The organism is Fulvimarina uroteuthidis (assembly GCF_034321785.1).
GTDB classification, from domain to species: Bacteria; Pseudomonadota; Alphaproteobacteria; order Rhizobiales; family Rhizobiaceae; genus Fulvimarina; species Fulvimarina uroteuthidis.
Map to the genome: position 1 here is coordinate 458809 of NZ_JAXLPB010000002.1, position 57671 is coordinate 516479.

The window sequence follows — 57671 nt, forward strand, 5'->3', positions numbered from 1 at the left end:
CCCCTCCCGCACGCCGAAATTACGGGCATGACCCGCCGTCCGAGCTGCCGCGAAGACCAGAAGGATGACGCAGGCCACGCCGCCGTCCGCCGGCCCGATCGAAGGGCGGGTGCGCGAAACGGCATCGCTCGCCATGCCGGAAGCTTGAAGCCCGATCTCCGCCGGGACCCGGCCGGTGGCGGGTTCACAGCGTATGGCGCGGCGAGATGGCGGCTGCGTCGATGGCCGTCGGCCGTCGGCAAACCCTGTGTCCGGACGACAGGGGACGGGCGCGCGGGACGGGGCGGCTACGGCGTTTCGAGAAGCCGCTCCAGATAGCGGCGCTCCTGGTCGGGCGAGAGCTGATCGCCGAGGCGGTCGCGGATTTCCTCCAGGATCTCGCGGGCGCGTTGGGCGTCGATCTCGTCCGGCACGCCCACGTCCTGGCCGAACTGCGGGCCCTGCGTCTGGCGCTGGCGCCCGAGCGGGTCGCGTCCGGATTGCTGCTGCCGGCCGCCCATGCCCTGCCCGCTGGTGCCCTGACCGCTCTGCTCGCCCTGCGTTCCGCCCGGCTGGCCCTGCCCCTGGGCCTGCTGCATCTGATCCATCATGTCCTGGGCGCCGCGGCGCATGGCTTCCATCGCCCGGCCCTGCTCGCCGACCGCCCGTCCGTCATTGCCTTCGCCCAGCGCGCCCTCGGCCTGCCCCATGGCCTCGCCGGCCTCGCCGAGATCGTCGGACGGTTCGAGACCCTGTTCGCCGAGTTCGCCCTGCAGCTGTTCGAGTTGCTCCTGCAGCGCGCCCTGGCGCTTCTGCAGCTCCTCCATCATCTCGGCGAACTCTTCGGGCGACATCGGCTCCCCCTGTTGCGGCTCGCCGCCGGGCTGGGGCTGCCCGTTCTCGCGCGGCTCGCCTGGCAGGCGCTGCCGGTTCTGCTGCTGTTCCTGGCGATATTGCCGGCGGCCGAGATCGTAGGTCTGGTCCATCAGCCGCTGCTGCTCCTGCAACAGCTCGCCCATGCGGTCCATCTGCTCCTGCATCTGGCTCTGGCCCTGCTGCTGCTGCTGCTCGCCCGGCCGCATGGCCTGGAGCGAATCCATCATCTGCTGCAGTTCGGACAGGAGTTGCTGAGCGGCATCCTTCGAACCCGATTTCGCAAGATCCTCGATCCGGTCGAGCATGTCCTCGAGGTCCTGCTGGCGCAACTCCTGCATGTCGCCCATCTGCTGCTGGTTCTGGGGCGGCTGGTTCTGCATCGCGCGGGCGTATTCCTCCAGATATTCCTGCATCGCCTCGCGCAGTTCCTGCATCGCCTGATCGATCTCCTCGTCGGAGGCACCGTTCTCCAGCGCGTCGGCCAGCTCTTCGCGGGCATCGCGCAGGCGCTGCTCGGCGAGCGACAGGTTGCCGTCCTCGATGCCGAGCGCGATTTCCCACAGAAAATCGACGGCGCTGATCAGACCGTCATCGTCGTAGGCGGTCGCGATCCGGGCGCGCGCCGCCTTGATCGCCAGATAGTCGGCGCTGTCCTCGATGAACGTGTCGCCGTGCAGCGTCACCGCGTCCAGCATCTCGACGACGCGGGGCACCGCGTTCACATCGAGGGCGAGAAGCCGGCGCTGCTCGATGATCGCGCGTGCCAGCGGATTGGAGAAGGCGCGCTCGGGCAGCGTGAACTGTTTCGTCTCGGACCGGCCGGTCTGACCTGCGGCGTCCGTCGCGACCAGCGTCAGCGCAACGTCCGCGCCGGCATAGGGGCTCTCTTCCAGATTGGCGGCGGTGCGGGCCTGCGCCCCGTCCTGGCTGCGGCGCGGCAGGGAAAGCCGGATCTCGGGAGGCTCGATCAGTGGACGGGCATCCTGTGCAACCTGGTCGTCGGCGACGACGATCTCGGCGATGGCCGATTTCACGCCGTAATCGTCGACCACGCGGTAGGCGAGTTCCAGCCCGTCACCGCGCTCGGCACGGGACGGTTCTGCGGTGAACGAAATCTGAGGATCCGCGTCCGGCGTCACCTCGATCTGCCAGTTCCCGTAATTGAGCAGCGTGGAGGAGAGCGTGGCCGTGCCGCTTTCGGTCAGCGCGAGCTCGTAGGATGCAGGACCCGAAGGCTCGGTGTTGCTCGAAGCGTCGGCCTGGGGGTCCGGACTGCCCTGAACGGGACCCGTCTGCTGCGCCGGCCCCGTGCCGCTGGGCAAAACCCGCATGATCTCGGCCGCGTCCCGCTCGGGCGTATAGGAAAATTCGATTCCGCTCGCATCGGACACCCGCACCGAAAGCGCCGAACCCTCGGGGACCGTGATCGGCCCCTCGACCGGTTCGCCCTCGACGCTGGGTCCGGCCAGGAACATCGGCGCGCGGCCGGTATAGCCGGGCGGCGTCACCCAGGCATCGACCCGCCGCTCGGCGATCTGGATGCCGGATCGGGGAATGGCGAACGCGTCCGCGACGCGTCCGCCGCCGGGACCGAACGAGTAGGCGAAGCTCGTCACGAAGAGGAGCAGCACCAAAGCGCGCAGGCCGTAGGGATCGAGGCGCTCGGTCTGGGTGCGGACCGGCCCGCCCGAAAGGTGGCGGAGCGTTTCGGCCATCCGCTTCTTGTGCTCGCGCCAGAGGGCGGCGGCGAACGGATCGGATGTCCGGGAAATTGTATCGCCCTGCGTGCGCAGGGGCTGGTGCCTGAGCGCGCTCGAGGTCTCGATGCGGGCATCGGTCTCCGCGCCCGTCGGCCATCGGATGCGGCGATTGCGCACGATCGCAAAGCCCGCGACGCCGACGAAGGCTGCCAGCACGGCGATCCGAAGCCAGAACGCCATCGCGGCGAACACGCCGAACCAGGCGAGGATCAGAAAGCCAGCGACGATGCAGCCGAGGGAGAGAAGCAGGGGCCAGGAACGCTCGACGAGAAGCGCGGCCTTTGCCGAGCGCCGCGTCGCCGCGATGTTTCCTGCTCCCTCGCTGGGGCGCTCGCGCACACTATCCGTCATGAAGCCTCGAAGCTGGTCAAGATCTCATTTTATCAGGTTTCGGCGAAGATGCGAGGGACCTGACGGGAGTGTGAAGCTTCGCCGCAATCGGCTTGACCGCGCGGCGGCGACCGGCCGCCTGTCCGGGGCGCCGGACCGGGCGGCGTCCATCGCCTCTGGCCGTCGCGGTCAGGCGCGGGTTTCCGGCCGGTCCGCCGTTCGATCAGCCTTCCAGCCAGTCGGGCATGTGGTCGAGGCCGATCAGCTCGTCGAGCGTCTGCCGCTCGCGGATGACGGCGTATTCGCCGCCCTTGACGAGGGTTTCGGCGATCAGCGGCCGGGTGTTGTAGGTCGAGGACTGGACGGCGCCATAGGCCCCCGCCGACGACACGAAGACGAGATCGCCCTCGGCGACCCGCGCCATCGTGCGATCCTTGCCGAGATAGTCGCCGCTTTCGCAGATCGGCCCGACAATGTCGGCGACCATCGTCTCGCCGCCGGCCACCGGTTCCCTGACGGGCTGGATCTCGTGCCAGGCTTCGTAGAGCGTCGGCCGGATGAGATCGTTCATCGCCGCGTCGACGATGACGAAGGTCTTGCCTTCCGCCCGCTTCACGTAGAGCACGCGGGCGACCATGATACCGGCATTGGCGACCAGCATGCGGCCAGGCTCGAACACGATCTTGGCGCCGAGACCGCGCACGTGGCGCTTCACCACCTCAGCATAGGCATGGGGCTCGGGCGGCGTCGCGTCGCCGTTCTTGTAGGGCACGCCGAGGCCGCCGCCCAGATCCACATGGCTGATCTCGTGGCCGGCGTTGCGCAGGCGTCCGACGAGGCTCGCGAGCCGGTCGAAGGCCTGGTCGAACGGTTCAAGATCGATGATCTGCGAGCCGATGTGCATGTCGATGCCGGAGATCCGGATCCCCGGCAGGCCGGCGGCGTGCCGGTAGATGGCTTCGGCCCGGTCGTAGGCGATCCCGAACTTGTCGGACTTCTTGCCCGTCGAGATCTTGGCGTGGGTCCTTGCGTCCACGTCCGGATTGATGCGGAACGAGACATGGGCGTTCATGCCGGCATCGACGGCGCGCGCGGAAATCAGCGCCAGCTCGTTTTCGGATTCGATGTTGAAGCAGAAGATCTGCGAGGCGATCGCCATGTCGATCTCGGAGATGGTCTTGCCGACGCCGGAGAACATGATCTTCTTCGGATCGATCCCGACCCTCAGCGCCCTCAGGAGTTCGCCCCCCGAAACCACGTCGGCGCCCGCCCCCCGATCGGCGAGGGTCTTCAGGACAGCCTGGTTGGAGTTCGCCTTCATGGCGTAGCAGACCATGGCGTCGATATCCGAGAACGCCTCGCAGAACACGTCGTAGTGCCGGTTCAGGGTCGCCGTCGAATAGCAGTAGAACGGGGTGCCGATCTCGTCTGCGATCTGCGCGACGGCGATGTCCTCGGCATGCAGTTCGCCGTCTTTGAATTCGAAATGATTCATGGATCCAGGTGCCGGAAAGCCCCTGTCGAAGGGGTGAGGGGAAGGGCGAGGCCGAAGGTCGCGGGCCCCGGGCAGAAGCTCGGAACGCGCATTGCGCGTGCCGTCAGTTCAGCAGCGGGTCGAGGAAGAAGGTCTTGCGTCTGGCGCCGGGAATGCGGGTGACTTCGGCTGTCGTGATCCGGTCGTCGCCGTAATCGCTGCCGCCCACTGCAATTTGCGGGGCGCGCGTTGGGTCGGACGCATCGCCGCCTGCACCGAGGATCTGCAAGCCGCCACCACGCTGGGGCTCGACGGCGGCGCCCGGCACGCCCTCGCCGCCGGGCGCCTGCGGGAGGTTCTTCACGCCGCAGGCCGTCAGCGAAAGGGCGACGAGCGGTGCACACAGGATCGATGCCCGACGAAATCCGTTGCTCATGCCTGTCTCCCTGACATTGAAGGCGAACCGAAACATTATCGAAGCCGTCTTAACCGTTCGGCCCGTCAAAAGCACCGGATTTGCGGCAACACTCCAAGGCTGAATTTCGACCGCGTCGATCACGCCTTGCGTTCGATCCTCTCGCGCCAGAGCGCGATCGCGCTGCGGACATTGTCCGGCGCGGTGCCGCCATAGCTGCGCCGGCTGGCGACCGAAGCCTCGACCGTGAGCACCGAATAGACGCCCTCGGTGATGGAGGCGTCGAGCGCCTTCAGATCGTCGAGCGGCAGGTCGGCAAGGCCGATGCCGCGCGCCTCGGCGATCGCCACCGCCCGGCCCGTCACGTGATGGGCATCCCGGAACGGCAGGCCCGCCTCGCGCACCAGCCAGTCGGCGAGATCGGTGGCCGTCGAGTATCCGTGGCCCGCCGCGCGGCGCATCGCCTCGCAGTCGATGTGCATGTCGCGGATCATGCCGGTCGAGGCGGCAAGGGCGAGGTGCAGCGAATCGATCGCATCGAAGACCTGCTCCTTGTCTTCCTGCATGTCCTTGGAATAGCTAAGTGGCAGTCCCTTCATCACCGTGAGGAGCGAGATCAGCGCGCCGTTGATGCGCCCGGGCTTGGCGCGAACGAGTTCGGCCGCGTCGGGGTTCTTCTTCTGGGGCATGATGGACGAGCCGGTCGAAAACGCGTCCGACAGCTTCACGAAGCCGAACTGCGGCGTCGACCAGATCACGATCTCTTCGGCAAGCCGCGACAGATGGGTCGCGCAGATCGCCGCGAACGCCAGGAACTCCAGGGCGAAGTCCCGGTCGGACACCGTGTCGAGCGAGTTGCGGGTCGGCTCGCGGAAGCCGAGCGCCGCCGCGGTCTGGTGCCGGTCGATGGGAAAGCCGGTGCCGGCGAGCGCTGCCGCGCCCAGCGGACATTCGTCCATCCGCTCGATGGCATCGCGGCAGCGCGACAGGTCGCGGGCGGCCATCTCCACATAGGCGAGGCAATGGTGGCCATAGGTCACGGGCTGGGCGACCTGGAGGTGGGTGAAGCCCGGCATCACCGTATCGGCATGCGCCTCGGCCTTGGTCAGGAGCGCGTCGATGAAGGCTTCGAGGCCGGCCTCGAAGCGCTCAAGCGCGGATTTGACGTGGAGCCGGAAGTCGAGCGCCACCTGGTCGTTGCGCGAGCGGGCCGTGTGCAGCCGTCCGGCCGCCGGGCCGATCAGCTCGGCCAGCCGCGCCTCGATGTTCATGTGAATGTCCTCGCGCTCGCGCGAGAACGCGAACCCGCCCGAAGCGATCTCGCCGCGAATGGTCTCGAGCCCTTGCGTGATCGCGTCCCGGTCGTCGGCGGACAGGACGCCGGTATCGGCCAGCATCGCCGCATGGGCTTTCGATCCGGCGATATCTTCCTCATATAGACGCTTGTCGTAATCGATGGAGGCGTTGATCTCCTCCATGATCGCGTCGGGACCGGAGGCGAAGCGTCCGCCCCACATTTCGTTGCTGCTGCTCTGGCTCATGACATACGCTGCAAAAGGTTCGAGGGATCGATATGGCTGACGACACACCGGCAAGTTCAAAGCGGATCGGCCTCGCGGTCGCCGGCGCCTTAAGTCTCGGCCTCGTCGCAGGTGTTGGGGTTCTATACGCGACGGGTGGCTTCGAAGGCAACGCGGCGGTCGCATCGGCCTGCCCGGCCGACGAAAATCTTGCCGGGGCGATCGATCGGGCGGCCCGCGGAGAGGTCGCCGCCGTGCAGCCGGTCGCCGAGCCCTTCGACGTCTCCGCCGTCGCGTTCAAGGACGAGAACGGGGCGGCACGGACCCTTGCCGATTTTTCTGGGCAGACGCTGCTCGTCAATCTCTGGGCGACATGGTGTGCGCCGTGCCGGGCCGAGATGCCTGCGCTCGACCAGCTCGAGCGCGAGGAAGGCGGGGCGGACTTTGCCGTCATCCCGATCAATGTCGATACCGGCGACGTCGCAAAGCCCCTCGGCTTCTACGAAGAGACGGGCCTTCGGGACCTGCCGTTCTTCCGCGACGAGACGATGGGCGTCTTCCAGAACCTCAAATCCCAGGGCACGGCCTTCGGCCTGCCGGTGACGCTGATCGTCGACGCGGCGGGATGCGCCCGGGCGGCGGTCAACGGGCCGGCGGAATGGGCAAGCCCCGATGCGATCGGCCTCATCGACGCCGTGCGGAGCGCGGCGCCCCGAGCCGGCGACGCCTGATCCCGCGCTTCGGGTCCGACCGTGCCAAACGGCAAGGCGCGGCCGGCTCGTCGCCGACCACGCCTTGCGTGATGTCCCTTACGTCCTGTCGCCGGGGCGCGGCGCGAAAGGCGCCCCGCCGCCCTCAATAGGGCGCGACGGTGTCGTAGACCTGCTGGCCCCAGCCGGGCTGCTGGACCTCGGTGATCCGTCCGCGCCCGCCATAGGAGATGCGGGCCTCGGCGATCTTGTCGTACGCGATCGTGTTGTTCGGCAGGATGTCGCGCGGACGGATGATGCCGGCGATGGTCAGGACGCGGACCTCGAAATTGACGCGCACTTCCTGCTGGCCCGAGATGAAGAGATTGCCGTTCGGCAATTCCTGGGTGACGACGGCGGCGACCGACAGCGCGATGTTCTCGGAACGCTTCACGCGCCCGCTGCCCTTGGCGTTGGATCCGCCGTCGAGACCGAGCGTCGCGCCGACCGTCGGCAACAGGAAGCTGCCGAAGCTGCCCGACACGTCGGCGCCGCCGGTGACGCCGGATTCGCGGTCGCGCTCGGACAGGTTGGCGAGCGAGGCATTGTCGGAAATGTCGATCTTCACGGTCACGATGTCGCCCATCGAGAGCGCGCGCGGGTCCTGGTAGAAGTCGGCCCGGGAATCGGTCCAGAGCGAGTTCTTCGCCTGGACCTCGCCCTTGGGAAAGGCGGCCGGCGTCACGAGATCGGGATATTGGTAGATCCCGGCCCCGACCGGCGACAGGCCCGGCTCGCGCAGGGCATCGTCCTTGTTGGTCGAGCAGCCCGCCAGAAGCGCGAGCGCGACGGGTGCGGCATAGCGAAAGCTCACGATGCGTTCCCCGCGACAGTCTGGGCTTCGCCCTCTTCGACCCGGTCCTTCGACGTCTTCTCGACGATCAGCTTGGCGATCTCGGCGGCGACGGCGGGCTCCATCTCGGACAGGACATCGCTCGCCTGGCGCGGCTTGAGGCGCACGAGGATGCGCGCGGCATCTTCCCGCTCGAGATTTGCCAGCTGCGGGCCGGCCGCGTCGGACGCCATCTGGGCGTAGATGTCGACGACGATGGTGGAGGCCTCCTCGAGGAAGGCTTTGCGCTCCTTGATCCAGTCCTGATATTCGGCGCGGCGCGCCTCGAGCTCGCCGATCTTGGCGGTGATCTGCGCCTCGACGGCCTTCAGCTGCTGCGACTGCATCGCGTGTCGGGCGTCCTGCGCCTTGTCGGCGATGTTGAGGCAGTAGCTGTCGACCTCCGACATGGGCGGGATGACCTCGACCTTCGGCGCGCCGGTGGCCTCGTCGATGATGCGAACCTCCTGCGGCTGCAGCGGCGGCGGACCGGTCGGCTCCTCGGCGCCGGCGGCGAGCGCCGCGCCGGACGCGATCAGGCCCGCCGTCATGGCGGCCGCGAAATGCGGAAGGAAGCGGAGAGAAGGACGGGCTGTCATTGCACCACCAGTTCGGCTTGAAGGGCACCGGCTGTCTTGATCCCCTGCAGGATCGAGATGATCCCGGAAGGTTTCAGGCCGATGCGATTGAGGCCGCGAACGACCGTTTCGAGATCGGTTCCGCCGACGAAGGCGAAGTTTCCGCCCGTCTCCTCGGCGGCGACGATCGTTTCCGACGTCACGACCGTCGCGCCGTCGGAGAAGGGCGCGGGCTGGGAGACGGCGGGAAGCTCGGAGACGCGTACGGTGAGGTTTCCGTGGGTGAGCGCCACCGTCGAGATCTGGACGTTCTGGCCGATCACGATCGTGCCGGTGCGCTCGTCGATGACGACCCTGGCCACCTGGTCCGGATCGATCCGCAGATCGCCGATCTCGGCGAGGAAACGCACGGGCGAGACCTCGGCGGGACGCTCCAGATGGAGCGTGCGGAAATCTTCCTCGCGCGCGACCGGCTTGCCCCAGCGCTCGCGCGCATAGGCGTTGATGAGATCGACCGCGCGGATCATCGTTTTGTAGTCGGGATTGGCGAGTTCCATGGCGAGTTGGCCGTCATCGTAGAACTGGCCCTTCACCTCGCGTTCGACGAACGCGCCGTTGGGAATGCGGCCGGCCGTGGGAACGCCCTGGGTCAGGCTTTCGCTGGCGCCATCGGCGGTAAAGCCGGTCACCGCGATCGGCCCCTGTCCGACCGCGTAGATCTCGCCGTCGGCGCCGTAGAGCGGGGTCATGACGAGCGTGCCGCCCATCAGCGAGGTCGCGTCGCCGAGCGAGGCGACGTTGACGTCGATGCGCGAGCCGGTGCCGATGAAGGCGGGCAGCTCGGCGGTGACGGTGACCGCGGCGACGTTCTTTCCGCCGGCGCTGTCGGAGCGGATGTTGACGCCCATGCGGTCGAGCATGGATTGCAGGGACTGCTCGGTATAGGGCGAGTTGCGCATGGAATCGCCCGTGCCCTGGAGGCCGATGACGAGACCATAGCCGACGAGCTGGTTGCCGCGCACGCCGCGCACATTGGTGATGTCCTTGATGCGCACCGTGCCGGCGGCATCGGCGGCATTGCCCATGACGTAGCCCGGAGAGGCCGGCACGTAGCCGGCATAGTCGGCGGCCTGCGCGACGGACGCGGCGAGCGCCATCGAAAGGCTCAGGAGAAACTTGGGAAACGGGCGCAGCACGGGCGGTTATCCTTCGATCGAGATCGTACCGTCGGGCGCGATGCGCCCCGAAACCGTGATGCCGCTGTCGGTGTTGCGCACGCGGATCGTCTCGCCTTCCTGGCCCGATTGCAGCGCGGTGCCGAGACCGGTGATGACGAGGCCGTCGTCGCGGTAGATCAGCGTGACGTTCGTTCCCGCCTTGACGGCGTCGGGCAGGGTGAGGTCGGAGTGACGGATCGCCTTGCCGGGCAGGAGCGTGCGCCGCGCGACATAGCCGTGCAGGTCGCCCTGGTCGGCGACGAACAGCCCGACCTTCTCGTCGCGCACGACGAAGGTGCGGGTCGACAGGCCCGCCGAGACGACGTCCTGTCCGGGATAGACGACCGTGCCGGGAACCGGGAGGTCGAGTTCGGCGGCATGCGCGCCGGCCGCGACCATGGCTGCGAGCACGAACGCTCCGGCGCGTTTGACGATGCCCGTACGCATTTACCGGATGCCCTTGGAGACGACGCTCGCCATTTCGTCGGCGGCGGAAATGATCTTGGAATTCATCTCGTAGGCGCGTTGGGCCGAGATCAGTTCGGAGATCTCCTTGACCGGGTCGACGTTGGAATCCTCCAGATAGCCCTGGTGGATCACGCCGTAGCCCGGATCGCCGGGAACGCCGACGACCGGGGCGCCGGACGCGATGGTCTCGGAGAACAGGTTTCCGCCCTGGGCGAAGAGACCGGCATCGTTGGCGAACGTCGCCAGCGTCAACTGACCGACTTCCTCGAGAACGCCGTTGACGCGGGCATAGACCTGGCCGGCCTGATTGACGGAGATTTCGGTGGTGTTGTCGGGGACGGTTAGTTCCGGCTCGACGAGATAGCCGTCGAGGGTGACGATCTGGCCCTCGGCATTGGTGTTGAACGCGCCGTCCCGGGTGTAGCGCGTTTCGCCGCCGGGCCCCTGCACCTGAAGCCAGCCCTGTCCGTTGATCGCCAGATCGAGCTTGTTGCCGGTCTCGTTCAGCGATCCCTGGAGATGGACGTTGCGGATGGCCGAGAGCCGGACGCCGAGACCGAGCTGTGCGCCTTCCGGCACCACGCCTTCCGCACCGGTGGCGGCGACGCCCTTGGCGCGCTCCACCTGGTAGAGCAGGTCGGTGAACTCGGCGCGGGCCCGCTTGAAGCCCGTCGTGTTCACGTTGGCGATGTTGTTGGCGATGACCTCGACATTGGTTTCCTGGGCATTCATGCCGGTGGCCGCGATCGCGAGTGCGCGCATGGCGTTCTCTTCCCTGTTTGAGAGCCTGTTTGAAACCGGAGGCGTTCGGCCGTCCGCTGTCGTGGTGTTGAGGCTCGGCCGATCATGTCAGACCAGCCGAACGCGAGGCTTGCTTTTCGCGGCGAGCTGTTCAGATCGCCATCCGCGAGAGTTCCATGTAGGCGGCGACCGCCTTGTCGCGGACGGCGACGGCCGTTTGCAGAGTGCGCTCGGCGCTCATTACCGCGTCGACGACGGCCTGGGTGGACGCCTTGCCGTTGAGGCCCTGGATCGAGGTCGCCTCGCCAGCCTTCACCGTGTTGGCGGCGTCGACCATCACGCGCGACAGGATGTTGGAGAACTCGTTGAAGTCCGCCCCCCGCGCCCGATCGACCGAGGCCATGCCGTCGGTGACCGACGGCGCTCTTGTCTGGGAGACTGTAGTATCGAAAACGGAGGATCCGATGGCTGGGATCATGATGGTCAGCTCCTCAGGAGGTCTATCGTCATGTTGATGATTTCGCGCGCCTGCTTCACCACCTGGATGTTGGCTTCGTAGGACCGGTTGGCCTCGCGCATGTCCATCATCTCAGTGAGCATGTTCACGTTCGGGCGCTTCACGTAGCCGTTCGCGTCGGCGGCCGGATTGCCGGGATCGTAGGCGCTCTCAAATGCGGACTTGTCGGTGCCGATATCGCCGACCCGCACCAGGTTCGCGCCGGTCACCTCGTCGAGGGTCGCGGCGAAGGTCACCGTCTTGCGCACATAGGGGTCGGCGCCGGGCGTCTTGCCGGTGGTTTCGGCGTTGGCGACGTTCTCGGAGACGATGCGCAGGCGCGTCGACTGCGCCTCCATGCCGGAGGATGCGATCTTGAGGGCGGAAACGAGGGGATCTGCCATGTCGTCAGCCTCTCAACGTCATCATGACCATGCGATGGAAGCTCTTGACGACCGAGGTGTTCAGCGAATAGTCGCGTGCCACCTCGCCGGCCTTCATCATTTCCTGCTCGACGACCACCGTGTTGCCCGAATGCTTGACGTCCCAGGTGGCGGCCTGGGTCGCCTCGGTTTCGGCGGTCGCGCCGCCATAGCCGACCATGTGCATCGGGTTGGAGCTGCGCTGGGCGAGCGCGGTGTTGTTCAGAACCTCCGCGAAGGGCGTGAGCTCTTTCGCCGAATAGCCCGGCGAGTTCACGTTCGCGACGTTCTCGGCGATCAGCGCCTGGCGATGGGCGAGCCAGTCGGCCTGTTTCGATGTCAGCGAAAAAAGATAGACCTGATCCATGTCGGTCTCCCTCGAGCGGTTTGGTATGGTGCAACTCCTAGTGCAGCGCACTTGTCCGAAGCTGAAGGTGTTGATGAAGCGTTAAGACCAATCCGGACTGCGCGCTCGACGGAAAACGCGGGGCCGGAGCGCCGTTGCCGGGCCGCAAGGCGAGCCCAGGGGGAAAACGGCCGTTCGGGCTCCGGCCCGAAGTGAGACGGCCCCTGCGGGTCTGGCGGGTAGAATTACGGGGAGACGGGTGGGGCGGGCAATGCGAAACGGATCGTTCGCGCCGCGCTCTTCAGGATCGGCCTCGACGTTTGCGCACGGCGCCGGCATCCGGGTGCCCTTCGCCCGAAGACGGCGGCACCGGTCACGGCACGAGGACGGTTGCGGAACGCTACGAAAGTTCGGGTTCGGGCGTTGCAGCCCGCAACGGGCTCGTGTCGCGCGGCCCGAAGCATCGACCCTGAAATCGGAATCGATGTTCGGAAAGCCTGATGGACGGAACCGGAGAGGTGTCCGATTGTGGCATCGCGCATTGGCAGAGTGGCGCGATGCTCAGCGCGAACGGTCGTCGCCCGGCCCGACAAGCCGGGCATCTGCGAGCGCGCGACCGAACCGCTCGGTATCGGACTCCTCGCCCCCCGAGGGCCCGGTGAAGTCGACATAGGTGATGTCGATGGCGGCGGTCGCGGCGGACAGCTCGAGCCGGAAATGCGCGGTCACGCCGTCGTGCTGGAACTCGAGCGCAAGGGCGACGATCGGCTTGGTGCCCCAGGACAGGTCGACGTCGCCGGAATTGGCGAAGCGCAGGACGCCCGGTTTCAGGCTGAGTTCGCTGCTCGATGCGACGATGTCGGCGATGTTGGCGAACGTCTCGAAGCGCAGATAGGCGACATAGTCGGCGACGTCGACGAGGCGCAGCTCAGCCACGAACTCGCGGATCGCATCGGCCAGCATCTTCTCGCGGGTCAGCGAGGTCCGTTTCTTCACATCGAGCATGTTAGCGGGCAACTCCCGAACGGAGAGGTTCGCTGACCCGTCTGTTCCGGCCTTGCGTCACGAAATCGGAGTAGAATGCCGGCATCCGCGAAACCCTCTCAGGGAAACCCTTCAAGCGCGGCAAAAGAAAGTGCGCGGGCTTCTTCAAGCCGTGGCGACGCTGACCTTCGAGCCCTCGCGGGTATGGAGATAGTAGATGATTTCCGCAACAGCCTTGAAAAATTCCGGCGGAATCATCTGATCGATCTGGACATGATCGTACATCGATCTTGCGAGGAGCTTGTCCTCTATCACCGGTATCTCTTTTTCTTCAGCGATTTCACGGATCTTCAGCGCGACGAGATCGGTTCCCTTGGCCACGACCATGGGCGCGCCACCCTCCTCGCGGGAATAGCGCAGGGCGATGGCGTAGTGCGTCGGGTTGGCGATGACCAGCGTGGCGCCCGGAACGGCCGCCATCATGCGGGTTCGCGAGCGCTCGCGCGCGATCTGCCGTTGCCGCTGCTTGACCATCGGGTCACCTTCGGACTGCTTGTTCTCGTCCTTGATGTCCTGCTTCGACATCATGAGATCGCGTCTCCAGTGGATGCGGCTCATCGCGATATCGGCGGCGACGAGCACGATCGTCGCGATGGAGACACCCGACAGGAGCTTCATGGCAAGGTCGAGAACGAGCTCGGGCACCTGGACCGGGTCGGCGAGCATGGTCTTGATCATCGTCCCGGCATTGGAGACGAGGAGCGTGCCGACCACGGCGCCTATCATGATGAACTTGAACACGGACTTCGCGAACTCCGTCAGACCGCGCGGGCCGAAGATCCGCGTGAATCCAGCCCCGAGCGATATGTTGGAAGCCTTCGGGCGGATCCGCTCGATATTGATCTGGGGCGGGTTCTGCAGAACGCTGGCGAGAACTCCGCCAAGGCACAGGAACGCCGCTGCCGGAAGCAGAAACAAGGCCGATTCGGTCGAGAGCATTCTGAGAACATGCAAGGCGTCCCGGCTGGTTTCCAACTCCCACTGGAGCGGATTGTCGAACGTTGTCTGCAAGGTCGCGAGAAGCCGTTGACCGGATTCACGGGCCTGCAGGGCAAGGAACGCCGAAATTGCCAGAAAAGACGCTAGAACCGGGGCTTCGCGAGAGGTCGGAAGGTTGCCCTTCTCCACCGTATCGCGAATTTTCTTCTCCGTCGGCTGTTCCGTCTTCTGGGAACGATCTTCGCTCTCCGCCACAGCCGATTAGCCCGTAATTAGGTTTCGTTTCGGTGAAACGGGATGGTTAACGGGGCAATTCCTCAAAGCCCCTCGCCATCGCCGTCGTCGCACTCCGGCATCGGACGAGACGCTCCGCATCCCCCGCTGCCGGCCCTTGTCCGATCGCCGCGCCGGGATCGAAGGCTCCATGCCCCCGTCGCGCCCGGCCTGTCAGGCCTCTTCGTCGCCCTCGCCCTCGCGCAGCATGATCGTTCCCGCGCCAGCAAGTTCGAGCGCGCGGGTCGCGATCGAGCGGCGAGCGCCATCGATCTCGTCCTTGGTCGCGTTGGATTCCTGCAGCAGCTCGGCTTCGATCATGCGGCGAGCCCGAGCACCCTGCGCCGAAAGGATGGTTTCCCTGATCTCGTCGCTCGCCCCACGCAGCGCGAGAATGACAGTCTCGACCTGGACCCCGTCGAACAGGGTAAGCCGTGCCTTCTGGGGCATCGTCGGAATATCTTCGAAGGCGAATAGCAGCCTGCGAAGCTCCTGCGCATCGTCGGGCCGGTCGGCTTCGATGTAGGTGATCAACTCGTCGCTCGCTTCCTTGGCGAGACGGTTGACGACATTGGCGAGAATCGTGTGACGGCTCTCGCCCTTCTGGTCGTCGGCCGTGACGAGATAGGTTTTGCGAACATGGGCCTCGAACAGGGTCTGGATCGGCCGGGCCAGCGGCTTGACCTGCAGCATGCGTTTCAGGACGTCATTGCGCACGTTAGTCTCGAAGGCGCGCACGACGAGCGATGCCGTATCGCTCGGAAGCTTGGCAATGATAATGGCGACGATGTGCGGATGTTCGCTGGACAGTTTCCTGGCAAGGACCTCGGCCTCCATCCCCGCGACCGCTTCCCAGACATTGCGACGGTCGCCGTCGATCAGATCCTGGATCGCGAGCTGCCTTTCGTCGGGGAATAAATCTTCGTATTCGCTGTTGGTCAGCGCGCTCTTCAAGAGTTCAGCCATCTGCTGGCCGGGCCCGGGGAAGATTGGCCCGCGCTTGAACGTGGCGGCAAAATCCTCGACGACTTCGTCGATCTGCTCCGGCGAGACGTTCTCGAGCTTGGCTGCGGCCTCCCTCAGGGAAATGATCTCGGACGGGGCCATGTGTTTCAGAAGCCGGGCAGCGCCTTCCGCGCCAAGCGCCAGGAGAAGGACGGCTGCCCGTGCCCCCCCACGCAAGGGAGCCATTTCGAGCTCTTCGGAGTAACTTGCCAGACTGTTCATGATGCGATCAGGCCGCCTTTGCCTTTTTCGCGTTCAGCTTCGAGTTCGGCGTCGCGATCTCGGTCAAGGTCACGCCGAAGCGCTGATCGTCCTGATCGAGAACGACGATCTCGCCGCGGGCGATGACGCGGCCGTTGACCACGACGTCGATCGGATCGCCGACCTTCGTGTCGAGCTTCACGATCGAGCCGCGATTGAGCTTGAGAAGTTCCGCCACGCTCATCCTGGCGGCGCCCAACACCACCTGCATGGTGACCGAGACGTCGAGGACGAGATCGAGGTCCATCTTGTCAGCGCCACGGAAGTCGGTCTCGTTCGCACCGTCGTCCACGCCGTCGCCATCGTAGGCCGCGTAGGTTTCGGTCTGTTCGAGGTCTCCGCCGAGCGGGTCGTTCGGATCAATCATGGAGCGTCATTCTCCGTTTCGCATTTCAGGCAGGGAAACCGGTTTTCATTCCGTCCCATTTCACGATCTTTAGTCAGGCGAACTTATCCGAAACTGCCGATCGTAACAAAAATGATCGAGATGTCCCTCAGGAGGACACCCGCACGGTTCGTAGCGTCAGATCGGCCACGCCGCCGGCATGGAAATCGGCCCGCTTGACGAGATCCGACAGCAGGGCCGCGGCAAGTGTCGCATTCGCCCGCTCCGCTTCGAGTGCCTTTAGCGTGGAGAGACCGTCATATTTCAGAGCGATCACCGCTTCGGCCGCCTTGTTCAGCGAAGCCTCCGACAGGGCGAGGGCCGTGAGCAGTCCGCTTTCGGCGTCGCGCAGCGCTCTTAGTTCCTTGTACATCCGGCCGCTTCTCAGCGCTGTGACGACGAGGGCGGCCAGGAGGAGAAGGTCAATCAGATAGGATGTCATCGATGAATTCCTGCGTCGGATCGATCGCGCTGTCGAAACGGGTCACGTAGGATCCGCGCGCGAAACCGACCTGGGCCTTGAAGATGGGTTTGCCTTCGCATTCGAGCGTGAGCGGGTCGTTCACGCCGACATCGAGCGACAGGGTCTGCCCGACGCGCAGATGGGCGACGAGGCTCAGCGGCACCTGCTTGCGGGCGAGAACGGCCTCCAGATGAAGGCCAGATTTCTCGAAGTTGCGAACCATGGCTTCCGACCAGCTCTCGTCCGGCGAGGGTTCGGGCATGGGCACCGGCTCGGAAAGCTTGCGGCGGTGGGGCGTCACATAGGACATCGGGAGCGCGAAGGTCACCGATGACAGGGGCTCGCCTTCGCTCTCGGCGCCGGGACGCAAGGACGCCCGCGCACTGGCGGGCCACAGGTCGAAGGTCAGCGCCAGATATTGCGGCGCCTTCGGACCGCCGAAGCGTTCCTCGAACGCCTCGGGCAAGACGAACGGGCCGAGCTGGATTTCGGGATCGTCGATCGCCTGGAACGCCGTGCCGAAGGAGGTGACGACCGCCTCGAACGTCTCGCGGACGAGCGCCCGGTCGAGCTCGGTCAGCTCGCGGCTGTCCTGTGCCTCGAGGGGGGCGGCGCCGAAGAAGGCCAGGATGCAGGTATCGGCCAGGCTCTTGGGAGCCGACACGTAGGACGAGCGCGCAAAGCGCCGCGATTCGATCGCGAGGACGATACGATCGGCCTGGGCCTCGTCGTCGGCGTCGGGTCCGAGGCCGACCTCGAACTCCCTGAAGGCGACGATCATCTTCTCGACGGACAGCCGGCCGAGGGCGAGCGTCAGTTCCTCGGCCATGTCGTCGACGATGGAGCGCAGGCGGAGAAGCTTGCCCGGGTCGATTTCGGCGGCCGTCTTCAGCCGCGCGCTGATCGTGCTCGGATCGTTGCTCTGAATGGTGTCGGACATCGTTCACTTCCTTCGGGCGGCAGGCAATGCCACGCCTCGTTCGGGGTCTGCCGGTCAGCCGGCGCCGCCGCCGATGGTTGCAGCTTCCACCTGGTCGATCGTCGGACGATCGTAGGCCGAGATGGTCTTGCGACCGTATTCGATGGCGACCTGGGGCATGGCGCCGTTCATGTAGGCGATGAGCGTCGACTTGATCGCGACATAGGTCCGGCACTGTTTTTCGCGCACGCCTTTCACCTTGGTGGCGAGCGGGCCGACGACGCCGTAGGAGAAGAACACGCCCGCGAAGGTGCCCACCAGCGCCGCGGCGATCAGCCCACCCAGAATTTCCGGCGACTGGTCGAGCGCGCCCATGGCCTTGATGACGCCGAGCACGGCGGCGACGATGCCGAGGGCCGGCAAACCGTCGGACATGTCCTGCAGCGCGGCCTTCGCCTTCATCGCATCGTGGGTGATCGTTTCGATCTCTTCTTCCATCAGCGCCTCGATTTCATGACTGCGCGCCGAACCGATGATGATCAGGCGGACATAATCGCAGATGAAGCCGAGCTTCTGCTTGTCCTTCAGCACCGTCGGATAAGCCTGGAAGATCGCCGACTCTTCGGGCGCATCCACATGCGCCTCAACTTCGGACCGCGACTTGGAGCGCATCTCGCGCATCAGCTGATGCAGGAGACCGAGGATCTCGAGATAATCGTTCTGGGTGGGAACGGCGTTCTTGAACGCCTCGCCGATCGCCTTGCCGACGTCCTTGATGACTTTCTGGGAGTTGCCAACGATGAAGGTGCCGATGGAGGACCCGCAGATGATGACGTACTCGAAGGGTTGGACGAGCACGCCGAGATGCCCGCCCATGGCGACGAAGCCGCCGAGAAGGCAGCCCAGCACCACGACCATACCAATCAGAATACCCATTTGATGCAACGTCCCCATCGTCTCGTTGAAAGCAGCGGTAGGGACACCCGCTTGCGCGGACCTTGAAACCGGCGCGATCGCCGACCCTTTTCGCGATTCGGACGATCGCGGCCCGTCCTGAAAGGCTGACGCAAGGGTTCGCGGGGCATTGTCGCGGCGATGGCGGGCCATGTCGGCGCGTTTGGCCGGAAGACAACGACCATGCAGGACGCACGCCCCGGCGAACCGCCGCATCGCCCCACGACACGCCGCGATGTCGGCACCACCATGCCGGCGACGTGCCCTTTCGCGCGTCCAGGCATCGGTGCCGGCGCCGAACCGTTCGCCCCTCTGCAAACCTACCGACCCTTGGGAAACTAGGCATTCATGGAAACCTCTCTCCCGGTCGCCCTGTCCGGCCAGATCGCCATGGAAAAGCGTCTCGAGACGCTGGCCCACAACATCGCAAACGCGCGAACCGTGGGATTTCGCGCCGAAGAGGTGCGCTTCGAGGAGCTGTTGTCGCGCACCGGGCCCGACCCGGTCTCCTTCGTCTCGAGCGGCGCGACCTACCTGTCGAACAGGACCGGCGCCCTCACCCAGACCGGCAATCCGCTCGATCTGGCCGTTCGGGGCGAGGCGTTCTTCGCGTTCCAGGGCGACAATGGCCCGGTCTATACCCGCGACGGGCGCATGCAAGTCTCGCCCGAGGGCACGGTCCAGACGCTGACGGGAAAGCCGCTCCTCGACGCCGGCGGCGCCACCGTGCAGATCGATCCGGCCGGCGGCCCCCTGACGATCGGCGGGGACGGACGCATTCACCAGGCCGGCCAGCAGATCGGCGCGATCGGCCTCTTCCGGATCCCGGCCGGCGCCAACGTCACCCGTCACGACACGTCCGGCGTCGTCTCCGACGTGCCGGCGGTGCCGGTGATCGAGTTCCTGTCCGACAACATCCTCCAGGGCTATGTCGAGGAGGCGAACGTGAACCCGATCCACGAGATCACCCGGCTGATCACGCTGCAGCGCGCGTTCGAAAGCGCGGCCAACGTCGTCCAGACCAATGATCGCTCGCTCGGCGACGCCATCAAGTCCCTCGGATCGAACCGATGAGCGACGTCCTCTCCACGGCCGCGATCCTGTCGGCACCGCGCATCGACATTTCCGGCCGCGTCGTCGATGTGGGGCCGCAGTCCTTCCGCGTCTCCGGCCTTTCGCCCTTCGTGCGGCTCGGCGACTGCATCTCCTGCACCGGCGAGCACCGTCACGAACTCGGCGAAGTCGTCCGCATCGATACCGACAGCCTGACCGTGAAACCGTATGGCACGCGCTCGACCCAGGGCGTCGGCTCGAGGGCGATCAAGGTCGGTCCCTTCGCGATCGCGCCGCATACCAGCTGGCGCGGCCGTGTGCTCGACGCCTTCGGGCAGCCGCAGGACGACAAGGGCCCCGTCGAACAGGGTCTGGCCAGGCGTCCCGTCGATTCGCCGCCGCTTCCGGCGCTGCAGCGCGCCCGCGCGCTCGAGCCGGTTCCGACAGGCGTGTCGGTCGTCGATATCTTCACCCCCCTCGTCAAGGGTCAGCGCATCGGCATCTTCGCAGGCTCCGGCGTCGGCAAGTCGACGCTCATGGGCATGCTGTCGCAATCCAAGGGCTTCGACACGGTCGTCGTCGCCCTCGTCGGCGAGCGTGGCCGCGAGGTCCGCGAATTCCTCGAAGAGGTGATGGCGGGCGAGCTGACGAAAGTCGTGACGATCGTCGCCACCGGCGACGAGAGCCCGATGATGCGAAGGCTCGCGCCGCGCACCGCGACCGCGGTCGCCGAACATTTCCGCGACGAGGGTGACGACGTCCTCCTCATCGTCGATTCCGTGACGCGCTATGCCCATGCCGCCCGCGACGTGGCGTTGTCGGCCGGCGAGCCACCGGTTTCACGAGGCTATCCGCCGAGCGTCTTCTCCGAATTGCCGCAGCTTCTCGAACGCGCGGGAACCGGGCGGGACGGATCGGGCACCATCACCGGCATCTACGCGGTTCTCGTCGACGGCGACGACCACAACGATCCGATCGCCGACGCCATTCGCGGAACGCTCGACGGGCATATCGTGCTCGATCGCGCGATCGCCGAACAGGGGCGGTTTCCGGCCGTCGACTATCTGAAATCGATCTCGCGTCTTGCCGACAAGGCCTATCAGGGCAGCGAGCGCGAACTCGTCACGCGGCTGCGCGCCATGACCTCGCGCTTCGAGGACACGCGCGATCTCCGGCTTCTGGGCGGCTATCAGCGCGGCTCGGACCAGACCCTCGACCAGGCCGTCGATCTGGTGCCGCACATCTACGAGTTCCTGGCCCAGCGGCCGGGCGAGGCGGCGCCGGCCAAGCCGTTCGATGCCCTGAGCGCCGCCCTGAAGCGGGCGCTCGCGCCGCAGCCGGCGAAATGATCCGGACCGCACCCGTCAAGGGACGGTGCGGGATCGGGGCGCGGCGATCCTGCCCCTGCCGCGTCGCGGCGCGTCGATTGGCGCGGCCTAATCGTTCAGCCGCGACTGAATAATTCCGCGTTCAGTCTTGATTGAACGCTCCACCATGCGTAGCTGTCGGGCCATGAACCAGGCACCCGCTCCGACATCGTTTCCATCCCGCCCCCTTCCCGAGGCTCACGCGATCTTCATCGAGCGCATGGGCGATCACATGGAGATGGAGGGCATGCCGCGCATTGCCGGCCGGCTGTTCGGCCTGATGCTGGTGGATCAGGGACCCATCAGCTTCTCGGAGCTTGCCGAGCGGCTGAATGTCAGCCGCGGATCGATCTCGACCAATGCCAGGCTGCTGGAATCGCAGGGCCTCATTCTGCGCGTCGACGTGGCGGGCGAGCGCCAGGATTTCTTTCGCCTCGCCGACAGGCCCTTCGTTAACATGCTCCACGGGATCACCGGCCACATGCGCGAGACGATGGTGACGCTCGAGGAATGCTGCTTCGACGGGACCCAGTCGCAGGGCATGACGGGCATTCGCGCCACCTACGACTTCTTTGCCGAAGCCGTCGACAATCTCGAAGCGCTCGCCAAGCGGCTTGCCGAACGCAACGGCGGGGAGATCGGACGATGATGGAACCTGACGCGCATACGCTCCTTGCAAGACATCGTGCCTCTTCGAGCCGGAACGGCGACACGTCCGCGATGCCGGGTCCCGGGCCGGAAAGATCGACGCGGGAGCCACGCTCCAAGGCCGGTCTCCTCGCCTTCCTGTTCGTTCTCGCCCTCGTCGGCTGGATGGGATCGGGCTATCTCGGCGGGAGCGACCCGCAGCCGATCGCCGAAACGCCGCGCGAAAAGGCCGTCGAGCCCTTCACGGTCGAAGCCTTTCGATCGACCGCGCGGGCGATCACCCAGTTCGTGTCGTCGGAAGGCCAGGCCATGCCCGACCGGCAGACGCCGGTGCGGGCCAAGACCGGCGGCACGATCGAGGAGATCGTGGCCCGCAAGGGGCAGTTCCTCGACGAGGGCGACGTCATCGCCCGCATCGCGCTGGCCGATCGCACGGCGCAGGTCGCCCAGGCCGAGGCCGAACTCAGCCGGCGCCAGGGCGAATTCGACCGGATCCAGGGACTTGCCGAACGCGGCTATTCGACGAGGGCGGAGCTGGAATCGGCCGAAGCGGAACTTGCCGTCGCACGGGCGGGCCTTGCTTCCATCCGGCAGACGCAAGGCGATGTGGAGATCCGCGCGCCGATCTCGGGCGTGCTTGAGAATTTCGACCTCGATCTCGGCGAGTTCATCGAGGCGTCCGCCGAAGTCGGCACCCAGATCGACAACGATCCGCTCACCGTCGAGGTGCAGGTCGCCCAGCAGAACATCGGCCGGGTCAAGCTCGGCCAGAGCGCCGAGGTCAATTTCATCACCGGCGCGAGCCGCGAGGGCGAAGTGACCTATGTCGCGACCAATGCCAACACCGCGACCCGCACCTTCCCGGTCGAGATCACCATTCCCAACCCGGAGCGGGACATTCCGGCCGGCATCTCGGCCGAGGTGCGGATTCCCGTCGGCGAGACGCCGGCGCATTTCCTCTCGGCCGCCATTCTGGCGCTGGGACCGAACGGCGAACTCGGCGTCAAGGCCGTCGACGAGACCTCGCACGTCAAGTTCTATCCGGCGCAGCTCGTGCGCGCGGAGACGGACGGAATCTGGGTGAACGGCCTGCCGGACGAGATCCGGATCATTTCCGTCGGCCAGGGCTTCGTGTCGGACGGCGAAGCGGTCAGGGCCGTCGCGCCGAAGGCGGGGCCTGCGGGCGACGCGCGTCCAGGCGATGCCCCCGAACCGGCCGAGGTTCCCGGTCTGGCCGGCGATCCGGCGGACGGAGCGGAGGCGACGGAGGGCGCAGGCCGGATGATCGCGTCCAGCACGCCGGAGGCCGGCGCCATGGACCTCGACGCGATCACGGGTCTTGATCCCGGCGACCTTGCCGCGGAACTGTCGACCGGCGGCGTGCCGAACCGCGACGCGGTCCGCATGGCCCAGCAGGCCCTCAACGCGCTCGGCTACGAGGCCGGCACGCCCGACGGTCTCGTCGGCCAGTCGACCCGCGATGCGATCCGCGCGTTCCAAGCCGACAAGGGGCTGGAGGCCACCGGGGACCTCAGCGCCGCCTTTGCCGGCGCGCTCATCCAGGCCATCGGCGCGGGAGGTCTTCGCCCGTGAACGCCCTCATCGACGCGGCCTTCGACCGCTCCCGCACCGTCCTTCTCCTTCTCGTCCTCATCATCATCGCCGGCATCGTCGGCTATTCGTCGATCCCGAAGGAGTCCCAGCCGGACATCCCGATCCCGGTCATGTTCGTCTCGACGGTGCTCGAAGGCATTTCGCCGGAGGACGCCGAACGCCTGATCGTGCGTCCGCTGGAGACCGAACTCTCCTCCCTGTCCGGCCTCGACGAGATGCAGGGCACGGCCTATGAGGGCTTCGCCTCGGTCCAGCTCACCTTCGAAGCCGGCTTCGACGCGGAGGAAGCCCTGACGGACGTGAAGGACGCGGTCGACCGGGCCAAGCCGAACCTGCCGCAGGAAGCAGAGGAGTCGACCGTCAACGAGGTCAACACCTCGCTCTTCCCGATCGTCACCATCGTCCTGTCGGGACCGGTGCCCGAACGCACCCTCGTCAATCTGGCCGCCGAACTCCAGGACGATCTGGAAGCGGCGCCCGGCGTCCTCGAGGTCGATATCGGCGGCGACCGCGACGAGCTGATGGAAGTTCTCATCGATCCGACGGTGTTCGAGACCTACGACATCTCGTTCGACGCCCTTCTTTCGCAGTTGAGCCGCAACAACCGGCTGATCGCCGCCGGCGCCATCGACACCGGCGCGGGCCGCATCGTCCTCAAGGTCCCCGGCCTCGTCGAGGACGTGCGGGACGTTCTCGACATGCCGATCAAGGTGGACGGCACCACCGTCCTCACCTTCAAGGATGTCGCGATCGCACGGCGCACCTTCCAGGATCCGGACGGGTTCGCCCGCATCGACGGCCAGCCCTCGCTGGCGCTGGAAGTCAAGAAGCGCTCGGGCGCGAACATCATCGAGACCGTGGAAGCGGCGAGAGCGGTCGTCGCGCGCCATCAGGAGACTTGGCCGGACACGCTGAGCGTCCAGTTCCTGCAGGACGAATCCGAACAGGTCGTCTCGATGCTGACGGACCTGGAAAACAACGTGATCTCCGCGATCGTCCTCGTCATGATCGTGATCGTCGCGGCGCTCGGCCTGCGCACCTCGATCCTGGTCGGCCTGTCGATCCCGGGCTCGTTCCTCGCCGGCATCGCCATCCTGTGGCTGGCCGGCTTCACGATGAACATCATCGTCCTGTTCTCCCTGATCCTCGTCGTCGGCATGCTCGTCGACGGGGCGATCGTGACGACGGAACTCGCCGACCGAAGACTTCTCGACGGCGCAAGCCCGCGCGAGGCCTATCGTCATGCCGCAAAGCGCATGGCCTGGCCGATCATCGCCTCGACCATCACGACGCTCGCCGTGTTCCTGCCGCTGCTCTTCTGGCCGGGCATCGTCGGGGAATTCATGAAATTCCTGCCGATGACCGTCATCATCACGCTGACGGCCTCGCTCTTCATGGCGCTGATCTTCATTCCCGTCCTCGGCGGCGTCATCGGCAAGGCGCAGCCTCTGCCGAGAAAGCAGCGCGAGGCGCTGGAGGCCGCGGAGAACGGCGCGTTGGGCTCGATCGGCGGCGCGACGGGCCTTTACCTGCGCGTGCTCAACGCGGCCCTCAAGGGCCCGCTCGCCACGCTCGTCATCGCGCTCACCATCCTCATCGGCGGCTTCTACGGCTATGCCCAGTACGGGCGCGGCGTCGAGTTCTTCCCGGCGATCGAGCCGGAATTCGCCCAGGTGCAGGTGCGCGCGCGCGACAATTTCTCGATCTTCGAGAAGGATGCCCTCGTACGCCAGGTGGAGGAGCGCCTTCTCGACCTCGACGATGTGGAAAGCGTCTACGCCCGGACCGTTTCCGAAAGTTCGCGCAACCAGCTCGGCGCCGACGTGATCGGCACCGTGCAGCTCGAACTCGAGGAATGGAACATGCGGCGCAAGGCGACGGAGATCTTCGAGGACGTGCGCGCCCTGACCGCCGATATTCCAGGCATCACGATCCAGGTGCAGCAGGAGCAGAACGGGCCGTCGTCGGGCAAGCCGATCAATGTGCGGCTGAACGGCACCGACCTGCAGTCCCTCACGAGCGCCATCGCGACGGTCCGCGACCTGATGGACGAGATCGGCGGCTACACCAATGTCAGCGATTCGCGTCCGCTTCCCGGCGTCGAGTGGCAATTGTCGGTCGATCGCGAGGAGGCCGCCCGCTACGGCGCGGACGTCTCACTTCTCGGCCAGGCGGTACAGCTGCTGACGCGCGGCATCGAGGTTTCCAACTACCGGCCGGAAGATGCCAGCGGCGACGGCGAGGTGCCGATCCGCGTCCGCTTCCCGGCCAGCGACCGCACGCTCGAAAAGCTCGAGGATCTCAGAATTCCCACGAGCCAGGGTCTGGTGCCGATCCGCAACTTCGTCTCGTTCCAGCCCTCGCCGAAAGTCGGCACCATCACCCGGCTCGACCAGCAGCGGGTGATGTCGATCGAGGCGGATGCCGCCGAGGGCCTGCTCGTCGACGATCAGGTGCGCAAGCTGACAGAGGCGCTCCAGTCGGCGGACCTGCCGCCGGGGGTCGAATTCACGTTCGGCGGCGAAGCGGAGGACCAGGCGGAAGCGGCAAGCTTCCTCGCCGGCGCGTTCGCGGTCGCCCTGTCGCTGATGTTCATCGTGCTCGTCACCCAGTTCAACTCGCTCTACCAGGCCTTCCTGGTGATGAGCGCCATCGTCTTCTCGACAGCCGGCGTCTTCTACGGGCTGCTGATCACGGGCCGCCCCTTCGGCGTCGTCATGGGCGGCATCGGCGTGATCGCCCTCGCCGGCATCGTGGTGAACAACAATATTGTGCTCATCGACACCTACAACGATTTGCGCAAGCAGGGCCAGCCGCCGCTCGAAGCCCTGTTGCGCACCGGCGCCCAGCGCCTGCGGCCGGTGTTCCTCACCTCGGTCACCACCGTCCTCGGCCTCGTGCCGATGGTGGTCGGCGCCAATGTCGATTTTCTCAACCGGACGATCGAGTTCGGCGCTCCCTCGACCCAGTGGTGGACGGAGCTTTCCGCCTCGATCGCCGGCGGCCTGACCTTCGCGACGATCCTGACGCTCGTCCTGACGCCGGCCTTGCTGATGCTCGGCGAAAGCGTCGTCGCATGGCGCAAGCGCCGCAAGGGCCAGCATGCCCCGAGCCCGCGTCTCGGCGATCCGCTGGGACGGTACAGGCCGAAGGACGCGGCGGGCGTTCCGGCCGAATGAGGACGGTCGGCGGGCGCCGGCCTCAGGCGGGCGCGCAGTCGCCCTTCAGCGCCTCCAGCGCCTCGCGGTAGGTTGGATAACGGAACGTGTAGCCCGCGTGCTTGATCCTGGCGTTCGAGACCCGCTTGTTCTCGCCGTAGAAGCTTCGCGCCATGGGCGAGAGGTCGGCCTCCTCGAAACGGGTCTCGGGGGGCGGCTCGACGCCGGCAAGGTCGGCCGCATGGGCGACGACGTCCTGCGGCGGGGCCGGCTCGTCGTCGGTCACGTTGAAGATGCCGCCGATCCTGCCATCCGCCAGCAGGGAGAGGCTTCCGGCGATATCCTCCACATGGATGCGGTTGAACACCTGGCCGGGCTTGATGAGGCGCTTCGCCGTGCCCTTGCGAAGGCTCACGAACGCGTTCTGGCCGGGACCGTAGATGCCCGACAGGCGAAGGATCGCGAGCGGCACGCCGCGCCGTTCGGCCACGGCCTTCCAGCCGTCTTCCGCGGCGACCCGCGCCTTGGACCGCTCCGACGATGGCTTGACCGGCGTGTCCTCGTCCACCCAGAGACCGTCATGGTCGCCATAGACGCCGACCGTGGAGAGATAGCCGATCCATTGCAGGTCGCGGCATCGGGTCAGGATCGTCTCGGCAAACAGTTTCAGGACCGGGTCGCCTTCGGGCGCGTTCGCCCCGCCGACGCGCGCTTGCGGCGGCGCGCGATGGCCCGGCGGCACGGAGACGAGAATGTGCGTCGCCTCGCCAAGCGTCTCGGCGACGTCCGGCGCGTAATTCTCGCCGTCGAAGACGAGAGCCTTGACGCCGCTTTCGGCGAGCCGCTCGGCCTTCTCGATGCTGCGCACGGTCACCGCGAGCACGCTCGCCGACGCGACGCTGCCGACATAATGCGAGGCGGAATAGCCGTGGCCGAAGACGAAGAGCTTCATGAATTCCTGTCCTTGTTGTCCTGTGCCGGTTCGATCCGGTCCGCCGCGCCCGCCTGACCCATGGCCGCCCGCCACTCGCCGAGCACGGTCCCGTCGGTCTCCCTATCTCGCGCGCGGCTCCATGCGCTCAAGGCCTCGCCTGCGCCCAACAGTTGCGAGAGCGCCCAGACCGCCATCGCCCGCACGATCGCGGCCTCGTCTTCGAGCCGCGCCGCAATGGCGGCGATAAAGGCGCGATCACCGGAATTGCCGGCGGCGATCAGGCAGTTGGAGACGAACTTGTCGCGGCCGATCCGCTTGATCGGCGAGCCGGAGAAGAGCGTGCGGAAGGCCGCCTCGTCGAGCGCGAGCAAATCTTCAAGGCGCGGTGCCTTGAGGTCCTCGCGCGCGATCAGTTTCGTCTCGCGCGCGCTCTTGGCGAACTTGTTCCACGGGCAGACGGCGAGGCAGTCGTCGCAGCCATAGATGCGATTGCCCATCTTCGGGCGCAGCGCGCGCGGTATCGGCGCCTTCGTTTCGATGGTGAGATAGGAGATGCAGCGCCGCGCATCGAGCTGGTAGGGCGCGGGAAAGGCGTCGGTCGGGCAGATGTCGAGGCAGGCGGTGCAGGAGCCGCAGCGGTCGCGCCCGGGCTCGTCCTCGGGCAGGGCGAGCGTGGTGAAGATCGAACCCAGGAACAGCCAGGAGCCGAAGTCGCGGGACAGGAGATTGGTGTGCTTGCCCTGCCAGCCGAGCCCCGCCATGACCCCGAGCGGCTTTTCCATGACCGGCGCGGTGTCGACGAAGACCTTGGCGTCGTGCTCGCCCGCCCCCGATCTTCGGGCCTGCGCGATCAGGCGGCTCGCCAATTCCTTCAGCCTGCCCTTGATCACCTCGTGATAGTCGCGGTGGCGGGCATAGACCGAGATCGCGCCGCGATCAGGACGATCGAGAATGGACAGCGGATTCTCGTCCGGGCCGTAATTTATGCCGAGAACGACGATGGAGACGACATCCGGCCACAGCGCCCTGGCCGAGCGTCGCCGCCCGACGGTCTCGGGGATCCAGTCCATGGTGCCGTGGCGGCCCGCCTCGACGAACGCGCCGAGGCGGCTGCCGGCCACGCCGTCGCTCTCTGCAGGCGCGATGCCGACAGTCGAAAAGCCGAGCCGCGTTGCGTCGGACAGAAGAAAACTGCGCAAACGCTTGGCGTCTTGGCCGTATTTCAAAGAAGGATCGTTCATCGTATTGTCATGAACCGTTCGATTTCTGTCTCTTTCATGGTTGATCGTCACGCTTTATGATCACCGATCGATCACGATGTGGTCAAACCCCGGCCCGATCGGGCAATTGAACGATCCGTTTCGTCGGCGCACCTTGAGTGAACGGGCGAAACAGGAAACAAACGCCGGCAACAGACATCGCAGGTTTCAATCAACACGGAGTTCCCTTCATGCGCCATCTCCTTCTTTCCGCCACCACGGCCGTCCTCATCGCCACGGGCGCCGCAAGCGCCCAGTCGATCGACGTTCCGGCCGGAACCTACGTCACGGATCCGAACCACACCAATGTCCTTTGGAAAGTCGATCATTTCGGCCTCTCCACCTATATCGGCCGCTTCGACACGATGAGCGCCACCCTCGAACTCGATCCCGAGAACGTCGCCGAGTCCACCCTGACGGCGACCGTCGATCCGACCTCGGTCTCGACGAACTTCGAGGGCGACAAGAGTTTCGACGAGGAGATCTCCGGCGAGCAGTTCCTCAACGCGCCGGAATTTCCGGAAGCCAAGTTCGTCTCCAAGTCGATCGAGATCACCGGCGACAACACCGGCAAGGTGACCGGCGACCTGACGCTGCACGGCCAGACCCATGAAGAGGTGATGGACGTGACCTTCAACACCGCGCTCAACCCGCATCCGATGACGCAGAACCCGGCCGTCGGCTTCGGCGGCATGATGACCATCGACCGCACGAAATACGGCATCGACTATCTTGCCGGCCCGGTCTCGAAAGACGTCACCCTCGAGATCCAGGCCGAGTTCGTTCCCCAGTCCTGAGACGCCAGCGCCTGACGGCCCCGCCGTCCCCGCGACGGGATCCGGGGATCGGCCGGAACGCGGCCGCACTTGATGGAAAGCGGCGGGTCGACCTTCGGGTCGGGCCGCCGCTCACGGGTTTCGAGGCGTCCGGCGATCCGTCGGCCCTGCCGGGCGCTTCTCTTCGTCGTTGGAACGCGCCAAAACCGCCAAGACAGGGCTTTGTCCGTCTTCGCGGCTCCGGCGTCGCGGGGGCCGGCAGGAGACGCACAGTCGATGGGTGTGACAAGCGAGCGGCACGCATGGCGCAGCGCCTATACCCGCTACACGAACGGGGCGATCCTCCTCCACTGGACGATCGCGTTCCTGATCCTTCTCAACATCGCCGGCGGTCTTCTCATGACCTCGGACCTCCTGCCCAAATCCGTCCAGTTCCCGACCTATCAGTGGCACAAGACGATCGGGCTGCTCGTCCTTGCCCTCACGGTGGCCCGCATCCTGTGGCGCGTCATGAACCCGCCGCCCGCCCATGCCCCGACCATGCCGCGTGCCGAACGGCTCGCCTCGCATGCCGTCCATCTCCTGTTCTACGGGCTGATGCTCGCCGTGCCGCTGATCGGCTGGCTCGTCGTGTCGGCCTCGTCGGCGGTGGTGCCGACCCATCTCTTCATGCTCGACGCCCTGCCCTGGCCCAACCTGCCGATCCGCGGTGTGGTCGCGGAAGCAACGCGCGAGACGCTCGAAGGGATCTTCGAATTCAGTCATAAATGGCTGGCGCTGTCCTTCCTCGCCCTTCTGGCCCTGCATGTCGCAGGCGCGCTGAAGCACCGGATCGTCGATCAGTTGCCATCCTTCTCGCGGATGGGTCTCGGCGACGATCTCGTGCCGCAGCAAAGCCGGGCCGGTGCGAGGCTGACGGCCTTTGTCGGCCTTGCGGCGGTGCTCGGCCTCGGCCTCCTGATTGGTCGCGCCGAAACCGTGCGGAGCGGCCCGGCGTCCGGCGTCGAAGGTTCGAGCCTGCAGGACGGCGCGATAAGCCCGGCTGCCCAGCCGTCGGCAGACCAATCCGCGGCAGTCACCACGCAAGCGGAAGCGATCGACGCGGCGGACGGCGGCTGGCTCGTCGACAGGGCGCAAAGCAGCCTCGGTTTCGAAGCCGGCTTCTCGGGAACGCCGGTCAAGGGCGACATCGGCGACTACACCGCCGACATCACCTTTTCGCCAGACGCGCTGGAGACGGCGAACGCCGAGATCGTCATGCGAACCGCCTCGATCACGGTGGACAACAGTTTCGTCTCGCCGCAACTCCAGGGCACCGACGGGTTCGCCTCGGACACCCATCCCGAAGCCCGGCTCGTCCTTTCGGAATTCCGGAAGGACGCCTCCGGTGACGACGCCTACACGGCGAGCGGCACGCTGACGCTCAAGGGCGAAACCCGTCCGATCGTGGTTCCCTTCACCTTCGAACCGCTCGACGCGGAACGCGCCAGCGTGACGGGCTCGGCGGTGATCGACCGCACGGCTTTCGGCATCGGCGTCAGCAACGATCCGACGGGAAGCGAGCTTTCGAAGGAAGTGACGGTGAACTTTACGCTCGCGGCGAGCCGGGCGAAGCCTTAAGCTTGCGATCCGTGGACCCTTCCAAAGCCCGAAAGACAAAAGATGGACGAGACACCCCGCCTCGAAGACTTCACCCATGTCACCGAGGACAAGTTGCGCTTTGCCGACATGGACCGGCAGGGCCACATCAACAATGTCGCCTTCATGGTGTTTCTCGAGCAGGCGCGCTGCGAGGTGATCTACGATCCGTCCGACCCGATCGCACCAGAAGGCTGCGCCTTCGTGGTCGCGCACATCAGGATCGACTTCATCGACGAGATGCTCTGGCCTGGCACCGTGCACACCGCGACCCGCATCCAGTCCATCGGCCGATCCTCGATCAAGATCGAGCAGGCGCTCTTCCAGAACGGGAAGCCATGCGCCAGGGCCTTTTCGGTCGTCGTTCTCGTCGATGACGCGACGCGGCGCTCGACGCCGCTCCCGCAACAGGCGCTGGACCGTCTGAAAGCCCTCTGAAACGGGTCCGCAAGGGTTCCGGGCCGGGCCTCGAGCCGCTATGCTCGGGCGAGAATCAGAGCAATCGGATATCATGGCCAAGCCCACACAGCCTTCCTCGCGCCCGCGCATGCCGGAACCGGCACAACCTCGCCGCAAGCTGGCTCCCGGCAACGAACCCGCCCAACCCGCCAAGGCCGCGCAGAAGCCGGCCGAAGCGCGCAAGAGCCACGGCCTGCCCGTCATGCCGGCGGCGCTCGACCTGACGCTGGCCGCCTCCAATCGCGGCGTCGCCAGCATGGACGAGGCGCGCGCCTGGCTCCTGGCCCGGGGCATCGACGATGTGGAATGCATCACGCCGGATCTGGCCGGCGTTGCCCGCGGCAAGATGATGCCGGCCAAGAAGTTCGTCGGCAACACGTCGCTGGCGCTTCCGTCCGCCCTGTTCATGCACACGATTTCTGGGGAATATCCCGAAGAGAGCGGCGATTTCCGCTATTCGCCGAACGATGGCGACCTGAAGCTCGTGCCCGATCTCTCGACGCTCTGCGCCGTCCCGTGGGAAAGCGATCCGACGGCCCAGGTGATCTGCGATCTCGTCGACCAGTCGGGCAACGCCGTCGGCTATACGCCGCGCAACGTCCTGAAGCATGTCATGGCGCTCTACGAAGCGCGCGGCTGGAAACCGGTGATCGCGCCGGAAATCGAATTCTACCTCGTCTCGAAGAATGCCGATCCGGACTATCCGCTGACCCCCCCGATCGGGCGTTCGGGACGCCAGATCCAGTCCGGCCAGTCCTATTCGATCGGCGGGGTCAACGAGTTCGACGAGCTGATCGACGACATCTACGACTATTCGGACGCGCAGGGCCTTGAGATCGATACGCTGATCCACGAGGAAGGCGCGGCCCAGCTCGAGATCAATCTTCGCCACGGCGATCCGGTGGAACTGGCCGATCAGGTGTTCCTGTTCAAGCGCACCATCCGCGAAGCTGCGATGGGTCACGACATCTATGCGACCTTCATGGCCAAGCCCATCCAGGGCCAGCCGGGCTCGGCCATGCACATCCACCAGTCGATCGTCGACAAGCACACCGGCAAGAACATCTTCTCGAACGCCGATGGCGGACCGTCCGATCTCTTCCATCATTTCATCGGCGGCATGCAGAAATACGTCCCGGCCGCCCTCATCATGATGGCGCCCTACGTCAATTCCTATCGCCGCCTCACCTACGGCATGGCCGCGCCCACCAATTGCGAATGGGGTTTCGACAATCGCACGACGGCGTTCCGCGTGCCGACGTCCGATCCGGAAGGGCGCCGCGTCGAGAACCGCCTGCCCTCCTCGGACACCAACCCCTACCTGTCGATCGCGGCCTCCCTCGCCTGCGGCTATCTGGGCATGGTCGAGGCGCTTCAGCCGACCGAGCCCACCGAGCGCACGGCCAACGAGGACGGCGAGATCGCCCTGCCGCGCGGCCTTCTGGAGGCCGTGGCCGTGTTCGAGGCCGAAAAGGCCTTCCACGAGGTGCTCGGCCGGGATTTCGTCGTCACCTATGCCGGCATCAAGCGCGGCGAACACGAGACGTTCATGCAGGTGATCAGCCCGTGGGAGCGCGAGTTCCTGCTGCTTCAGGTCTGACACCGTGGACGCAACACCCCTGACCGCCACCTCGACCTCCCCCATCGCGCCGGGCCGGTCCTATTACGAGGACACGGTGGAACGCCCTGCCTATCCGGCGCTCGGGGAAAGCTTGGATGTCGACGTCCTGATCGTCGGCGGCGGGTTCACCGGACTTTCGGCCGCGCTCCATCTCGCAAGGACCGGCGCGTCGGTCGCGGTGCTCGAGGCCTACCGCTTCGGGGACGGCGCGTCGGGCCGCAATGGCGGCCAGATCGGCACCGGCCAGCGCCTGTGGCCGGACGAACTGGAGCCCGAGATCGGCTTCGACAATTCGCTTGCTCTGTTCAAGCTGGCCGAGGAGGCCAAGGCGAGCCTGTTCGAATTCATCGAAACCAACCGCCTCGACGTCGATCTTCGGCGCGGGCAGCTCGCGGTGGCCCACAAGACCCGCTATCTGAAGGATTTCGAGGCGCAGGTCGAGGCGCTCACGACCCGCTACGCCTATCCGCATGCAAGCTTCATGGACCGCGCCGAGACCGAGCGAAGCCTCGGCACGTCGCGCTTCTTCGGCGGCATGCGCGACACCGGCACGGGTCATCTCAACCCCCTGAAGCTCGTCCTGGGCACCGCGTCCGTCGCCGCCGCGTCCGGGGCGCGGCTGTTCGAGATGAGCCCGGTGACGACGCTTCACCATCGGGGCGACGGGCGTCACGTCGCCAGAACCGAACGGGGCGAGATCCGCGCCGCCAACGTGCTTCTGGCCACCAATGCCTATGGTCATGACCTGTCGCCGGCGCTCGACGCCCATGTCATGCCGGTCGGCTCCTTCATCGGCGCGACGGAGCCGCTCGACGACGACACGATCCTGCCCGGCGGCGAAGCCTGCCACGATTCCCGCTTCGTCGTGCGCTATTTCCGCAAGAGCCGGGACGGCAGGCTGCTGTTCGGCGGACGCGAGGCCTATACGTCGGCGACCGGCGATATCGGCAAGCACATCGTCAAGCAGATCGTCGAGGTCTATCCGCAGTTGAAGGGCGTCGCCCTCACCCATGCCTGGGGCGGCCATGTCGCCATCACCATGAAGCGAATGCCGTTCGTCACGAGCAGCGAAGACGGCGTGACGGCGATCGGCGGGTTTTCGGGCCATGGCGTGATGCTGGCGAATTTCGCCGGCCGGCTCTACGCCGAGCGCCTTTGCGGCAACCGCGACCGGCTGAAGCTCTTCGAGGATCTCGACATCCCGCCCTTTCCCGGCGGCACGCGCCTGCGCGGACCGCTCACCATGCTCGCCATGACCTGGTTCGCCTTCCGCGATCGGTTCTGATCCCGGTGCCCGGCCGGCTCACGGTTGCAGAGCGCGCGCCGGGGCCATGGCGCAACCCATGCGCCCCATTCGCCGAACGTCGTCCCGGGCGGTCAACACCCATGGCCGGATTTCGAGCCGGCGAACGGCCGTGCCTGCCTTTTTGCTCTCCCCGCCGGGGACGATGCCCGATAGTGCTTGCAGACCCAGCCTTTATCCGGTTGATAGCTCACCCTATTTACAAGGCTCGACGGCATCGCGGGATCATTCGCATTTTGGCATTCGATGAAGCAGGCATGGAGAACGCGGGACGGGAGCGAGCCGGCCTGAAGCGGGCGAACGGGCGGCTCGAGGCGCTCGCGGGCCGGTCTCCCGAACCGGATGCCGACGGCGACGCCGTTCCCTTCGCGCTCCCCGTGCGGATGCGCGACGTGCTGCGCGCGGCGACGGACCGCGATCACCGCGAGCTCGATGCCCTCGTCGGCGAGGTCTGGGAGAGCCGCGCCGCCTACGTCGCCTATCTCGCCATGAACCATCTCGCCCACCGGGTCCTCGAGCCCGTCCTCGAGACCGCGCTCGACCGGTTCGAAGCGCTGAGGCCGTACCATTGCGTGCGCGGCGCTCTCCTTGCAGATCTCGAAGCGCTGGGAGAAAGGTCCGGACGGGGCGACGGCCCGGCCGCGCCCGTGGCCTGCGACCTGCCGGCCGCGATCGGCCTCATCTACGTTCTCGAGGGCTCGCGTCTGGGGGCTCGGATGCTGCACGGGCGCGTGGCTTCCGCACCCTGGCGCAGCGTAAGCTCCGATTTGCCCATGACTTTTTTCGAAGCGTCGAGATCGACAGAAAACTTCAATGGGCGTATGGCCCATCTCGAACAACTGATTTCCGGACGGACCGCGCTCGACGCATCGGTTGCGAGTGCCCGGGCTGCATTCGCTCTTTTTCGCGATGCCGCCGAGCGAGCCAGACAGTTTCAGCCGGCTCGTGTCGACAGGAAAGATGCCCGATGACATCATCTGAAGATCCGAAGACCTTCTCGGTCGATCTCACCAATTGCGACCGCGAGCCGATCCATCTCCTCGGCACGATCCAGGATTTCGGATTCATCGTCGCGATCTCGTTCGACTGGTTGATCCAGCGCGTCTCGAGCAATGTGGAACGGTTCACCGGCAAGAGCCCCGACGATCTTCTCGGCAATCCCCTCGGCGTGCTGCTTAACGACGCGATCATCCGCATGCTGCGCTCGCGCCTGCATATGCTCTCGTCGGCCGACGCCTCCGAGCGCATCTTCGGCGTCCATCTCCTGTCCGCCGACAAGACGTTCGACGTGTCGCTGCACGTGTCGGGCCAGTCGATCATCTTGGAGGCCGAGCCTTCCGGCGAAAGCCAGTCCGTCAGTCCCGGCGCTCTCGTTCGCTCGATGTCCGGACGCCTGCAGCGCACGCAGTCCGCGCAGGAACTCTTCGACGAGAGCGTGCGCCAGCTGCGCGGCGTCACCGGTTTCGACCGGGTGATGCTCTATCGCTTCAATGAGGACGGCGCCGGCACGGTCGTGTCGGAGGCTTTGCGCAATGGGCTCGAAGCGTTCAAGGGGCTGAACTATCCGGCGACCGATATTCCGGTTCAGGCGCGCGCGCTCTACATCCGCAACCGGGTCCGCACGATCGCCGATGTCGATGCGACGCCGGTCTCGATCGACCCCTTGCACGATCCGAACAGCATGCCGCTCGATCTGTCCATGTCGGTCCTGCGCTCGGTGTCCCCGATCCATATCGAATATCTGAAGAACATGGGCGTTTCCGCCTCCTACTCGATCTCCGTCGTCATCGACGGACGTCTGTGGGGCCTGTTCGCGCTGCACCACTATGCCCCGCGCCGGCTGTCGATGGAGATGCGGGACGCGACCGAACTCTTCGGGCTGATGATCTCGCTGATGATCGAGGGCCGGCTTGCCAGCGAACAGCGCAAGGCGGAGGAGAACGCGCGCGAACTGCACGACCGGTTCGTCGGGAAGATCATGAGCCTGACGCCGTCGGTGGCCGATCTGTCGGATTTCGCGAACGATCTTCGCGACATCATTCCAGCCGACGGTTTCGCCGTCTGGGCCAACGGCTCGGTGAAGGGCTATGGCAAGACGCCACCGGTCGAGGACATGCCGGCGCTCGCCCGCTTTCTCAATCGCGCGGCCGCCAACCGCGTCTATTCCAGCGACGAACTGGGCGCGGTCTACCCGCCCGCACGCGCCTATGAGGGCCATGTGGCGGGCATTCTCTCGATCCCGATCTCCCGCTCGCCCCGCGACTATCTGATGTTCTTCCGCGAGGAGATCGTCCACACGGTGACCTGGGCAGGCAATCCGCAGGACAAGCAGGCCGGCAACGGAGCGGACGGCCTGAGGCTGAGCCCGCGCAAGAGCTTCGAGGCCTGGAAGGAGACCGTGCGCGGACGCTCGCGCTCCTGGACGGCCGCCGAGAAGAAGGCGTCGGAAGCGCTTCGCGTTTCCATCCTGGAAGTGCTCGTCCGCTTCACCGAAGAAACCTCCCGCCAGCAGGTGATCGCCCAGCAGCAGCAGGAGCTCCTGATCGCCGAGCTCAATCACCGCGTCCGCAACATCCTGGCGCTGATCCGCGCCCTCGTCACCCAGAGCAAGGCGACGGCGACCTCCGTCGACGATTTCTCGCGCATCGTCTCGGGCCGCATCCAGGCGCTCGCCCGGGCGCACAACCAGATCACCGACGAGAAATACGCGCCGCAGAGCCTTTCGGAGATCATCCAGACCGAGGTCGAGGCCTATATCGGCGGCAAGGTCGAACGCGTGGAACTGACCGGTGTCAACGTGCTGGTGTCGCCGCAGGCATTCTCGATCCTCGCGCTGGTCTTCCACGAAATGGTGACCAACTCCGCCAAATATGGCAGCCTTTCGGATTCGACGGGACGTGTTCTCGTGGGCTGGACGATCGACAATCAAGGCTTCTGCGTCATCCGGTGGCGCGAAGAGGGCGGGCCCGCCGTCCAGCGTCCGAGCCGCCGCGGCTTCGGCTCGACGATCATCGAGCGATCGATCCCGCATGATCTTGGCGGCGAAGCGGAGGTCAACTACAAGCTTGCCGGTCTGGAAGCCCGGTTCGCGATTCCGCCCCGCGCCTTCGAGATCGGGCCGGAGCACAGAAACGGCATAGGCACGCAGGGTGACCAGACCCAAGCCGCCGCAAGAACCGGGGGACAGATGCCCGGCACAAGAGAATGGACCCTCATGACCTCCGACAACGGCCTTCTTCTGGACGGAATGAACGTGCTTCTCGTCGAAGACAACATCATCATCTCCATGGATGCCGAACAGCTTCTCGAAAGCCACGGGGCCAAGACGGTGGCGATCGCGGCGAGCGTCTCGGAAGCAAGGCGCATCCTCAACGACGATGCGATCCATGTCGCCATGCTCGACGTCAATCTGGGCGCCGAGACGAGCTTCCCGCTCGTCCAGATCCTCGTTGACAGGGGCATCCCCTTCGTCTTCGTGACGGGCTATGGCGAGAAGATCGAATTTCCCGAGGCGGCCGGCCCGAATGTCGAGGCCGTGAAGAAGCCCTTCTCCGAAGAAGAGCTCATCAAGGCCCTGACGCGCGCGATCGAGCGGAAGCGGAACGCCTGACACGGCGACGACTGGACGCCGCCGGCCGGCAAGACCGTCAGGCGGCGGACGGGCGGCGGGAAAATCCGAACAGGGCTTCGGGATTGTCGACGAGGATCGTCCTCCGGTCGGCTTCGCTCTCGATCCAGCCAAGTACGGTGTCGAGCAGCGCCGCATCGTCGGGATAGTCTTGCGTGGCCTTGGCCAGATTGTGCGGCCAGTTGGTGCCCCACACGATGCGCTCCGGCGCGAAAGCGACGAGATCGCGCGAGACCGCCGCGATGTCGGTATAGTCCGGCCCGCCGGTGCGCGAACTCTCGTAGCAGCCGGCGAACTTGAACCAGCAGTTGCCCCGGTCGATCAGGCTCTTGACGGCCGCGATCTCCAGGCTGTCCGGCGCGATGCCGGCGAAGAACTTGCCGTGATGATCGATGATGAACGGGCTCTTGAGCTGCGAGAGCGCCGTCATGTGATCGAGTATATGGTTTCCGTTCAATTGCACCGCGACGACCCAGCCCATCGCGTGGGCTCGCGCGTCGACCGCTTCGAGCCCGTCCATCCCCACCGCACCGCCGGGCAGGTCCATGATCCGCACGCCGGTGATCCCGCCGTCGTCGAGGCGCTGCAGCGCGGCGTTCGAGGTCGCGCCGTCGATCACCGCGACGCCGCGCGCGCAATCGCCCATCGCGGCGAGGCAGGCGAGAAGGTTCTCATTGTCCCGCTGGTGCGCATTGCCCTGCGTGATCACCACGCGCTCGATGCCGAGCCAGTCCATGACCTTGCGGTAATCGTCCGGGCCCGGCAGGCCCTCGGGCAAAGGGGGCCCGGGCTCGATCGCGGGATAGCCGGGCAGGAACATGTGCGTCTGCGTATCGATCGCGCCTTTCGGCAGCACGATCGAGGGCTTGGGGCCGGTATAGGGTCTGTCGATCGTCATGGCATGTCCTTCAGACGGAATTCATCGAGTGCGTCCCGGTCGATCTCGATGCCGAGACCAGGCCGGTCCGGAATGTCGAGAACGCCGTTCCGGTGTTCGAACGGGGTCTTCGAGATCGCCTGCCGGAAAGGATTGTGCGTCCGGTCGAATTCCAGAATGGGAGCGATCGCGTCCCGGCGCGGCGGATCGGGCAGAAGACTGGCGCACAGTTGCAGCGAGGCGGCGATCTGCACAGCCGTTCCCCAGACATGGGGCACGAGCCTGACCCCGTTCAGCGCCGCCATGTCGGCGATCCGGCGCATCTCGGTAAAGCCGCCGACGCCGCACAGATCGGGCTGGACGATGTCGATGCAGCGGCTTTCCAGCGGCTCCTTGAAGCCGAAGCGGCCATGCCAGGTCTCGCCGCCGGCCACCGGGATCGGCTGGCCGGCCCTCACCGCCCGGTAGGCGCCGAGCTGTTCGGGGATGACGGGCTCCTCGAACCAGTCGATGTCGTAGTCGGCGGCAAGCCGGCCGAGCGTCACGGCCTCCAGAACGTCGTAGCCGTGATTGGCGTCGATCATCAGCCGCGCCTCGGGTCCGATCGCCTCGCGCACGGCCCGCACGACCTCGAGATCGCCAGCCACGCCGAAGCCGATCTTGATCTTGACGGCATGGAAGCCGGCGGCGACGTGGCGCGCGCATTCCTCCGCATTGTCGCGGACCCGGTCGACGCCGTCGCGGCGAAACGAACCCGTCGCATAGGCCTTGACGCTCTCGCGCATCCGCCCGCCGAGGAGCGTTGCGACCGAAACCCCGAAGCGCTTGCCCTTGATGTCCCACAAGGCGACGTCGATGCCGGAGAGCGCGGTGACGGCCAGCCCGCGCTGGCCCTGATCTCGGAAGAGATTGTAGAGCTCCTGCCACAGCTTCTCGGTTTCCAGCGGGTCGCGGCCGACGAGGCGTGCGCCGTAGGCCTTCACCACCGCCGCATTGGGCAGGGCCGGGCCGAGACATTCGCCCCAGCCAACCGTGCCGTCGTCGCAGACGATCTCGACGAGGCAATGCTGGCGGCGATCGAAGCGCATGGACGCGCTTTCGAAGGGGGTTTCGAGCCGGTGGTCGAGAACATGGGTGGCGACGGACGTGATCTTCATCGGTGGTCTGCACCTTTCATCGGGTGGAAGCGGATCATAGAAGTCACGACCCACATGTCAATAACTTGTATGATGACTTACGGCGAGGACAGCGCTCAGGACCGGCGCTGGAAGCGCCGATAGCGCTCCTGGCTGCCTTGCAGGTGCTGGCGCATCGCCGCGCGCGCCGCCGCCTCGTCACGCTCCGAGATCGCATCGGCGATCAGGCGATGCTCGGTCTGGATCTGGCGGAGATAGTCGGCCGGTGTGCGCTCGCTCGCATCGTCTTGAAGCGCGCCGCGCGGGATCACCTTGCGCCCGAGCATTTCGAGAAACTGCCGGAAGCGTGCATTGTTGGTGCCGTCCGTGATGGCGAGATGGAAGGCGAAATCGGCCTCGACAGTTGCCTCGCCGCGCTCGATCAGCACTTCGATCGCCTCGCAGGCTTCGTGAATGGCCTCATTCTGGGCCGGCGAGCGGCGCTGGCTGGCAAGCCCCGCCGCCTCGATCTCGATCGCGGCGCGAAGCTCCAGAACCTCTATGATCGAGCTGATACGAGAGGGATCGACCCCGTTGAGCGTCGGGTGGCCGGCGGCCTGCGTCGCGATGACGAAGACGCCCGCGCCCTGCCGGGATTCGACAAGCCCCTCGGAGCGCAGCTGCGCGATCGCCTCGCGCACGACCGTGCGGCTGACCGCGTATTCGCCGGTCAGCGCCGCTTCGCTCGGAAGCTTGCGACCGAGCGGAACCCGACCCGAAAGAATGGTGTGCCGCAGGTCGTCGCTGACCTTGGCCACCAGATTGCCGCGCCGCTGGACCGGCCGGGGCTGGCGGACCGAACGCGCCTTCGGGGGCAATGCCTCGCTCACAATATGTCTCCTCCTCGCCCCCTTAATCGGGACGCGCCCGGGGCGCCGACCATGGCCTTCGACACCCAGCTTACGGCTTGACAACTTGTATGACAAGAGTATCCTGCGAGCTCGATACAGGTCTGACGACCGATCTTTCTGGGAGGAAATTCACCATGGCGTTCAAGCTTCTCTTGCGCACGACCCTTCTGGCGGGCGCCGCCGCCATCACGCTCGGCACGGCGGCGAACGCCGCGGACTGGCGCGGCTGGAACATCCATCCCGAGGGCTATCCGAACACGGTGGCGCTCGAGAAGTTCGCCAAGGACGTGACCGACAGGACCGAGGGCCGGGTGACCGCGCAGGTCTACAACAATGCGGTTCTCGGCGATCAGCCCGACGCCATCGATCAGGTCCGCAACGGCGCGCTCGATTTCGCGAACTTCAATCTCGGCCCGATGGGCGAGTTCGTCCCCTCGATCAACGTCCTTTCGCTGCCCTTCCTCTTCACCGGCGTCGACCAGATGCATGCGGTGATGGATGGCGAGATCGGCCAGCGCTTCTCGGACGACATGTCGAACGAGGGCATCATCTCTCTCGCCTGGTTCGATTCGGGCGCCCGCTCCTTCTACGACACCAAGAAGCCGATCGAGACGCCCGCCGATCTCGACGGCCTGAAGATCCGCGTCATGAACAACCAGCTCTATGTCGACATGGTCGACGACATGGGCGGCAACGCCACGCCGATGGCGTACGGCGAGGTCTATCAGTCGCTGAAGACCGGCGTCCTCGACGGGGCGGAGAACAATTTCCCGTCCTTCGAAAGCTCCAACCATTACGAAGTGGCGAAGTTCTATTCCCTCTCCGAGCATCTGATCCTGCCCGAATGCGTCTGCATCTCGAAGACGAGCTGGGACAGCCTCACCCCGCAAGACCAAGAGATCGTTCGCCAGGCCGCCGTCGAAGCGGCGCTCGAGCAGCGCAAGCTCTGGGCCGAACAGGAAAAGGCGAGCCGCCGGAAGGTCGAGGAGGCCGGGGTGACGATCAACGAGATCGCCGACAAGACCCCGTTCCAGGAGAAGATGAAGCCGGTCTATGACGGCTTCCTCGAAGCCAATCCGGACCTCAAGCCGCTGGTCGAGGAAATCCAGGCCACCGAAGTCGCCGGCTAAGAGCCGGGCTTACCGCTCTTGAATCCGTCGTCCCCGGGCAACCGGCCCGAGGATCCGGGGCGGCGGGGTATCAAGCATGCGATTCGCGCGCGCAAGGGCTCCGATCTCGTCTCTCCGACGGACACGACATAGCGGCGTCACCGGCTCCTCGGGCGGAGGCCGGGGAGCCGGTGACGCCGCAAGCCGGGTTCCAATTTGGCGGCGCGTACCCGCGTGGGGGCGAGACAAGCCACCCCGGACGGACGCCGATCCAGACCGCCCGCAATCAGAAGACGCCCCAGATCACCCCTCCGGCACCCGGATCGACCGCCGATGTCCAATCTCGTCACCATGCCCGATGAACCGCCGGCCGATCCCCTGCCGCGCGGGCTCGCCCGCATCGTTGCCGCGCTCGACGCGCTCGCCTCGCTGCTGATGGCGATCTCGGGCGTGATGATGGTCACGCTGATCGCGATCTTCGGCTGGCTGGTCTTCGGGCGCTACGTCCTCAACAACACGCCGACCTGGGTCGAGCAGGCCGCGATCCTCCTGATCGTCTGGATCACCTTTCTCGGCTCGTCCGTCGGCGTCTGGCGATCGACCCATCTGTCGATCGACTTCGTGCGCGAGGCGCTGCCGGAAGGGCCGCGCGAGATCCTGCGGGTCGCCACCGACGTCGGTCTCGTCGTCTTCGGCGGCTACATGTGCTGGTACGGGGCAGTGCTGGCCCTGAACAATGCCCGGCGCGTCATGCCGATGCTCGGCATTTCGGAAGGCTGGCGCGGGGCGCCCCTCAGCCTTTGCGGTGCGCTCGTCGTCCTCTTCGCGCTGGCACGGCTCGCCATCCACGTCGTAACCCTCGCCCGCTCCCGAACCCGCACCCGAAAGTCCGCCTGATGGGCCTGATCCTTCTTTTCGGCACGTTCTTCGGCGCCATGGTGGTCGGCATTCCCGTCGCCTTCGCGCTCGGGCTCGCCACCGTGGTGGGCTTTCTCTACGAGGGAATCCCGCTCTTCGTCGCCTTCCAGCGCATCATGTCCGGCATCTCGGTCTTCTCGCTGCTGGCGATCCCCTTCTTCATCTTCGCCGGCGACCTGATGATGCAGGGCGGCATCGCCGCCCGGCTCGTGCGCCTTGCGGCCGCCGCCGTCGGCTCGGTGCGCGGCGGGCTCGGCCTCGTCAACGTGTCGGCCTCGATGCTGTTCGGCGGGATTTCCGGCTCGGCCGTCGCCGACACCTCGGCGCTCGGCTCGATCCTGATGCCCGTCATGAAGGAGAAGGGCTACGATGCGGACTATGCCGTCAACGTCACGGTCACATCCTCCATCGCCGGCGTCGTCATCCCGCCCTCGCACAACATGATCCTGTTTTCCGTCGCCGCAGGCGGCGTCTCGGTCAGCCAGCTCTTCATCGCAGGCGTCGTGCCGGGTGTCCTCATGTGCATCTGCCTCGGGATCGCGGCCTATGTCGTGGCGGTCAAGCGCGGCTATGGCGGCGAGCCGTTCCTCGGCTTCCGCACCCTCGCCCGAAGCTTCGTCGTCGCCATTCCCGGCCTCTTCACCGCGGTCATCATCGTCGGCGGCGTCCTGTCCGGCGTCATGACGGTGACGGAATCGGGGGCCTTCGGCGCGATCTACGCGATCATCGTCACGACTCTGGTGTACCGCGAACTGACATGGGAAGGCTTCAAGGCGGCGGTGCTCGGATCGGTCAAGACGACGAGCCTCGTGATGATTCTCGTCGCGACCGCGTCCGCCTTCGCCTATCTCCTCGCGCTCTACCGGGTGCCCGAGAGCCTCGCCGGATCGCTCACCGCCATCTCCGACAATCCCATCATCATTCTCCTGATGCTCAACCTGATCCTGCTCGCCCTCGGCATGATCATGGACATGGCCGCGCTGATCCTGATCTGCACGCCGATCTTCCTGCCGGTGGTGCGCGATCTCGGCATGGATCCGGTCCAGTTCGGCATCATCATGATGATGAATCTGGGGCTCGGGCTCTGCACGCCGCCGGTCGGCTCCTGCCTGTTCGTCGGCTGCGTCATCGGCGGGGTCAAGCTGGAGGATGCGGTGAAGACGATCTGGCCGTTCTACCTGGCGATTCTCGTCGCCTTGATGCTGACGACCTACATTCCGGCGATCTCGCTGACTCTTCCCGCTTACTTCGAATAGGTTCCCCCTCATGCTCGACAAGCTCCTCATCACCGGCGCGGCCGGAGGCCTCGGCACGCTCCTGCGCGGCCGGCTGTTCCACGTGGCGACATCGGTCCGGCTGTCGGACATGGTCGATATCGGCGCGGCGGGCGAGAACGAGGAGATCTTGCGATGCGATCTGTCGGACCGCGCGGCGGTGGCCGCCCTCGTCGAAGGCTGCGACGGCATCCTGCATCTGGGCGGCGTCTCGGTGGAGAAGAGCTTCGACGAGATCCTGCCGGCCAATCTCGTCGGCGTCTACAATCTCTACGAGGCCGCTCGCGCCAGCGGCCTGCCGCGCATTCTGTTCGCAAGCTCCAACCATACGATCGGCTATTATACGCAGGACACGCATCTCGACGCCGACGTGCCGCTGCGTCCCGATGGGCTCTACGGGGTCTCGAAATGCTTCGGCGAAGCCGTCGCCAGCCTCTATCACGACAAGTTCGGCCAGGAGACCGCGATCGTCCGGATCGGCTCGTGCTTTCCCGAACCGCGCGACCATCGCATGCTCTCCACATGGATGAGCCCGGACGATTTCGTCTCGCTGATCGATTGCGTGTTCCGGGCGCCGCGCCTCGGCTGCCCGGTCATCTGGGGCGTCTCCGACAATGACAGCCGCTGGTGGGACAATTCCGCCGCCGCCTTCATCGGCTGGCGGCCGAAGGACAATTCGGACGTCTTCCGGCAGAAGATCGACGCCGCCATGGCGCGCCCTGCAGCGGACGCGCCCGATGCCGTCTACCAGGGCGGCAAGTTCACCGCCGAGCCGATCCATCGCTCATGACCCGTCACGCCTCACCGGAGCCCGACGCGGGCTTCGTTCTGGAGCGCGATGCTGGCGGGGATCACGGCAGGGCTCTCCAGTCGGGCGAAATGGATCGGTCGAGGCGCGGCGACCTACGCGATGGGGGAACTGGAAGCTTCCGCCCGCTTGCGATCCCTGCCCGCGTCGCAAATTCGCGGCCGCTGCCGGACGAACAGGTCCCGCACCTCTTAAGGCGCTTCGATGGGGAACCGGGCCAATGACGCCGCTTTCGGCCAATCTCGGCTTTCTCTTTGCCGATCTCACGCTTCCGGAGGCGATCCGTGCGGCAAAAGCCTGCGGCTTCGATGCGGTGGAATGCCACTGGCCCTATCGGACGGATGCGAACGCGGTCAGCGACGCACTCGATGACACCGGCCTGACCATGCTCGGTCTCAACACCGTGAAAGGTCCGCGAAACGGCGACATGGGACTTGCGGCGCAGCCCGGGCGCGAGGCCGAAGCGCGCGCTGCGATCGACCAGGCGTTCGACTATGGCAGCGCCATCGGCGCGAAGGCGGTTCACGTGATGGCGGGCAAGCTCGGCGACCACGACACAGCCGCCGCCATGGCAAGCTTCACGGACAATCTCAGTCACGCCTGCGACCGGGCACGCGAAGCGCGGATGACCGTCCTGATCGAGCCGCTCAACCCCTACGACAACCCGGACTATTTCCTGATGGACCTCGACAGCGCCCGCGCCATCGTCGACCGTGTTGCACGGCCCGAACTGAAAATCATGTTCGACTGCTACCACCTGCAGATCACAGGCGGTGATCTGATCCGCCGCTTCCGCGGCGTCAAGGACCTTGTCGGGCATGTGCAGTTCGCCGGCGTTCCTGACCGCGGCGAACCTGACAGGGGCGAGATCGCCTATGACCGACTGCTCCCGGCGCTCGCCGATGCCGGCTGGGAGGGGCCTTTCGGCGCCGAATACAAGCCTTCGGGCGCGACCGTCGACACGCTTGGATGGATGAGCGCCTTCCGCTGAACGGCATCGGCCCGAAAACCGCAATCGATGTTCGAACAGCCTGACGCGTCATATCAGAAAGACAGGGAAAGCATCGTGCGGCCGGATCGGCGCACGATGCTTCAGGTACTTGGTCTCGACCTGATTGCGCCGCCGGCGCCATGCTTTTCCTCGCCAGATCTTACGGGCTCGGTCACGATGACGGCCCTTGACGTGCGCTCGGCCGGAAGCTCGCCGCTTCGGGCGCAGCGCCGACACGGCGAGGCCGGAAGTGGCGAACGCCGTCGATCCTGGCGGTGAAGGGTTTCGCGGCGATGCCGCTTCCTTTCCGAACGGCCGGCGCGCGGGGCGAACGGTTGAATCCGGTTTGTCGATCGACTCGGCGCGCCAAGCAATAAACCTACGGTCTCGGGCGATGCTGATGTGTCCCGGGAGGCTGTAGGGGCCGGCAGGAGACCTGCGGTTTGCGAGCAGAACGACGCGAACGCCGCCATTCCCCCACCCGCATGTCGAAGGCGTTGCACTCCCTTGCCGCGAACGGCCTTATTGGGCCCATTGCCGACGTTACAGAGCAGTGTCCACGAACAGGGAGGCCGCAAAACGCAACGCGAAACAGATCGCGGCAACCGCGGACGCAAGCGCTGCCTGCCGATTGAGCAGCGCGCTGCGGTTCATTGCGACGATCATTCTGTTGAGATCGGCCTGATCCAGCGTCTCGAAGCGCGACACGCGACGCGTCGTCCGGGCGCCGGCCCGATACCAGAGGCCCGCCGCCAGCAGCGAGCTCATGATCGCGGCGATATCGAGAACAATAAACAGCGGCTGCATTCTAGCCTGCCCCGGTGGTGGAGGGTTCGGTGATCATGGTGTCTTTCCGTTCGGTCGGTTGGAACTCGGTCATAAGCGCGAGCGTGATCTCGCCTTCGAGCCGTTCGGCTTCCTGCGAAGGGCAGAAGAGGGTGACCTCGATGCGGAGTTTACCCAGATCGGAGGTCCGAAACCGGATGATGGGGGCCGGATCGGGAAGATCGCTATGGGTTCGCCGTTCGATTGCGGCGTTGGCCCGCGCGGCGGGTTCTCGAAAGGGCTCGTAGTGCCGAGATACGGTTTCCGAGACCCGACCATGCGCATTCTCCAGGCGCGGCGGGGGATCGAGCGTCACCGCGAAACGGTGATAGGTGTAGTCGCGCAAGGCGGTCTGATTGTAGACGGAGGCGGTCAACAACAGGCTGTTCGGCACGATGATCGTACGGCCGGTGGGCATGTAGGCATGGGGTCCTGTTCCAAATTCCTGCAACGTCGTTGCCAAGAGGGTATGATCCGTAACCTCGCCCCGGGTCTGACCGATTTCGATCCAGTCGCCCACGGTGAAGGCGCGTGTCGTCACGCGAAGAACGGCTCCCGACAGACAAAGGATCAGCTCTTTGGTTGCCACCACGATGGCGACGGCCACCGCGGTCAGGGAGAGTGCGAACGTGCGAAGCTGCGGCGCCCATATGAAGATCAGGCCGACGAGAAGCAGAAGGAGAAAGACGTTGCGGGTGGTGGCCATCAGGCGTCGCTGATTGTGGGGCGCCACCTCCTGGCGCGCCCGTATCGACCGAATGGCGATCGTCCGCCCGATCCACAGCAGCAGCAGCAGAAGGAACGAAGCGACAAGGTCGAACTGCAGCAGGAGGGACGGATCGAAGGGCAATTGGGGCAGGCTTATCTCGTTGCGCATGGCCTGAAACTGTGTCGCTTCGCGTGCCCCGGCAAGCCGTCTCCCGCTTCCGGCCTTCGTCGGGACACGGGGGGTCATGCCCGGCGTCTCGGTGATCTTTGCAGCCTTGGCCGTCCCACGGGCCGTCAGGGCGCTTCGCCAGCTTCGGGCGGGGTCGACACGGTCATTCGCCTCCCGTTCCGACGATCCCGCCGCTCGCGCGACAGCCTTGGAATCTCTTTCGGATCCGCCGGGTAGAGCCATCTCCCGACGGGCTCGTCATGTGCGCCCGTCCGTCAAAACAATGCAATCGCGGCGGCAACGTCCGTTCGGCTGACATCCCCGGTTGAACGCGTCCAGACAGTCGCGCGAGACATCATTTCGAACGCATGGCTGGGTTCCACCGTCATCTCGCTCTTTCCACCCTCCGGTTCGCGGTCCGGCCGAACCGGCCGGGGTCGAGGGTTCCAGACGGTGAAGGGAGGCCGGATCGGCCTGCCGGCGGGCTGATCGGAGCCCGCGATACCGAACGCTGCATCCCCCATCACCGGTCCCGGCCGGGATCGATGATGGGGGCAGTTCCGGGATGAGCGCGGTGTTCAGTCGACCGGGAGCGCGTAGACCGCGACCTGGTCGCCCACCTGATCCTTGAGGATCGAGTTTCCGCCCGCGACGAAGGCGACATATTCGCGGCCCTCATGTTCGTAGACCGCCGGGTTGGAGACCGAGGGTGCCTCGACGATATCCGACCACAACTCCTCGCCCGACTGCAGCGAGAATGCCCGCACCTTGGCGTCCATGGTCGCACCGATGAAGACGAGGCCGCCCGCCGTCACCGCCGGGCCGCCAATGGTGGGCGAGCCGAGGGATTCGGGCATGTAGAAGCCGTATTTCTGCGAGGAACCGAGCGGCTTGCGCCAGGTGATGTCGCCGCTCGTCATATCGATGGCCACGAGCTCGCCGAACGGCGGTTTCCAGCACGGCATGCCGAGCCAGTTCATCGCCACCTTAAGGCTCATGCCGTACGGCGCGCCCTCCTGCGGAAAAAAACCGCTCTCATTGCCGGAGCCGCCGGCGATCCGGTCATAGGTCTGGCGATCGAAGAGCTGGATGTATTGCAGGATGTGCGAGGTGTTGACGATCGCCGTCTGGCTCTCGGGATCGAACGCGACGCCGCCCCACTGAACGCCGCCGGCGGAGTCGGGAAAGGCCGCGACGCCGTTGCCCTTCGTCGTCGGCGGCGAATACATCCCGTCATAGGCGAGGGAATCGATCAGCCGCGAACAGGCGCCGAGGCTCGCCATGTCCGCGAGCCACCAGGCCTCGGGCTTCTTCGCCTGGTCGAGCAGCGGCTCGGGCTTCGTCGGGAAGGGCTGGGTCGGGGCATAGACCTCGCCGGGCACGTTGCCGGCCGGCACCGGGCGCTCCTCGATCGGCCAGACGTCCCCCCCGGTCTCACGGTCGACCACGAACAGAAAGCCCATCTTCGTCGCCTGCACCAGTGCGGGAATGCTCTGCCCATCCACGGTGATGTCCATGAGGGTCGGCGCGGAATTGATGTCGTAATCCCAGATGTCGTGATGGACCCACTGCCGCGACCAGACGACCTTTCCGGTCTCGATATCGACGGCCGTCGTCGAGGTGGCGAGTGGAATCTCCTCGGTGCGGTTGCCGCCCCAATAGTTCGGCGAGGGAGAGGAGATCGGCAGGTAGACGAGACCGCGTTCCTCGTCGACGCTCATCGCGGTCCAGACATTCGCCGTGCCCGATCGCTTGCGGACGTCTTCCGGCAGGATATCGAGCGTCCATTCGAGTTCGCCCGTCCGGGCGTTCAGCGAGAACACCGTACCGGGAGGGGCCTCCTCGAACGCCCAGTCCTTGCCCGCCCAGCCCAGGATGAGGTGATCGCCGGTCACCGTCGGCGGCTGGAGAAGCGACAATGGCCAGCGATCGTTCGTGGTGTTCCACTGATTGACGTCGAGAACGCCGTTATCGGCGAAATCGGCGCAGCGCTCGCCCGTATCGGCGTCGAGGGCGAACAGCTGTGCATCCATGGTGCCGAGATAGACGATCTTCTGGCAGGCCTCACCCTCCTGAGGGGTCTCGGCTTCCCAATAGGCAACGCCCCGATTCTTCAACGCCCCCTGGGTGAGCGCTTCGAGTCTGGACTTGCTGTCGAAGGTCCAACGCTCCTTACCCGTTGCCGGATCGAGCGCGACCACACGATAGAAGGGCGTGCCGATGTAGAGCGTTTCGTTCGCATAGATCGGGGTCGCCGACCACACGGTCGGCGGATGCTCGCCCGAGCCGTCCGAGACGTCGCCGGTATGGTATTCCCACACCTTCGTCAGATCGCCGACATTCTGCGTGTCGATCTCGTCGAGCGGCGCGTATTTCTGCGCGTTCAGCTGTCCGTGGAAGCTGTCCCAGCGGGTGCTTGCCCGGCCCGTTGACGGGCCGTCCTGCGCGTTCGGCGTCGCGGCCTCGAAGGTGCGCGTTTCGCCGCCCGCGCCTGCTTTGGGATCGGTGTTCAGCGCTCCACCCCCGCCCGTCGGCTTTCCGCCTTCGGGCGAGCCACCCATTTGCTGCGGGGAATACATGTCCTCTCCGCCGGGTTCGTTCGACTGTTCGATGCCGCTTGCGGCCGGCTCGCCGGGCTCCTGGGCATGGACCGGGAGAACGGCGAGGATCGAGACGAGACTCGTGCCGGCGACGAGGCGTGCGGGGAGGGAGAAGAAGGGATGGATCATGAGATCTCTCGCTCAGGTTCGGTAGGGCGGACGGGCAAGGACCAGGAAAAGCCCAAGCAGAACGACGACCATCACGGCCATCAGGCCGTAGGCGTGGAGCAGATAGGCGGCGGCGAGCGTCCCGAGGGCGCCGAGGAAGCCGAGGGTCAGCCAGAGCGCGCGGTGGCCGGGGGTCATCGCGCCGAGCAGAATCAACCCGTCGAAGGCGATGGCCCCGGACGCGGCCATCACGATCAGGGCGCCCAGCGATCCGGTGACGCCCGTCAGCGGCGTCATATAAAGGTAGATCGAGATGACGAGGCCGACGAGGCCGCCCGCAAGAACCACAAGCGCGCCCTCGCGTGCGCCGTAGGAGCTTTCCGAAGACATGAGTTCATCCTTTCGCAGACTGATCGTTCGCAAGGCGCAGGCATGTCCCGGTCGTCGTCGCCATGCACCGCGGCAACCGCTTGACGGACATTTTCACCACCCAGGGTCAGGCATGCGGCCTCGTGCCATACACTAGCGGAGGACCCGCCACCCTCCAGCGAATAATGACGATATTTGTCATCCGGGCCGAGATCGCGTCCGAAAGGGGCTCGGCGGACCGCCGGCCCGCCCTCCCACGACACACCGCCTGTCCCCGCCGTGCGCCGGACCTGATGGTGCTCGACGAGCCGGAAGGCAGCCTTCACTTCTTGCCGATGCCCGCCTTGGCGCGATGGGTGGTTCGGGCCTCGTGTCGTGGACAGATCATTCTCGTCGGTCATAGAGAGGCGCTGATCCATGCGGTCGGCTAAGAAGGCGAGACGACCGAAATCCGTCTGGAGAAGAGTTTCGCGGGAAACGCACACTCCGGACCTCTATGTGCCGCGATCGGTTTGGCCGAAGCGCTGGCGTCAGTTCGGGCGCAGCTACGATGGACCAACGTGGAACTTGATTGTAAACCGCAGATGAGCAGACCAAACCACCGGGACGCTATCGACCGTACGGGCTTACTGGCAGCGTTGGCTGCTTACGATCCACGTATCGCTGGTACGCCTCCGTTGGGCCTCGACCTTCCGGCAAGCGATATCGACATCCTCTGCCATGCTCCCGATCCCGTTCGTTTCACGTCCGACGTCTGGATGGCATTCGGCTCCTGTCAGGATTTCCGCGTGTGGCAGTGGAGCACTGCCGATCGGCCCGTCGTGGCGACCTTCGTAGCCTATGATTGGCGGTTCGAGGTCTTCGGACAAGCCAAACCGGTAAGCGAGCAGACGGGTTGGCGTCATTTCGTTGTCGAACGGCGCTTGCTTGCCTTGGGCGGCCGGCGCCTTGCTGCTTGCGTCATGGCGTTCAGGCGCAATGGCCTCAAGACCGAACCCGCCTTCGCCGCGGCGCTGAAGCTGCAAGGTAACCCGTACCAAACATTGTTGGGCTTGGACGATCATGGAGACGAGGCCCTCGCTCAACTGATCGATCGATCCATTGACGGACCACACGCGACCTGAGAAGGCCGCCGATCAGCATGGAAGGCCGCTTTCCTATCGCCGAGCCATGCCGGCTTTGCTCGGGAATGGAGGACGGCGCGGCCATTCCGACCGGCGGACGTTTCAGACGCAGTTCCTTGCTCTATGCCGACGGCAGAGTATCGCGGCCTCACAGGGAAGCGGACCACTTGCTCGTCCACCCATCTCGCCCCGCCGGGACGCGTCATGAAATTCAGGCTCCGTTCGGATTTGCGGCGAGCTGGATGTTTGAGTTGTCGACCGGACACCGGTATCGCAGGGCTGCAAGTCGGCCCCGCGATACAGACGTCAAAAGGTCTGCAACCGTTTGTCGGTCGCGTATTATGCGCCTGCCATGCCTCTGGTCGCCGGTCCGTCCGAACGGCATCGCTGGCCGGTCAGGCGGCAGCCCGAAGCAGCCGGACATTCTTTTGCTCTCCGACGTTTTGATGGCCTGTCTTGAAGTTCGACATGGCGATTGCGAGTTCGTCAGTTTCGTCGCTCAGGGTCTGGCTCGCCGCCGTTGCTTGTTCCACCATGGCAGCGTTCTGCTGCGTGACCTTGTCCATCTGGTCCGCCGCGGCGGACACCTCGCGAAGGCTCGTTGCCTGTTCACGTGCAGAGGACGCGATCGTTGCAACCACCTCGGCCATTGCGGTGACTTCTGCTACGATCTGCTCCAGCGACTGACCCGATGCGGTGACCAGTTCAACGCCGGCTCCCACCTGTTCGCGGGAGACGGCGATCAGCGTTTTGATTTCCTTGGCCGCTTCCGCCGAGCGCTGTGCCAGACCGCGAACCTCCTGCGCCACCACCGCAAAGCCTCGACCGGCTTCGCCGGCCCGAGCGGCTTCCACTCCGGCGTTCAAGGCAAGCAGGTTCGTCTGGAATGCGATCTCGTCGATGACGGAGATGATCGAATTGATCTTCTCCGAGGACTGCTCGATGTGGCCCATCGCGGTGACTGCCTTGCCGACGACTTCGCCGCCCTTCTGTGCCTTCTCCCGTGCAAGGGCGGCCGTCCGTTGCGCCTGGCCTGCTCCTTCGGCTGTTTCATTGACGGCCTGCGTCACCTCGCCCAGTGCCGCCACAGTCTCTTCGAGGCTTGCGGCCTGCTGCTCGGTGCGCTGTGCAAGATCGTTCGACGCCGTCGTGATCTCACCGAGCCCGGCGCGGATCGAAACGATGGAGGTCACGACATGGCCGATGGCGTTTTCCAAGGCTGCGACGCTGTTGTTGAATTTGCTTCGGATGGGTTCAAACTCGGGCGCGACCTTGTCCTGCATCCGAACGGTGAGATCGCCCGCGGAGAGCCGCTCGAAACCCACCTCAACGATGCCGACAAATGCGCGCAAATCTTCTGCCTTTGCGTTGTCCAGAGCAGCTTGCCGCTTCTTCGCCTCCTCCTGATTGATACGAGAGGTTTCGGCTTCTGCCGCAAGCTTATCCCGCTCGATGGCCGCCATCTTGAAGGCTTCAACGGCACTGGCCATCTTTCCGACCTCGTCCTTACGCTCCGCGCCCGGCACACTCACGCTCTTGTCGCCGGCTGCCAACTTGCGCATGACGTCCGTCATGAGTGAAATCGGCGCCGCGATGGAACGGAACAACAGGCTGCCCATGGTGAGGGCGATGGCAATGGCGATTGCGGAGCCGAGAGCAAGGGTGACATTGCCGGCCGATGCGGCGCTTTCCCGTTCAACGACGCGAGCTGCAATCAGAGCCTTCTGCCCAGCACGGATCTCATCGATGAGGGTGCGCCCCTCGGCGAGTGTCAGCTTCCCCGTAAGGGCGAACGCCTGATTACGCGTCGCGGGATCGCGGGCCAATTCCAGTTGGCGCTCCGCGGATTTCAGCTGCCAGTTTGAGACGATGGACTGAAGGGTCGCGACACGGCCTCTCTGGTCTTCGGAAACCGTGTTTTGTCTGAATGACTCGGCGTGCGCCGTGAAGGCAGCTTTGGCCTTTTGATAGGTTGCGATGAATCCTTCTTCGTTGCTCAGAAGGTAGCCGCGCACCGCGTTCTGCTGATCGATCATGGTCTCGAGCATTTGCTCGGCGTCCAACGTCAGATCGAAACTCTTCTGGTTCATGGCAGCGTTTTCTTCGATGGTCTGCAGCGATTCGAAAACGAAGAGATTGGCCGCACTCATCGCGACGATGACGGCTAGAAAGGCGATTGCGAGCTTTCGCGCGATGCTAATGTTGTTGATTCTCACAGTCTTGGTCCAGTCGGGTTCTTTGAGCAGCGTTGCAGCGACCGACAGGAGTTACCGCTTTCCGGTTAACACTTCGCTATGCTTACTTTTTTCAGGCGAAGCCCGTGGCCGGCGATCCAAGGCGGCCTGCAGGGCATTCCCGTCGCAGCGACGCCTTGCGTCCGTTGAACTCTCGAACCGCCGAACCGACTTCGCGCCGGCATCGGCCCATGGCCTCGACATGGTTTCAAGCCTTCCCTTCGTCCGGGGGGCCCGAAGACTCGCCGGCTACGCCGCAATCAGCAAGATGGGGGGCGACGATGCTTTTGCTGTTTCGTGGCCGACGGAACAGGGCGGCTGGTGACGTGGGACGTCACCGGTGCGCGGCAGCATCCACGCGGTCGCTGCACGAGCTGCATTTTACTGTCATCGATAAGGTTCGACACCGCGCTTCCATAAGTTTCGAACGCTGGCAACTTCGCCGGTCCTGGATCGTTACCAAGGCGGTGTGTTGAGATGCAATAATTCCAGGAGAAATCACATGGCGAAGCAAAAGACCCTCGAAGACGCGTTCTACGAGACCCTGAAAGATGTCTATTACGCCGAGAAGGCTTCGGTGAAAGCGTTGAAGAAGTCCGCAAAGGCTGCGCAGTCCGATGAATTGAAGCAGGCATTCGAAACGCATGCGGACGAATCGGCCAATCAAGTCGAGCGCTTGACGCAGGTGTTCGAGATCATCGGCAAAACGGCGCGCGGCAAGACTTGCGAAGCGATGCAGGGGCTGACGTCCGAGATGGACTCGGATCTGGAAGATTTCGGTGACACCGAAGCGGCTGACGATGTGTTGATCGGCTGCGCCCAGGCGATCGAGCATTACGAGATTGCCCGCTACGGCCTCCTGAAGTCATGGGCGACAAAGCTCGGCTACAAGGATGCGGCCAAGCTTTTCGACGAGACGCTTCAGGAAGAGAAGAAGACTGACGAACTCCTGAACCGGATCGCGGAAGGGTCGATGTCGTCTGGCAAGACCAAGGGATCGAAGCCAGTGGCCGCTTGACAACTGGCCATGCGGGGCCGCCCTCCAGAGATGGAGGGTGGCTCCACTGGAAAATTTCGAAACAAGTCTTGGCACAGTCAAGGTGGATCGGGGATCGATCTTGCGCCGTGAGCCGGAACTGACCTGGCTTCCAGAAAGGCCTTCGCGATCGGTCCCAAGGCAATTCTTCTTCGTCATCGATCAGCGGCGCGAAATCTGCGCCTCTTCTGTTCGTAACGAGCAAACAATCGCGGGCCCAAGGCCCATGCTCGGACTCAAGGTTGGGCGTTTCAGTTAGTTGTTCGGCCCGTCGATATGGCTGGGAGCGATCGGATCGGAAGCGGGAAAAGTTTCGTCGAGCGCTTCGTCGAGGTCGTCCTCGGTCTTCGGGTCCGGCTGATTGCTGCCGCCGGGTTTCCGATTGTCCGATTCCGTCCCCTGCTTATGGGATTGCGCGTTCGGTTCCGTGTGATCCTGGGATGTCGGATTGGCAGTCTTCATTGGTTTTATCCTTGCTGTTTCGCGTCGCGAACTCTCAAATCATTTGAAATAAGATAAGGTTCCCTCCCCAAGACGCCGCGTTCATTCGACAGGCCCTTTCGGACGGGCGGGATAGACAAAAAGATGGTTTCGCAAAATTCGAATACAATAACTCTCTTATGACTGTCCGGCAAAAAAGGATATCGGCGAGAAACTCACATCGTCATACAATGATGCAGGGTGAGGATGCGGAGGATTGCGACCGCAGTCCGCTTCGACCCTCAACGTTCTGACGACAGTCCCGTCGGCCTGATCCGCAGCATGGCTGCCTTCCAGCGCAGGGCGCTTTGAGAAAAAAGGTGCGGAGGAGATGTCCCAGCCTGGCGCGTCACAAAGAAAGGCTTGTCTTCGGCTGCGTCGTCCCTTCGATGAGTCGGCTCTTCTCCGCAGTCGACCAACGGTGGCGCGGCGCTGCACCGAGGGCATGATTTCGACCCTTGAAAACGAGCCGTCGGCAGCTTCTGACGCAGCGGTCCTCAAAGGCGGATGCCCAAGCCTTATCGGCTCTGCCGACGGTCCGGCCAAACCGAAGCGCGATCCTTTGCTGTGTCTTCACGCCTTCGGCGCTGGATGATCAGCGAATGCGAAGCCGGACCCGTGGCCTGTTACCGTTCACAGCATTGCCGCGGAACAACCCGAGCGTTGGGCAGTTGCTCTTATACGAATCGCCGTCTTCATGGAAAACACCGGAGTTTTCCAGCGGTGCGGAGCAGTTGCTTCGCCTCTCGCGCGGCCGGCTTCCAAACGGAACATTCTGCGCGACGGGCAAGGGTTTTCACGTAAGCGCGGACTTGCTGATTGCCATTCCCCTCCGCGTCTTTCAACGACGCCACGCGCGTCGTCGTCTTCAATCAGAACGGGATTACCGCCATGCAAAGAAAACCAACCGTTCGGGTGACGAAGCCTTTCGCACGACGTCTGTCCACCAGCGGCATTGCTGCCGTTTCGTTTCTGATGGCGGGCGTGTCCCACGCCCAGGTCACGCCCGTCGATGTTCCGACCGGCCAGGACGAATTGTTCTCGTCCCGCGTCCTGACAAGCGGGCTGGACAATCCCTGGGCGATGCAATGGGGTCCCGACGACAAGATCTGGTTGACCGAACGCACGAGCGGCGAGATCACCCGCGTTGATCCCGTCTCCGGCACGCAGCAGCTTCTTCTGACGGTGGGTGACCTGTACGCCGGACCGCAGCACGAAGGGCTCCTCGGCCTCGCACTGCATCCGGAACTCCTGGATGGCACCGGCAACGACTATGTCTACGTCGGACATACCGTCAACAATGGCAGTGAGTCAGAGCCCGACCCGTCGGCCCGGATCGTCCGCTATACCTGGGATGATCGAACCCAGCAGCTCACCGAGCCCATGGTGCTTATCGAGGGTCTACCGGCATGGAACGACCATAATGCCGGGCGCGTCGTCATCGGTCCCGACATGAAACTCTATTATTCGATCGGCGAACAGGGCGCCAATTTCGGGCGCAATCTGCGCCGACCCAATCTTGCCCAGGAACTTCCGAGCGCGGAGGAGGTCGAAAGCGAGAATTGGCGCACCTATTCGGGAAAGATCCTCCGCCTCAACCTCGATGGATCCATTCCCGAGGACAACCCCACGATCGAGGGTGTCCGCAGCCATATCTACAGCTACGGCCATCGCAATCCGCAAGGCATCGCATTCGGTCCGAATGGGACGCTCTACGAGACCGAACACGGTCCGAGCAGCGACGACGAACTCAACATCATCAAGCCGGGTGGCAATTATGGCTGGCCGATCGTTGCAGGATTTATCGATGAATCCGCCTACACCTACATCAACTGGAGCGAGGTGCCGGCGGATATCGACGAGAACACGGATCCCCTGCCGGACTCCGTGCAGCAGACGCCCGAGAGCACCCTGGAGGGAAAGATGGTCGATCCTCTGGCGGCTTACTGGACCGTTGAGACGAACTATCCCTTCGGCGTCCAGTGCGGCTACATCTGCGATCCCACCATCGCTCCGTCCTCGGTCTTCTATTACGACGCGGGCGACGACGGCATCGCGGAATGGGACAATTCCGTTCTGATCCCGACGCTGAAGCATGGCATCCTCTACGT

51 protein-coding genes (1 of these 51 running past the window's edge) are annotated in these 57671 nt (G+C 65.2%); 21 read left to right on the top strand and 30 right to left on the bottom strand.

What is annotated here, in order from left to right:
- Positions 1-287 precede the first annotated feature (287 nt).
- The 4 genes from U0C82_RS07055 to argH form a co-directional block, all read right to left on the bottom strand.
- The gene (locus U0C82_RS07055; protein WP_322186367.1) at positions 288-2966 is read right to left on the bottom strand and encodes a TIGR02302 family protein; all 2679 of its coding nucleotides are present in this window, start codon (positions 2964-2966) and stop codon (positions 288-290) included.
- A 202-nt stretch (positions 2967-3168) separates the two neighbouring features.
- Positions 3169-4440: a diaminopimelate decarboxylase gene (gene lysA, locus U0C82_RS07060; RefSeq protein ID WP_322186368.1), complete on the bottom strand. Its 1272-nt coding sequence runs from the start codon at positions 4438-4440 to the stop codon at positions 3169-3171.
- A 103-nt stretch (positions 4441-4543) separates the two neighbouring features.
- A complete protein-coding gene (locus tag U0C82_RS07065; RefSeq protein ID WP_322186369.1) occupies positions 4544-4978 on the bottom strand; it encodes a hypothetical protein in 435 nt (144 codons plus the stop codon).
- On the bottom strand, positions 4975-6375 hold the full coding sequence (gene argH, locus U0C82_RS07070; protein ID WP_322186370.1) for an argininosuccinate lyase: 1401 nt from the start codon (positions 6373-6375) through the stop codon (positions 4975-4977). Before argH ends, U0C82_RS07065 begins: the two co-directional genes overlap by 4 nt.
- Positions 6376-6407: 32 nt before the next feature.
- Here argH and tlpA point away from each other — a divergent pair, with 32 nt between their 5' ends.
- On the top strand, positions 6408-7085 hold the full coding sequence (gene tlpA, locus U0C82_RS07075; protein WP_322186371.1) for a thiol:disulfide interchange protein TlpA: 678 nt from the start codon (positions 6408-6410) through the stop codon (positions 7083-7085).
- Positions 7086-7209: 124 nt separating this feature from the next.
- On the opposite strand, the gene flgH is transcribed toward tlpA, so the two are convergent.
- The 15 genes from flgH to motA all read right to left on the bottom strand — a co-directional run bounded on the left by flgH (position 7210) and on the right by motA (position 18428).
- Positions 7210-7917, bottom strand: a complete 708-nt coding sequence (gene flgH / locus U0C82_RS07080) for a flagellar basal body L-ring protein FlgH (RefSeq protein ID WP_322186372.1) — start codon at positions 7915-7917, stop codon at positions 7210-7212.
- Positions 7914-8534 carry a MotE family protein gene (locus tag U0C82_RS07085; protein ID WP_322186373.1) on the bottom strand — a complete coding sequence of 207 codons (621 nt, stop codon included), beginning with the start codon at positions 8532-8534 and terminating at the stop codon, positions 7914-7916. The genes flgH and U0C82_RS07085 overlap by 4 nt, the downstream gene beginning before the upstream one ends.
- On the bottom strand, positions 8531-9598 hold the full coding sequence (gene flgI / locus U0C82_RS07090) for a flagellar basal body P-ring protein FlgI (RefSeq protein WP_416186649.1): 1068 nt from the start codon (positions 9596-9598) through the stop codon (positions 8531-8533). Before flgI ends, U0C82_RS07085 begins: the two co-directional genes overlap by 4 nt.
- A gap of 117 nt (positions 9599-9715) precedes the next feature.
- Positions 9716-10177 carry a flagellar basal body P-ring formation chaperone FlgA gene (gene flgA, locus U0C82_RS07095; RefSeq protein WP_322186374.1) on the bottom strand — a complete coding sequence of 154 codons (462 nt, stop codon included), beginning with the start codon at positions 10175-10177 and terminating at the stop codon, positions 9716-9718.
- Complete coding sequence (gene flgG / locus U0C82_RS07100) at positions 10178-10960, bottom strand: flagellar basal-body rod protein FlgG (protein ID WP_322186375.1); 783 nt, start codon at positions 10958-10960, stop codon at positions 10178-10180.
- Positions 10961-11090: 130 nt separating this feature from the next.
- On the bottom strand, positions 11091-11417 hold the full coding sequence (gene fliE / locus U0C82_RS07105; RefSeq protein WP_322186376.1) for a flagellar hook-basal body complex protein FliE: 327 nt from the start codon (positions 11415-11417) through the stop codon (positions 11091-11093).
- A gap of 5 nt (positions 11418-11422) precedes the next feature.
- Positions 11423-11839 carry a flagellar basal body rod protein FlgC gene (gene flgC, locus U0C82_RS07110; RefSeq protein WP_322186377.1) on the bottom strand — a complete coding sequence of 139 codons (417 nt, stop codon included), beginning with the start codon at positions 11837-11839 and terminating at the stop codon, positions 11423-11425.
- A 4-nt stretch (positions 11840-11843) separates the two neighbouring features.
- Positions 11844-12224: a flagellar basal body rod protein FlgB gene (gene flgB, locus U0C82_RS07115; protein WP_322186378.1), complete on the bottom strand. Its 381-nt coding sequence runs from the start codon at positions 12222-12224 to the stop codon at positions 11844-11846.
- Between the two features lie 540 nt (positions 12225-12764).
- Entirely contained in the window at positions 12765-13208 is a 444-nt protein-coding gene (locus U0C82_RS07120) for a hypothetical protein (RefSeq protein WP_322186379.1), read from the bottom strand.
- Positions 13209-13352: 144 nt separating this feature from the next.
- Positions 13353-14441 (bottom strand): flagellar biosynthesis protein FlhB, encoded by a 1089-nt coding sequence (gene flhB / locus U0C82_RS07125; protein ID WP_322186380.1) that lies wholly within the window; start codon positions 14439-14441, stop codon positions 13353-13355.
- A gap of 192 nt (positions 14442-14633) precedes the next feature.
- Positions 14634-15650, bottom strand: a complete 1017-nt coding sequence (locus U0C82_RS07130) for a FliG C-terminal domain-containing protein (protein WP_322186381.1) — start codon at positions 15648-15650, stop codon at positions 14634-14636.
- 43 nt (positions 15651-15693) lie between these two features.
- Positions 15694-15972: a flagellar motor switch protein FliN gene (fliN, locus tag U0C82_RS07135; RefSeq protein WP_416186650.1), complete on the bottom strand. Its 279-nt coding sequence runs from the start codon at positions 15970-15972 to the stop codon at positions 15694-15696.
- A 247-nt stretch (positions 15973-16219) separates the two neighbouring features.
- Positions 16220-16552, bottom strand: a complete 333-nt coding sequence (locus tag U0C82_RS07140) for a hypothetical protein (RefSeq protein ID WP_322186383.1) — start codon at positions 16550-16552, stop codon at positions 16220-16222.
- Positions 16533-17513: a FliM/FliN family flagellar motor switch protein gene (locus U0C82_RS07145; RefSeq protein ID WP_322186384.1), complete on the bottom strand. Its 981-nt coding sequence runs from the start codon at positions 17511-17513 to the stop codon at positions 16533-16535. Before U0C82_RS07145 ends, U0C82_RS07140 begins: the two co-directional genes overlap by 20 nt.
- Positions 17514-17567: 54 nt before the next feature.
- On the bottom strand, positions 17568-18428 hold the full coding sequence (motA, locus tag U0C82_RS07150; RefSeq protein ID WP_322186385.1) for a flagellar motor stator protein MotA: 861 nt from the start codon (positions 18426-18428) through the stop codon (positions 17568-17570).
- Between the two features lie 366 nt (positions 18429-18794).
- Between motA and flgF the strand changes: the two genes are divergently transcribed.
- The 5 genes from flgF (at position 18795) to U0C82_RS07175 (ending at position 26307) form a co-directional block, all read left to right on the top strand.
- Positions 18795-19520, top strand: a complete 726-nt coding sequence (flgF, locus tag U0C82_RS07155) for a flagellar basal-body rod protein FlgF (protein ID WP_322186386.1) — start codon at positions 18795-18797, stop codon at positions 19518-19520.
- Positions 19517-20848, top strand: coding sequence for a FliI/YscN family ATPase (locus U0C82_RS07160; RefSeq protein WP_322186387.1), 1332 nt, complete (start codon positions 19517-19519; stop codon positions 20846-20848). The genes flgF and U0C82_RS07160 overlap by 4 nt, the downstream gene beginning before the upstream one ends.
- 163 nt (positions 20849-21011) lie before the next feature.
- Positions 21012-21515: a GbsR/MarR family transcriptional regulator gene (locus U0C82_RS07165; RefSeq protein ID WP_322186388.1), complete on the top strand. Its 504-nt coding sequence runs from the start codon at positions 21012-21014 to the stop codon at positions 21513-21515.
- Positions 21512-23107, top strand: coding sequence for an efflux RND transporter periplasmic adaptor subunit (locus U0C82_RS07170; protein WP_322186389.1), 1596 nt, complete (start codon positions 21512-21514; stop codon positions 23105-23107). Before U0C82_RS07165 ends, U0C82_RS07170 begins: the two co-directional genes overlap by 4 nt.
- Positions 23104-26307: an efflux RND transporter permease subunit gene (locus tag U0C82_RS07175; protein WP_322186390.1), complete on the top strand. Its 3204-nt coding sequence runs from the start codon at positions 23104-23106 to the stop codon at positions 26305-26307. Before U0C82_RS07170 ends, U0C82_RS07175 begins: the two co-directional genes overlap by 4 nt.
- A 22-nt stretch (positions 26308-26329) precedes the next feature.
- Here U0C82_RS07175 and U0C82_RS07180 read toward each other — a convergent pair whose 3' ends face one another.
- Both U0C82_RS07180 and queG read right to left on the bottom strand, forming a co-directional pair.
- Positions 26330-27238, bottom strand: a complete 909-nt coding sequence (locus U0C82_RS07180; protein ID WP_322186391.1) for an SDR family NAD(P)-dependent oxidoreductase — start codon at positions 27236-27238, stop codon at positions 26330-26332.
- Positions 27235-28461 carry a tRNA epoxyqueuosine(34) reductase QueG gene (gene queG, locus U0C82_RS07185; protein ID WP_322186392.1) on the bottom strand — a complete coding sequence of 409 codons (1227 nt, stop codon included), beginning with the start codon at positions 28459-28461 and terminating at the stop codon, positions 27235-27237. The genes U0C82_RS07180 and queG overlap by 4 nt, the downstream gene beginning before the upstream one ends.
- A gap of 209 nt (positions 28462-28670) precedes the next feature.
- On the opposite strand from queG, the gene U0C82_RS07190 reads away from it, so the two are divergent.
- The 7 genes from U0C82_RS07190 to U0C82_RS07220 all read left to right on the top strand — a co-directional run bounded on the left by U0C82_RS07190 (position 28671) and on the right by U0C82_RS07220 (position 37886).
- Complete coding sequence (locus tag U0C82_RS07190) at positions 28671-29276, top strand: YceI family protein (protein WP_322186393.1); 606 nt, start codon at positions 28671-28673, stop codon at positions 29274-29276.
- Between the two features lie 255 nt (positions 29277-29531).
- Positions 29532-30875 (top strand): cytochrome b/b6 domain-containing protein, encoded by a 1344-nt coding sequence (locus U0C82_RS07195; RefSeq protein WP_322186394.1) that lies wholly within the window; start codon positions 29532-29534, stop codon positions 30873-30875.
- 42 nt (positions 30876-30917) lie between these two features.
- Positions 30918-31331 carry an acyl-CoA thioesterase gene (locus U0C82_RS07200; protein WP_322186395.1) on the top strand — a complete coding sequence of 138 codons (414 nt, stop codon included), beginning with the start codon at positions 30918-30920 and terminating at the stop codon, positions 31329-31331.
- 223 nt (positions 31332-31554) lie between these two features.
- Positions 31555-32952, top strand: a complete 1398-nt coding sequence (locus U0C82_RS07205; protein WP_322186868.1) for a glutamine synthetase family protein — start codon at positions 31555-31557, stop codon at positions 32950-32952.
- Positions 32953-32956: 4 nt separating this feature from the next.
- Positions 32957-34258: an NAD(P)/FAD-dependent oxidoreductase gene (locus U0C82_RS07210; protein ID WP_322186396.1), complete on the top strand. Its 1302-nt coding sequence runs from the start codon at positions 32957-32959 to the stop codon at positions 34256-34258.
- A gap of 254 nt (positions 34259-34512) precedes the next feature.
- The gene (locus tag U0C82_RS07215) at positions 34513-35247 is read left to right on the top strand and encodes a biliverdin-producing heme oxygenase (protein WP_322186397.1); all 735 of its coding nucleotides are present in this window, start codon (positions 34513-34515) and stop codon (positions 35245-35247) included.
- Entirely contained in the window at positions 35244-37886 is a 2643-nt protein-coding gene (locus tag U0C82_RS07220; RefSeq protein ID WP_322186398.1) for an HWE histidine kinase domain-containing protein, read from the top strand. Before U0C82_RS07215 ends, U0C82_RS07220 begins: the two co-directional genes overlap by 4 nt.
- A 37-nt stretch (positions 37887-37923) precedes the next feature.
- Here the strand turns inward: U0C82_RS07220 and U0C82_RS07225 are convergent, their stop codons facing one another.
- The 3 genes from U0C82_RS07225 to U0C82_RS07235 all read right to left on the bottom strand — a co-directional run bounded on the left by U0C82_RS07225 (position 37924) and on the right by U0C82_RS07235 (position 40789).
- Positions 37924-38802 carry an amidohydrolase family protein gene (locus tag U0C82_RS07225; protein WP_322186399.1) on the bottom strand — a complete coding sequence of 293 codons (879 nt, stop codon included), beginning with the start codon at positions 38800-38802 and terminating at the stop codon, positions 37924-37926.
- Complete coding sequence (locus U0C82_RS07230) at positions 38799-39938, bottom strand: mandelate racemase/muconate lactonizing enzyme family protein (RefSeq protein ID WP_322186400.1); 1140 nt, start codon at positions 39936-39938, stop codon at positions 38799-38801. The genes U0C82_RS07225 and U0C82_RS07230 overlap by 4 nt, the downstream gene beginning before the upstream one ends.
- A 95-nt stretch (positions 39939-40033) precedes the next feature.
- Positions 40034-40789, bottom strand: coding sequence for a FadR/GntR family transcriptional regulator (locus tag U0C82_RS07235; RefSeq protein WP_416186651.1), 756 nt, complete (start codon positions 40787-40789; stop codon positions 40034-40036).
- 152 nt (positions 40790-40941) lie between these two features.
- On the opposite strand from U0C82_RS07235, the gene U0C82_RS07240 reads away from it, so the two are divergent.
- The 5 genes from U0C82_RS07240 (at position 40942) to U0C82_RS07260 (ending at position 45907) form a co-directional block, all read left to right on the top strand.
- Complete coding sequence (locus tag U0C82_RS07240) at positions 40942-41937, top strand: TRAP transporter substrate-binding protein (RefSeq protein ID WP_322186401.1); 996 nt, start codon at positions 40942-40944, stop codon at positions 41935-41937.
- Positions 41938-42249: 312 nt separating this feature from the next.
- Positions 42250-42813 carry a TRAP transporter small permease gene (locus U0C82_RS07245; protein ID WP_322186402.1) on the top strand — a complete coding sequence of 188 codons (564 nt, stop codon included), beginning with the start codon at positions 42250-42252 and terminating at the stop codon, positions 42811-42813.
- Positions 42813-44090 carry a TRAP transporter large permease gene (locus U0C82_RS07250; protein WP_322186403.1) on the top strand — a complete coding sequence of 426 codons (1278 nt, stop codon included), beginning with the start codon at positions 42813-42815 and terminating at the stop codon, positions 44088-44090. Before U0C82_RS07245 ends, U0C82_RS07250 begins: the two co-directional genes overlap by 1 nt.
- Before the next feature lie 10 nt (positions 44091-44100).
- Positions 44101-44898 carry an NAD-dependent epimerase/dehydratase family protein gene (locus tag U0C82_RS07255; RefSeq protein WP_322186404.1) on the top strand — a complete coding sequence of 266 codons (798 nt, stop codon included), beginning with the start codon at positions 44101-44103 and terminating at the stop codon, positions 44896-44898.
- 238 nt (positions 44899-45136) lie between these two features.
- Entirely contained in the window at positions 45137-45907 is a 771-nt protein-coding gene (locus U0C82_RS07260; RefSeq protein WP_322186405.1) for a hydroxypyruvate isomerase family protein, read from the top strand.
- A 543-nt stretch (positions 45908-46450) separates the two neighbouring features.
- On the opposite strand, the gene U0C82_RS07265 is transcribed toward U0C82_RS07260, so the two are convergent.
- The 4 genes from U0C82_RS07265 to U0C82_RS07280 all read right to left on the bottom strand — a co-directional run bounded on the left by U0C82_RS07265 (position 46451) and on the right by U0C82_RS07280 (position 50707).
- Positions 46451-46714 (bottom strand): hypothetical protein, encoded by a 264-nt coding sequence (locus U0C82_RS07265; RefSeq protein ID WP_322186406.1) that lies wholly within the window; start codon positions 46712-46714, stop codon positions 46451-46453.
- A gap of 1 nt (position 46715) precedes the next feature.
- On the bottom strand, positions 46716-47687 hold the full coding sequence (locus U0C82_RS07270; protein ID WP_322186407.1) for a mechanosensitive ion channel family protein: 972 nt from the start codon (positions 47685-47687) through the stop codon (positions 46716-46718).
- Positions 47688-48187: 500 nt separating this feature from the next.
- Positions 48188-50338, bottom strand: a complete 2151-nt coding sequence (locus U0C82_RS07275) for a pyrroloquinoline quinone-dependent dehydrogenase (protein WP_322186408.1) — start codon at positions 50336-50338, stop codon at positions 48188-48190.
- A gap of 12 nt (positions 50339-50350) precedes the next feature.
- Entirely contained in the window at positions 50351-50707 is a 357-nt protein-coding gene (locus tag U0C82_RS07280) for a hypothetical protein (RefSeq protein ID WP_322186410.1), read from the bottom strand.
- Positions 50708-51270: 563 nt separating this feature from the next.
- On the opposite strand from U0C82_RS07280, the gene U0C82_RS07285 reads away from it, so the two are divergent.
- Positions 51271-51810 carry a DUF4269 domain-containing protein gene (locus tag U0C82_RS07285; protein WP_322186411.1) on the top strand — a complete coding sequence of 180 codons (540 nt, stop codon included), beginning with the start codon at positions 51271-51273 and terminating at the stop codon, positions 51808-51810.
- 395 nt (positions 51811-52205) lie between these two features.
- Here U0C82_RS07285 and U0C82_RS07290 read toward each other — a convergent pair whose 3' ends face one another.
- Complete coding sequence (locus U0C82_RS07290) at positions 52206-54026, bottom strand: methyl-accepting chemotaxis protein (RefSeq protein ID WP_322186412.1); 1821 nt, start codon at positions 54024-54026, stop codon at positions 52206-52208.
- A gap of 520 nt (positions 54027-54546) precedes the next feature.
- Between U0C82_RS07290 and U0C82_RS07295 the strand changes: the two genes are divergently transcribed.
- Positions 54547-55062: a YciE/YciF ferroxidase family protein gene (locus U0C82_RS07295; RefSeq protein ID WP_322186413.1), complete on the top strand. Its 516-nt coding sequence runs from the start codon at positions 54547-54549 to the stop codon at positions 55060-55062.
- Positions 55063-55335: 273 nt separating this feature from the next.
- Here U0C82_RS07295 and U0C82_RS07300 read toward each other — a convergent pair whose 3' ends face one another.
- Entirely contained in the window at positions 55336-55542 is a 207-nt protein-coding gene (locus tag U0C82_RS07300; protein ID WP_322186414.1) for a hypothetical protein, read from the bottom strand.
- A 909-nt stretch (positions 55543-56451) separates the two neighbouring features.
- Here U0C82_RS07300 and U0C82_RS07305 point away from each other — a divergent pair.
- Positions 56452-57671, top strand: the 5' portion of a protein-coding gene (locus U0C82_RS07305) for a glucose/sorbosone family PQQ-dependent dehydrogenase (RefSeq protein ID WP_322186415.1). It continues 712 nt past the right edge of the window; only the first 1220 of its 1932 coding nucleotides appear in the window; it begins with the start codon at positions 56452-56454; its stop codon lies beyond the right edge, outside the window.

Coding starts and splice junctions, on each gene's coding strand:
- U0C82_RS07055 (WP_322186367.1), bottom strand. CDS start 2,966: ATGACGGATAGTGTGCGCGAGCGCCCCAGCGAGGGAGCAGGAAACATC.
- lysA (WP_322186368.1), bottom strand. CDS start 4,440: ATGAATCATTTCGAATTCAAAGACGGCGAACTGCATGCCGAGGACATC.
- argH (WP_322186370.1), bottom strand. CDS start 6,375: ATGAGCCAGAGCAGCAGCAACGAAATGTGGGGCGGACGCTTCGCCTCC.
- tlpA (WP_322186371.1), top strand. CDS start 6,408: ATGGCTGACGACACACCGGCAAGTTCAAAGCGGATCGGCCTCGCGGTC.
- U0C82_RS07085 (WP_322186373.1), bottom strand. CDS start 8,534: ATGACAGCCCGTCCTTCTCTCCGCTTCCTTCCGCATTTCGCGGCCGCC.
- flgI (WP_416186649.1), bottom strand. CDS start 9,598: ATGGGCAATGCCGCCGATGCCGCCGGCACGGTGCGCATCAAGGACATC.
- flgA (WP_322186374.1), bottom strand. CDS start 10,177: ATGCGTACGGGCATCGTCAAACGCGCCGGAGCGTTCGTGCTCGCAGCC.
- flgG (WP_322186375.1), bottom strand. CDS start 10,960: ATGCGCGCACTCGCGATCGCGGCCACCGGCATGAATGCCCAGGAAACC.
- fliE (WP_322186376.1), bottom strand. CDS start 11,417: ATGATCCCAGCCATCGGATCCTCCGTTTTCGATACTACAGTCTCCCAG.
- flgC (WP_322186377.1), bottom strand. CDS start 11,839: ATGGCAGATCCCCTCGTTTCCGCCCTCAAGATCGCATCCTCCGGCATG.
- flgB (WP_322186378.1), bottom strand. CDS start 12,224: ATGGATCAGGTCTATCTTTTTTCGCTGACATCGAAACAGGCCGACTGG.
- U0C82_RS07120 (WP_322186379.1), bottom strand. CDS start 13,208: ATGCTCGATGTGAAGAAACGGACCTCGCTGACCCGCGAGAAGATGCTG.
- U0C82_RS07130 (WP_322186381.1), bottom strand. CDS start 15,650: ATGGCTCCCTTGCGTGGGGGGGCACGGGCAGCCGTCCTTCTCCTGGCG.
- fliN (WP_416186650.1), bottom strand. CDS start 15,972: ATGGACCTCGATCTCGTCCTCGACGTCTCGGTCACCATGCAGGTGGTG.
- U0C82_RS07140 (WP_322186383.1), bottom strand. CDS start 16,552: ATGACATCCTATCTGATTGACCTTCTCCTCCTGGCCGCCCTCGTCGTC.
- U0C82_RS07145 (WP_322186384.1), bottom strand. CDS start 17,513: ATGTCCGACACCATTCAGAGCAACGATCCGAGCACGATCAGCGCGCGG.
- motA (WP_322186385.1), bottom strand. CDS start 18,428: ATGGGTATTCTGATTGGTATGGTCGTGGTGCTGGGCTGCCTTCTCGGC.
- flgF (WP_322186386.1), top strand. CDS start 18,795: ATGGAAACCTCTCTCCCGGTCGCCCTGTCCGGCCAGATCGCCATGGAA.
- U0C82_RS07160 (WP_322186387.1), top strand. CDS start 19,517: ATGAGCGACGTCCTCTCCACGGCCGCGATCCTGTCGGCACCGCGCATC.
- U0C82_RS07165 (WP_322186388.1), top strand. CDS start 21,012: ATGAACCAGGCACCCGCTCCGACATCGTTTCCATCCCGCCCCCTTCCC.
- U0C82_RS07170 (WP_322186389.1), top strand. CDS start 21,512: ATGATGGAACCTGACGCGCATACGCTCCTTGCAAGACATCGTGCCTCT.
- U0C82_RS07180 (WP_322186391.1), bottom strand. CDS start 27,238: ATGAAGCTCTTCGTCTTCGGCCACGGCTATTCCGCCTCGCATTATGTC.
- queG (WP_322186392.1), bottom strand. CDS start 28,461: ATGAACGATCCTTCTTTGAAATACGGCCAAGACGCCAAGCGTTTGCGC.
- U0C82_RS07190 (WP_322186393.1), top strand. CDS start 28,671: ATGCGCCATCTCCTTCTTTCCGCCACCACGGCCGTCCTCATCGCCACG.
- U0C82_RS07195 (WP_322186394.1), top strand. CDS start 29,532: ATGGGTGTGACAAGCGAGCGGCACGCATGGCGCAGCGCCTATACCCGC.
- U0C82_RS07200 (WP_322186395.1), top strand. CDS start 30,918: ATGGACGAGACACCCCGCCTCGAAGACTTCACCCATGTCACCGAGGAC.
- U0C82_RS07205 (WP_322186868.1), top strand. CDS start 31,555: ATGCCGGCGGCGCTCGACCTGACGCTGGCCGCCTCCAATCGCGGCGTC.
- U0C82_RS07220 (WP_322186398.1), top strand. CDS start 35,244: ATGACATCATCTGAAGATCCGAAGACCTTCTCGGTCGATCTCACCAAT.
- U0C82_RS07225 (WP_322186399.1), bottom strand. CDS start 38,802: ATGACGATCGACAGACCCTATACCGGCCCCAAGCCCTCGATCGTGCTG.
- U0C82_RS07230 (WP_322186400.1), bottom strand. CDS start 39,938: ATGAAGATCACGTCCGTCGCCACCCATGTTCTCGACCACCGGCTCGAA.
- U0C82_RS07240 (WP_322186401.1), top strand. CDS start 40,942: ATGGCGTTCAAGCTTCTCTTGCGCACGACCCTTCTGGCGGGCGCCGCC.
- U0C82_RS07245 (WP_322186402.1), top strand. CDS start 42,250: ATGTCCAATCTCGTCACCATGCCCGATGAACCGCCGGCCGATCCCCTG.
- U0C82_RS07250 (WP_322186403.1), top strand. CDS start 42,813: ATGGGCCTGATCCTTCTTTTCGGCACGTTCTTCGGCGCCATGGTGGTC.
- U0C82_RS07255 (WP_322186404.1), top strand. CDS start 44,101: ATGCTCGACAAGCTCCTCATCACCGGCGCGGCCGGAGGCCTCGGCACG.
- U0C82_RS07260 (WP_322186405.1), top strand. CDS start 45,137: ATGACGCCGCTTTCGGCCAATCTCGGCTTTCTCTTTGCCGATCTCACG.
- U0C82_RS07265 (WP_322186406.1), bottom strand. CDS start 46,714: ATGCAGCCGCTGTTTATTGTTCTCGATATCGCCGCGATCATGAGCTCG.
- U0C82_RS07270 (WP_322186407.1), bottom strand. CDS start 47,687: ATGACCCCCCGTGTCCCGACGAAGGCCGGAAGCGGGAGACGGCTTGCC.
- U0C82_RS07275 (WP_322186408.1), bottom strand. CDS start 50,338: ATGATCCATCCCTTCTTCTCCCTCCCCGCACGCCTCGTCGCCGGCACG.
- U0C82_RS07280 (WP_322186410.1), bottom strand. CDS start 50,707: ATGTCTTCGGAAAGCTCCTACGGCGCACGCGAGGGCGCGCTTGTGGTT.
- U0C82_RS07285 (WP_322186411.1), top strand. CDS start 51,271: ATGAGCAGACCAAACCACCGGGACGCTATCGACCGTACGGGCTTACTG.
- U0C82_RS07295 (WP_322186413.1), top strand. CDS start 54,547: ATGGCGAAGCAAAAGACCCTCGAAGACGCGTTCTACGAGACCCTGAAA.
- U0C82_RS07300 (WP_322186414.1), bottom strand. CDS start 55,542: ATGAAGACTGCCAATCCGACATCCCAGGATCACACGGAACCGAACGCG.